Annotated in this window: 54 protein-coding genes (1 of these 54 running past the window's edge); 31 read left to right on the top strand and 23 right to left on the bottom strand. The window is 70.1% G+C overall.

The window, feature by feature from the left end; all coding sequences use genetic code 11:
* The 4 genes from AIIKEEIJ_RS14025 to AIIKEEIJ_RS14010 all read left to right on the top strand — a co-directional run.
* Positions 1–852 carry part of the coding region annotated (locus tag AIIKEEIJ_RS14025; protein WP_161995903.1) for an acyl-CoA thioester hydrolase/BAAT C-terminal domain-containing protein on the top strand (this coding region is incomplete at its 5' end). Its footprint begins 449 nt before the window's first position, so 852 of the 1,301 annotated nt are shown.
* Positions 853–922: 70 nt separating this feature from the next.
* Positions 923–2,101 carry a hypothetical protein gene (locus AIIKEEIJ_RS14020; RefSeq protein WP_006941391.1) on the top strand — a complete coding sequence of 393 codons (1,179 nt, stop codon included), beginning with the start codon at positions 923–925 and terminating at the stop codon, positions 2,099–2,101.
* A gap of 225 nt (positions 2,102–2,326) precedes the next feature.
* Positions 2,327–2,749, top strand: coding sequence for a hypothetical protein (locus tag AIIKEEIJ_RS14015; RefSeq protein ID WP_029542623.1), 423 nt, complete (start codon positions 2,327–2,329; stop codon positions 2,747–2,749).
* 115 nt (positions 2,750–2,864) lie between these two features.
* Positions 2,865–3,911 carry a zinc-dependent alcohol dehydrogenase family protein gene (locus tag AIIKEEIJ_RS14010; protein WP_029542625.1) on the top strand — a complete coding sequence of 349 codons (1,047 nt, stop codon included), beginning with the start codon at positions 2,865–2,867 and terminating at the stop codon, positions 3,909–3,911.
* A 104-nt stretch (positions 3,912–4,015) separates the two neighbouring features.
* Here the strand turns inward: AIIKEEIJ_RS14010 and AIIKEEIJ_RS14005 are convergent, their stop codons facing one another.
* A complete protein-coding gene (locus tag AIIKEEIJ_RS14005) occupies positions 4,016–5,155 on the bottom strand; it encodes a patatin-like phospholipase family protein (protein ID WP_161995906.1) in 1,140 nt (379 codons plus the stop codon).
* A 242-nt stretch (positions 5,156–5,397) separates the two neighbouring features.
* On the opposite strand from AIIKEEIJ_RS14005, the gene AIIKEEIJ_RS14000 reads away from it, so the two are divergent.
* A complete protein-coding gene (locus AIIKEEIJ_RS14000; RefSeq protein WP_140188438.1) occupies positions 5,398–6,066 on the top strand; it encodes an HAD family hydrolase in 669 nt (222 codons plus the stop codon).
* A 44-nt stretch (positions 6,067–6,110) separates the two neighbouring features.
* On the opposite strand, the gene AIIKEEIJ_RS13995 is transcribed toward AIIKEEIJ_RS14000, so the two are convergent.
* Positions 6,111–7,091 carry a hypothetical protein gene (locus tag AIIKEEIJ_RS13995; RefSeq protein WP_202917017.1) on the bottom strand — a complete coding sequence of 327 codons (981 nt, stop codon included), beginning with the start codon at positions 7,089–7,091 and terminating at the stop codon, positions 6,111–6,113.
* 147 nt (positions 7,092–7,238) lie between these two features.
* Entirely contained in the window at positions 7,239–8,774 is a 1,536-nt protein-coding gene (locus AIIKEEIJ_RS13990) for a hypothetical protein (RefSeq protein WP_140188439.1), read from the bottom strand.
* Positions 8,775–8,897: 123 nt separating this feature from the next.
* Between AIIKEEIJ_RS13990 and AIIKEEIJ_RS13985 the strand changes: the two genes are divergently transcribed.
* Positions 8,898–9,755 (top strand): ParA family protein, encoded by an 858-nt coding sequence (locus AIIKEEIJ_RS13985; RefSeq protein WP_140188440.1) that lies wholly within the window; start codon positions 8,898–8,900, stop codon positions 9,753–9,755.
* A complete protein-coding gene (locus AIIKEEIJ_RS13980) occupies positions 9,752–10,234 on the top strand; it encodes a hypothetical protein (RefSeq protein ID WP_140188441.1) in 483 nt (160 codons plus the stop codon). The genes AIIKEEIJ_RS13985 and AIIKEEIJ_RS13980 overlap by 4 nt, the downstream gene beginning before the upstream one ends.
* Positions 10,235–10,264: 30 nt before the next feature.
* On the opposite strand, the gene AIIKEEIJ_RS32605 is transcribed toward AIIKEEIJ_RS13980, so the two are convergent.
* Positions 10,265–10,423 carry a hypothetical protein gene (locus tag AIIKEEIJ_RS32605; protein ID WP_006944786.1) on the bottom strand — a complete coding sequence of 53 codons (159 nt, stop codon included), beginning with the start codon at positions 10,421–10,423 and terminating at the stop codon, positions 10,265–10,267.
* A 205-nt stretch (positions 10,424–10,628) separates the two neighbouring features.
* On the opposite strand from AIIKEEIJ_RS32605, the gene AIIKEEIJ_RS13975 reads away from it, so the two are divergent.
* The 16 genes from AIIKEEIJ_RS13975 (at position 10,629) to AIIKEEIJ_RS13900 (ending at position 27,446) form a co-directional block, all read left to right on the top strand.
* Entirely contained in the window at positions 10,629–11,369 is a 741-nt protein-coding gene (locus tag AIIKEEIJ_RS13975; RefSeq protein ID WP_140188442.1) for a DUF429 domain-containing protein, read from the top strand.
* 64 nt (positions 11,370–11,433) lie between these two features.
* Complete coding sequence (locus tag AIIKEEIJ_RS13970) at positions 11,434–12,351, top strand: pseudouridine-5'-phosphate glycosidase (protein WP_140188443.1); 918 nt, start codon at positions 11,434–11,436, stop codon at positions 12,349–12,351.
* Positions 12,352–12,726: 375 nt separating this feature from the next.
* On the top strand, positions 12,727–14,010 hold the full coding sequence (locus AIIKEEIJ_RS13965; protein ID WP_140188444.1) for an aromatic ring-hydroxylating oxygenase subunit alpha: 1,284 nt from the start codon (positions 12,727–12,729) through the stop codon (positions 14,008–14,010).
* Positions 14,011–14,023: 13 nt separating this feature from the next.
* Positions 14,024–14,614, top strand: coding sequence for an aromatic-ring-hydroxylating dioxygenase subunit beta (locus tag AIIKEEIJ_RS13960; protein ID WP_140188445.1), 591 nt, complete (start codon positions 14,024–14,026; stop codon positions 14,612–14,614).
* Positions 14,615–14,624: 10 nt separating this feature from the next.
* On the top strand, positions 14,625–14,900 hold the full coding sequence (locus tag AIIKEEIJ_RS13955; RefSeq protein WP_029542639.1) for a hypothetical protein: 276 nt from the start codon (positions 14,625–14,627) through the stop codon (positions 14,898–14,900).
* Positions 14,897–15,604 (top strand): glutamine amidotransferase-related protein, encoded by a 708-nt coding sequence (locus tag AIIKEEIJ_RS13950; RefSeq protein ID WP_161995902.1) that lies wholly within the window; start codon positions 14,897–14,899, stop codon positions 15,602–15,604. The genes AIIKEEIJ_RS13955 and AIIKEEIJ_RS13950 overlap by 4 nt, the downstream gene beginning before the upstream one ends.
* Positions 15,594–16,577, top strand: a complete 984-nt coding sequence (locus AIIKEEIJ_RS13945; RefSeq protein WP_161995901.1) for an FAD-dependent oxidoreductase — start codon at positions 15,594–15,596, stop codon at positions 16,575–16,577. Before AIIKEEIJ_RS13950 ends, AIIKEEIJ_RS13945 begins: the two co-directional genes overlap by 11 nt.
* Before the next feature lie 19 nt (positions 16,578–16,596).
* On the top strand, positions 16,597–16,929 hold the full coding sequence (fdxA, locus tag AIIKEEIJ_RS13940; protein ID WP_161995900.1) for a ferredoxin: 333 nt from the start codon (positions 16,597–16,599) through the stop codon (positions 16,927–16,929).
* 31 nt (positions 16,930–16,960) lie between these two features.
* Positions 16,961–18,454, top strand: a complete 1,494-nt coding sequence (locus AIIKEEIJ_RS13935) for a glutamine synthetase family protein (RefSeq protein WP_043800073.1) — start codon at positions 16,961–16,963, stop codon at positions 18,452–18,454.
* 36 nt (positions 18,455–18,490) lie between these two features.
* A complete protein-coding gene (locus tag AIIKEEIJ_RS13930) occupies positions 18,491–19,858 on the top strand; it encodes a styrene monooxygenase/indole monooxygenase family protein (RefSeq protein WP_161995899.1) in 1,368 nt (455 codons plus the stop codon).
* A complete protein-coding gene (locus AIIKEEIJ_RS13925) occupies positions 19,855–21,012 on the top strand; it encodes a M24 family metallopeptidase (RefSeq protein WP_161995898.1) in 1,158 nt (385 codons plus the stop codon). The genes AIIKEEIJ_RS13930 and AIIKEEIJ_RS13925 overlap by 4 nt, the downstream gene beginning before the upstream one ends.
* A 16-nt stretch (positions 21,013–21,028) precedes the next feature.
* Positions 21,029–22,828: a hydantoinase B/oxoprolinase family protein gene (locus AIIKEEIJ_RS13920; protein ID WP_065922788.1), complete on the top strand. Its 1,800-nt coding sequence runs from the start codon at positions 21,029–21,031 to the stop codon at positions 22,826–22,828.
* A gap of 2 nt (positions 22,829–22,830) precedes the next feature.
* Positions 22,831–24,915: a hydantoinase/oxoprolinase family protein gene (locus AIIKEEIJ_RS13915; RefSeq protein WP_202917016.1), complete on the top strand. Its 2,085-nt coding sequence runs from the start codon at positions 22,831–22,833 to the stop codon at positions 24,913–24,915.
* Positions 24,916–24,983: 68 nt separating this feature from the next.
* Positions 24,984–26,126: a LuxR C-terminal-related transcriptional regulator gene (locus AIIKEEIJ_RS13910; protein WP_139310991.1), complete on the top strand. Its 1,143-nt coding sequence runs from the start codon at positions 24,984–24,986 to the stop codon at positions 26,124–26,126.
* On the top strand, positions 26,123–26,911 hold the full coding sequence (locus AIIKEEIJ_RS13905) for an SDR family oxidoreductase (protein ID WP_006933109.1): 789 nt from the start codon (positions 26,123–26,125) through the stop codon (positions 26,909–26,911). Before AIIKEEIJ_RS13910 ends, AIIKEEIJ_RS13905 begins: the two co-directional genes overlap by 4 nt.
* Before the next feature lie 4 nt (positions 26,912–26,915).
* Positions 26,916–27,446 (top strand): flavin reductase family protein, encoded by a 531-nt coding sequence (locus AIIKEEIJ_RS13900; protein ID WP_006933107.1) that lies wholly within the window; start codon positions 26,916–26,918, stop codon positions 27,444–27,446.
* A gap of 173 nt (positions 27,447–27,619) precedes the next feature.
* Here the strand turns inward: AIIKEEIJ_RS13900 and AIIKEEIJ_RS13895 are convergent, their stop codons facing one another.
* Both AIIKEEIJ_RS13895 and AIIKEEIJ_RS13890 read right to left on the bottom strand, forming a co-directional pair.
* Positions 27,620–29,404, bottom strand: coding sequence for an alpha/beta-hydrolase family protein (locus AIIKEEIJ_RS13895; RefSeq protein ID WP_238406354.1), 1,785 nt, complete (start codon positions 29,402–29,404; stop codon positions 27,620–27,622).
* Positions 29,405–29,520: 116 nt separating this feature from the next.
* Complete coding sequence (locus AIIKEEIJ_RS13890; RefSeq protein ID WP_006933103.1) at positions 29,521–29,946, bottom strand: DUF7144 family membrane protein; 426 nt, start codon at positions 29,944–29,946, stop codon at positions 29,521–29,523.
* Between the two features lie 249 nt (positions 29,947–30,195).
* Between AIIKEEIJ_RS13890 and AIIKEEIJ_RS13885 the strand changes: the two genes are divergently transcribed.
* Positions 30,196–30,645, top strand: coding sequence for a DUF6325 family protein (locus AIIKEEIJ_RS13885; protein ID WP_140188452.1), 450 nt, complete (start codon positions 30,196–30,198; stop codon positions 30,643–30,645).
* Positions 30,646–30,700: 55 nt separating this feature from the next.
* Positions 30,701–30,994, top strand: coding sequence for an SHOCT domain-containing protein (locus tag AIIKEEIJ_RS13880; RefSeq protein WP_161995896.1), 294 nt, complete (start codon positions 30,701–30,703; stop codon positions 30,992–30,994).
* 84 nt (positions 30,995–31,078) lie between these two features.
* Here the strand turns inward: AIIKEEIJ_RS13880 and AIIKEEIJ_RS13875 are convergent, their stop codons facing one another.
* Positions 31,079–31,495: a CoA-binding protein gene (locus AIIKEEIJ_RS13875; protein WP_029542672.1), complete on the bottom strand. Its 417-nt coding sequence runs from the start codon at positions 31,493–31,495 to the stop codon at positions 31,079–31,081.
* A 202-nt stretch (positions 31,496–31,697) separates the two neighbouring features.
* Here AIIKEEIJ_RS13875 and AIIKEEIJ_RS13870 point away from each other — a divergent pair, with 202 nt between their 5' ends.
* Both AIIKEEIJ_RS13870 and AIIKEEIJ_RS13865 read left to right on the top strand, forming a co-directional pair.
* Positions 31,698–32,492, top strand: coding sequence for a hypothetical protein (locus AIIKEEIJ_RS13870; RefSeq protein WP_006933093.1), 795 nt, complete (start codon positions 31,698–31,700; stop codon positions 32,490–32,492).
* Between the two features lie 132 nt (positions 32,493–32,624).
* Positions 32,625–33,545 (top strand): metallophosphoesterase, encoded by a 921-nt coding sequence (locus AIIKEEIJ_RS13865; protein ID WP_161995895.1) that lies wholly within the window; start codon positions 32,625–32,627, stop codon positions 33,543–33,545.
* Here the strand turns inward: AIIKEEIJ_RS13865 and dmpG are convergent.
* Genes dmpG through AIIKEEIJ_RS13850 form a run of 3 tightly spaced genes read right to left on the bottom strand, consistent with a single transcriptional unit; the run spans position 33,542 to position 36,365 of the window.
* The gene (gene dmpG / locus AIIKEEIJ_RS13860; protein WP_161995894.1) at positions 33,542–34,564 is read right to left on the bottom strand and encodes a 4-hydroxy-2-oxovalerate aldolase; all 1,023 of its coding nucleotides are present in this window, start codon (positions 34,562–34,564) and stop codon (positions 33,542–33,544) included. The two genes, AIIKEEIJ_RS13865 and dmpG, sit on opposite strands and share 4 nt — an antisense overlap.
* Positions 34,561–35,538 (bottom strand): acetaldehyde dehydrogenase (acetylating), encoded by a 978-nt coding sequence (locus AIIKEEIJ_RS13855; RefSeq protein WP_161995893.1) that lies wholly within the window; start codon positions 35,536–35,538, stop codon positions 34,561–34,563. Before AIIKEEIJ_RS13855 ends, dmpG begins: the two co-directional genes overlap by 4 nt.
* Positions 35,535–36,365, bottom strand: coding sequence for a fumarylacetoacetate hydrolase family protein (locus AIIKEEIJ_RS13850; RefSeq protein ID WP_161995892.1), 831 nt, complete (start codon positions 36,363–36,365; stop codon positions 35,535–35,537). The genes AIIKEEIJ_RS13855 and AIIKEEIJ_RS13850 overlap by 4 nt, the downstream gene beginning before the upstream one ends.
* 162 nt (positions 36,366–36,527) lie before the next feature.
* Here AIIKEEIJ_RS13850 and AIIKEEIJ_RS13845 point away from each other — a divergent pair, with 162 nt between their 5' ends.
* Positions 36,528–37,319, top strand: a complete 792-nt coding sequence (locus tag AIIKEEIJ_RS13845; RefSeq protein ID WP_170914062.1) for an IclR family transcriptional regulator — start codon at positions 36,528–36,530, stop codon at positions 37,317–37,319.
* Between the two features lie 118 nt (positions 37,320–37,437).
* Complete coding sequence (locus AIIKEEIJ_RS13840; protein WP_161995891.1) at positions 37,438–38,397, top strand: DUF1214 domain-containing protein; 960 nt, start codon at positions 37,438–37,440, stop codon at positions 38,395–38,397.
* A 98-nt stretch (positions 38,398–38,495) separates the two neighbouring features.
* Here the strand turns inward: AIIKEEIJ_RS13840 and AIIKEEIJ_RS13835 are convergent, their stop codons facing one another.
* The 10 genes from AIIKEEIJ_RS13835 to AIIKEEIJ_RS13790 form a co-directional block, all read right to left on the bottom strand.
* Entirely contained in the window at positions 38,496–39,986 is a 1,491-nt protein-coding gene (locus AIIKEEIJ_RS13835) for a stealth conserved region 3 domain-containing protein (protein WP_161995890.1), read from the bottom strand.
* Between the two features lie 275 nt (positions 39,987–40,261).
* On the bottom strand, positions 40,262–41,398 hold the full coding sequence (locus tag AIIKEEIJ_RS13830) for a DUF3322 domain-containing protein (protein ID WP_161995889.1): 1,137 nt from the start codon (positions 41,396–41,398) through the stop codon (positions 40,262–40,264).
* Positions 41,395–44,694, bottom strand: a complete 3,300-nt coding sequence (locus AIIKEEIJ_RS13825; RefSeq protein WP_161995888.1) for an ATP-binding protein — start codon at positions 44,692–44,694, stop codon at positions 41,395–41,397. The genes AIIKEEIJ_RS13830 and AIIKEEIJ_RS13825 overlap by 4 nt, the downstream gene beginning before the upstream one ends.
* Positions 44,691–45,296 carry a DUF4194 domain-containing protein gene (locus AIIKEEIJ_RS13820; protein ID WP_040275769.1) on the bottom strand — a complete coding sequence of 202 codons (606 nt, stop codon included), beginning with the start codon at positions 45,294–45,296 and terminating at the stop codon, positions 44,691–44,693. Before AIIKEEIJ_RS13820 ends, AIIKEEIJ_RS13825 begins: the two co-directional genes overlap by 4 nt.
* Positions 45,293–46,804, bottom strand: coding sequence for a DUF3375 family protein (locus tag AIIKEEIJ_RS13815; protein ID WP_202917014.1), 1,512 nt, complete (start codon positions 46,802–46,804; stop codon positions 45,293–45,295). Before AIIKEEIJ_RS13815 ends, AIIKEEIJ_RS13820 begins: the two co-directional genes overlap by 4 nt.
* A 98-nt stretch (positions 46,805–46,902) precedes the next feature.
* Positions 46,903–47,490, bottom strand: a complete 588-nt coding sequence (locus tag AIIKEEIJ_RS13810; RefSeq protein WP_338020952.1) for a DUF3558 domain-containing protein — start codon at positions 47,488–47,490, stop codon at positions 46,903–46,905.
* 41 nt (positions 47,491–47,531) lie between these two features.
* Complete coding sequence (locus AIIKEEIJ_RS13805) at positions 47,532–47,864, bottom strand: hypothetical protein (RefSeq protein ID WP_161995886.1); 333 nt, start codon at positions 47,862–47,864, stop codon at positions 47,532–47,534.
* A 161-nt stretch (positions 47,865–48,025) separates the two neighbouring features.
* Complete coding sequence (locus tag AIIKEEIJ_RS13800) at positions 48,026–48,235, bottom strand: hypothetical protein (RefSeq protein WP_161995885.1); 210 nt, start codon at positions 48,233–48,235, stop codon at positions 48,026–48,028.
* A gap of 501 nt (positions 48,236–48,736) precedes the next feature.
* Positions 48,737–49,528 carry an aldolase/citrate lyase family protein gene (locus AIIKEEIJ_RS13795; RefSeq protein WP_161995884.1) on the bottom strand — a complete coding sequence of 264 codons (792 nt, stop codon included), beginning with the start codon at positions 49,526–49,528 and terminating at the stop codon, positions 48,737–48,739.
* On the bottom strand, positions 49,528–50,793 hold the full coding sequence (locus AIIKEEIJ_RS13790; protein WP_161995883.1) for a CoA transferase: 1,266 nt from the start codon (positions 50,791–50,793) through the stop codon (positions 49,528–49,530). The genes AIIKEEIJ_RS13795 and AIIKEEIJ_RS13790 overlap by 1 nt, the downstream gene beginning before the upstream one ends.
* A 220-nt stretch (positions 50,794–51,013) precedes the next feature.
* Here AIIKEEIJ_RS13790 and AIIKEEIJ_RS13785 point away from each other — a divergent pair, with 220 nt between their 5' ends.
* Complete coding sequence (locus AIIKEEIJ_RS13785) at positions 51,014–51,934, top strand: LysR substrate-binding domain-containing protein (protein WP_161995882.1); 921 nt, start codon at positions 51,014–51,016, stop codon at positions 51,932–51,934.
* A gap of 29 nt (positions 51,935–51,963) precedes the next feature.
* Here AIIKEEIJ_RS13785 and AIIKEEIJ_RS13780 read toward each other — a convergent pair whose 3' ends face one another.
* The 3 genes from AIIKEEIJ_RS13780 to AIIKEEIJ_RS13770 all read right to left on the bottom strand — a co-directional run bounded on the left by AIIKEEIJ_RS13780 (position 51,964) and on the right by AIIKEEIJ_RS13770 (position 55,533).
* Positions 51,964–52,809, bottom strand: a complete 846-nt coding sequence (locus tag AIIKEEIJ_RS13780) for an aldolase/citrate lyase family protein (protein ID WP_161995881.1) — start codon at positions 52,807–52,809, stop codon at positions 51,964–51,966.
* Between the two features lie 8 nt (positions 52,810–52,817).
* Positions 52,818–53,930 (bottom strand): PrpF domain-containing protein, encoded by a 1,113-nt coding sequence (locus tag AIIKEEIJ_RS13775; protein WP_161995904.1) that lies wholly within the window; start codon positions 53,928–53,930, stop codon positions 52,818–52,820.
* Positions 53,931–54,138: 208 nt separating this feature from the next.
* On the bottom strand, positions 54,139–55,533 hold the full coding sequence (locus AIIKEEIJ_RS13770; protein WP_161995880.1) for an SLC13 family permease: 1,395 nt from the start codon (positions 55,531–55,533) through the stop codon (positions 54,139–54,141).
* A gap of 441 nt (positions 55,534–55,974) precedes the next feature.
* On the opposite strand from AIIKEEIJ_RS13770, the gene AIIKEEIJ_RS33670 reads away from it, so the two are divergent.
* Positions 55,975–56,097 carry a hypothetical protein gene (locus tag AIIKEEIJ_RS33670; protein WP_255326693.1) on the top strand — a complete coding sequence of 41 codons (123 nt, stop codon included), beginning with the start codon at positions 55,975–55,977 and terminating at the stop codon, positions 56,095–56,097.
* Positions 56,098–56,630: the final 533 nt, after the last annotated feature.

Genomic DNA, 56,630 nt, shown 5'->3' with positions numbered 1-56,630 from the left:
GGTCTGCTCGCCCGCCCGGACGGCCCGGCTCCGCTGCGCGGATGGCCGGCGGTGCTGTGCGTCGGCGGATCCGAGGGCGGCGTCGATTCCCAGCGCGCCACCATCGCCGCCCTCGCCTCCCACGGCCACGTCGCCCTCGCCTACTCGTGGCTCGACGAGAACACCGAGGTCGCGTCCGTACCGCTCGAGCGCTTCACCGGCGCGCTGCGCCACCTCGCCGCCCTGCCCGAGATCGACACCGACAACGTTGCCGCCGTGGGCATTTCCCGGGGCGCCGAAGGCCTGCTCGCCGCCGTCGCGGCCGACGGCACGTCGCTGCGGGCGCTGGTGCTCGTCAGCCCCAGCTCCGTCTCGTGGCAGGGACTCGGGCCGGACGGGGAGATCCCGGACACTCCGTCGTGGACCCTGGGCGGCGCGCCACAGCCCTGGGCACCGCTGCCCAGCTCCGCGCTGATGCCGCAGATGATCCGCAACGCCTGGCGCGCCGGCCGCGACGTCGCCCGGCACCGGCCGTCGCTGCTGCGGCTGTCCGACGCCTACCGCGCGGGACTGCGCGACGCGCCCGACCCCGCCCACCTGCGGTCCGAGAAGATCGACGCCCCGATCCTGTGCATCACCGGCACCGACGACCAGCTGTGGCCGGCCACGGACATGGCGGGCGCCCTGCTCGCCCGGCGCGGCGACGGTCGCGACCGGCACCTGTCCGTCGACGGCGCCGGCCACCTGATCCGCCTCGGCATGTTCCCCGGCGACGCCCAGTGGAGCGGTGGCATCGCCTTCGGCGGCACCCCGGCCGGGCAGGGCAGGGCCCAGCGCGCCGCGGTCGACGCCGTCACCGAGTTCCTCGCCTGACCGGCGCTCCCGTCGCGGTCCCGGGTTTTCTGGAACAGTGGAGGGGTCCGGACGCCACGAGGAGGTCCCGATGTCCGACGACCCGCAGTTCCCGGTCGGGTTCGAACCGGCCGAGCAGCGCCGCGAGCGGATGGCCGCGCAGGTGCGCCGCTGGTGCGAGCAGCACCGGCTCGACGGCCGGCACGCCCCGCTGTCGGACGCCGCCGCTCTCTGCCTGGCCGCCGGCCACCTCGACGACGAGACCCGCGACATCCTGGCCCGGCGCCGCCGGATCGGCCGCGGCCTGCCCACGCTCGGCGGGTTCGGCGCGTTGCGCCATCTCACGGACGAGCACGCCCGCCTCACGGTGCGAGCCGCCGACCTGCGCCCCGGCGCCGCCCGGCTGGTGTTCGAGTACCGGGCGGGGGAGCTGGCCAAGCGGCTGCGCAACGCCCACTACACGCTCACCGTGTCCGGCCGGCACTACGCGCAGGGCGTGCGGGCCGTGCGGCGGGAACGGCGCGACGGCGTGCACCTCGACCCGCACCAGCGTGACGCCCTGTTCGCGGCGCTGCAGCGCACGCCCGCGCCGATCCCCGAGAGAACGACCGATCAGGTGCGCGGCGCCGTGCTCGGCGTGGCCGTGGACCGGGTGACGCGCTGGTCCGACGGCACCGCGGCGGCCGCGGTGGGACGTCGCGCCGCCGACGCCCTCGGCCGGCAGGTGCCCGACGGCGACGATCACTTCGTCGACCGGTACGACACCCTGCTGTTCCTCGCCGGCACCCTGTTCGACCGGATCGAAGGCTCCACGGCCTGGCGGTCGGACCACCTCGCGGTGCAGCGGTCCCAGCTCGATCTCGCCGACGAGCTGACGCAGATCGCCGTGGACGCTGTGACGTTGCGGGGCCTGCTCGCCGAACTCGCCGACGCCCGGCGCGCGGCGCCGTCCGCTCGCGCGGCCGTCGACGCGCGCATCGCCGCGCTCGCACCGGTGTGGGATCAGCTTCTCGACCGGGTGGCGGCACTGGCCCGCATCGGCGAACTGCTCACCGTCGCCGAGGTCCAGCTGCGCACGGCCGAGGTCGAGGCCCGCACCGCGAGCCTCGACGAGCGGATCGACTCCCTCATCGGCCGATCGGGAGCGCGGGAGTTGTCCGCCGACAACACCCACTTCGTCGGCGACCAGTTCGGGATCGCGGCAGAGCTGATGGGTTCGCTCCGGTCGGAGCTGAGGGGCGACATCGCGGAGCTCACCGCGCGGGAGTGAGGCCGCCCGCGCGTCGATTGTCAGCTGTCACAGCCCAGCTCCTCGGTGATTCCGACGTCGCCCGACGGCACTGCTTCTCGTGCGGGCGGTGCTGTAGCTTTCACGCGTTCTCGAGCGAAATCGACTGGGGGTGAACGGGTGCTGCGCAGTACGCCGAGATGCACGGCGCCGAGATGCACGGTGCCGAGACCCACGGTGCCGGCGTGCACGGCCCGGAGGTCGGGGATGCTCCTGGCGGCGACGGTGCTCGCCGTCGCCGGCTGCGGCGGGTCCGGCGGCACGGTCCGGGTGCAGGACGATCCGATCCTCGAGGCGGAGTTCGACACGGTCCTGCTGACGGGCGAACCCCGCACCCTCGCCTCCGTGGCCGAGGACGCCGGTCTGTCGCCGGGGTCGTGGGACCGCATGTACCGCTTCTCGCTGCCCCTGCTGATGAGCTCGATCAACCGGGATCTCGGCCTGACGGGCACCGTGTGGGAGAACCTCCCCGACACCGCGGGGCAGGGCCTGATCGTCTTCATGTCCGACGGCGCCGTCGTCCGTGCCACCGTCGACCGGGCACCCGTCGTCGAGGTCGACGGGTACGGCACCCCCGAGGCGCTGGTCGAGGCGGCCCCGGACCGGCTCACGATCGTCTCCGGCCACTGACCGACCCGGTGTGACATCCCCCCGTCCGATTCGAGGTCCAAGGACCCGTTCCGAACGGGCGCGAACGATGGGACGCTGAGACCGGCAGACACCCATCGGCGAAAGGGCCGAAGCAATGAAGGCACTGGTGTTCCACGGTCCGGGCAAGCGCGTCTGGGAGGACGTTCCCGACCCCCGAATCCAGGACCCCACCGACGCGATCGTCCGCGTCGACGCGGTCACCATCTGCGGCACCGACCTGCACATCCTCGGCGGCGACGTCCCCGAGGTGACCGACGGGCGCATCCTCGGGCACGAGGCCGTCGGCACCGTCGTCGAGGTCGGGCCGGGCGTGCAGAACCTCGCGCCCGGCGACCGGGTCCTCGTCTCGTGCATCACCTCGTGCGGGCGCTGCCGCTTCTGCCGCGAGGGCCGCTACGGCCAGTGCCTCGGGGGCGGGGGCTGGATCCTCGGCCACCTCATCGACGGCACCCAGGCCGAACTCGTGCGAGTCCCGTTCGCCGACAACTCGACCCACCGTGTACCCGAGGGCGTGAGCGACGAGCAGATGCTCATGCTCGCCGACATCCTGCCCACCTCCTACGAGGTCGGCGTGCTCAACGGATGCGTGCGGCCCGCCGACGTCGTCGTCATCGTCGGCGCCGGACCGATCGGTCTTGCCGCGATCCTCGCCACCCGGCTGCTGAGCCCGAGCCACGTCGTCGCGGTCGATCTCGCCGACAGCCGACTCGAGGCCGCCAAGGCGTTCGGCGCCGACGTCGTGGTCAACGGCGGGCGCGACGACGTCGCCGCGGTGGTGCGCGACCTCACCGGCGGCCTCGGCGCCGACGTCACCATGGAGGCCGTCGGAGTGCCGGCGACGTTCGAACAGGCCGTCGAGCTGGTCCGGCCGGGCGGCCATGTCGCCAACATCGGCGTCCACGGCGCGCCCGCCACCCTGCACCTCGAGAGCATCTGGATCAAGGACCTCACCATCACCACCGGCCTGGTCGACACCTACTCGACGCCGACCCTGATCGGCCTGGTCCGCAGCGGCAAACTCGACACCTCGCCGATGATCACCCACCGGTTCGCACTCGACGAGTTCGAGGAGGCCTACGACGTCTTCGGCCGCGCGGGTGAGACCGGTGCGCTCAAGGTGCTGCTGACGGGCAGCCGGTAACCTGGCGCGGCTGCGCCCGCTGCTTCACCCGCGCCGCCACAGGCGAGCGAATGTATCGTTCCGTCGGACTACCGAGGTGAGCGATACATTCGCTCGGGCCGCGCTCATTCGTGAGTTGCCGCGATTCCGAGTTCGGCTGCGGCGGAAGTAAAGTCCGGGTCGAAGAGCAGGAAGCTCAGCAGGTCGCCGTGGTCCTCGCGTGTTCCCCCGGCGAGGCGACCCAGGACCGACAGCCACGGATGGCGCAGACCGCCGACGCCCGCGGCCTTCCTGCTGTACACGTCGTACGCGAGCCGGCCGAGGTCGTACGCCTGATCGAGCGACGGGCCCGCGAACCGCACCCGGATCTTCCGATCCGATGTCACGTCCGCGCTGTCCACTCCGGCTGCACGGATGCGCATCAGCCGGTCGTTACGGACCTCGAGTTGGTGGAGGTCTTCGATCATGCGGTCCGAGAGGAGGGCGCGCAGGATCAGCGCGGCGGCACCGAATACGTCGGGCGGTTCCTCGTCGCCGGGCACGAGGTCGGCGGCAGGCCGTTCGATCCAGTGCCGCGGCTGGGTCGCGACGACTCCGAGGGTGTCCGCGCCGAAGGCGAGGGCCGGTTTCAGCGGGGTGTTGAGCTGCAGACCGCCGTCGACGTACCAGCCCGCCCACGCCGCCGGTTCGGTGACCCGGACGGGCCGGAACAGCACCGGCACCGCCGCCGACGCCAGCACGTGCTCGACGGTCAGTTCCGTTTCGACGTAGGTGATGTTGCGATGTTCGTCGTAGGGAGGTAGCGGCACGGACGAGTGCTTCTCGACGAAGACCACGGTGCCGCGGGTGGCGACCGACGTTGCGGTCAACGCGACCGCCCCGATGGCGCCGCTGCGGATGTTGGCGTGCAGGTCCTCCCAGCAGATGAGAGAGTCCAGCAGGTCGTGCATGCGCTCGGTGTCGAGAAGGCTCGGTAGCGTGACGTCCAGACCGGCGGCCTGACCGAGGTAGCGCAGGCCCGTGCCGACCAGCGTCCCCACGGGGCCGAAGACGTCGTCCAGTCCCACCGTCGACCACAGGCTCACGATCCTGTGGGTTGCGGCCTTGTACCCGTCCCCGGCGAAGGCGGCCAACGCGACGACGTTCAGTGCGCCGGCGCTGGTTCCCACCAGAATCGGGGGGTGCTCCGACCTCGGCAGGTGCGGCAGCAGCGATGCGATAGCTCCGGCCTCGTACGCGCCCCGGGCGCCCGCGCCGGATACCACCAGACCTACGGTTTCGCTCACGGTCGTCCCCCTCACGACGAGCACGTGCGTACATCGGAGAACGATACGCGCCGGTGCGGCGCCGAATGCGTGATCCGCAGGAGGCGGACGAGGGGCGCGACGAGCACATCCTCGCCCCGTCGGCAGCGCTCACGGGCATCCGGCCGAGGCGCCGGATCCGTCCGCCGATCGGTTGCGTGTCGGTGTCGTGCCTGCGGACGAGTGTGGCCGAGACTGGGCCTGTGTCCGATATCGGCGGTGTGGAAGCGGTGGTGTTCGACCTGGACGGTGTGCTGGTCGACTCCGAACCGCTGTGGGAGCAGGTGCGCCGGCAGGTCGTGGCCGAGCACGGGGGTCGGTGGACTGCCGACGCGCAGAGCCGATTGATGGGCATGAGTACCCCGGAGTGGTCGAGGTATCTCAGCGACGGTCTCGGTGTCGACCTGCCACCCGACAACGTGGCAGCGCTGGTCATCGATCGCATGGGCGCCCGCTACGCCGACCGGCTGCCGCTGATTCCGGGTGCGGTCGAGGCGGTGCGCGCGATGGCGGCGCGGTGGCCGCTCGGGCTGGCCAGCTCGTCCCCGCAGGCTCTGATCGACGGCGTGCTCGACGCCGCAGCGCTGGGAGACGTGTTCACCGTGGCGCTGTCCACCGAAGGTGTGGCGCGTGGGAAGCCGGCACCCGACATCTACCTGACGGTGGCCGAGCGACTCGGGATGGACCCGGCTCGGTGTGCGGCGGTGGAGGATTCCAGCAACGGGCTGCGGTCGGCGGCATCGGCCGGCATGCGGGTGATCGCGATTCCCCATCCCCGGTACCCACCCGACCCGGATGCGCTCGCCCTCGCAGGACTCGTGCTGCCCGGCCTGGACAGTCTCACCCCGGCCGCGGTGGCAGCGATGAGGTGAGAGGTGGATGCCGGGGCCCTGCCCCGGTGCAGCCGGTCTCGCCCCTATGTCGGGGGACTCGGCGCAACGCCGACCGGCTGACCCGAAACACGTTTGGGAAGAACGGGAGTGGGAGCCGGGACCGCGCAGGGTGCGAATTGCGCGGCCCGGAACAGGTTGTCGGCGACGCACTCTCCGTCGACACCGGCGGGGACGGAACCGGCGACGAGACCGCGGACCTCCCGATACAGCGCGGTGGTGTGTTCGACGGCGAGCTGCACCGCGAGCTGGTGATACGTCGTGCCGGGATATCCGGGGACCGGCTCACGACCGCGGAGCGTGCCCGGATCGTCCTTGTTCAGGGTCAGGTGACACTCCTCGAACGGGGCGGGCGGGGCGGGCGGGCCCTCGGCCGGTGGGACGGACGACCCGGCCGGGGGGGCGGGTGGACCGCTCGGGCAGCCGTCGAGACCGTTCGCCGGGGTCAGCTCGAAGAACCCGGTGTGGAGTCCGGCCGGAAGAGCGGCGGGATCGCACGTCGGGAAGAGCGGGGCGAGCCCCGGTGCCCGATCCGTGCCGACGGCCAGCTCGACCCAGTTCGAATGGGAGTAGAAGTCGGCGAGTGCGTGGGTCAGGCCGCCGACGGCGCTGCGGGCCGCGAAGCCGTTCGCGGAGGTGCGGAACTCCGGCGGGCCGGTGGGTTGCGCACCGGCGATCACGGCGGGCACGAAGAAGTTCCACGCGTCCCGGGCACGGTCGCAGACGTCCGCCGGTCGCGCGGCGTTGTCGAAGTGCCGGAAGGCGTCGCCCTGGAACAGGTCGCTGCCTTCGTTGCCGGTGCCGGTGAGGAGGCTTCCGGTGATCTCGGCGAGCGCCGGGTCGTCGACACCCCCGTCGAGGGTGGCCGGGGGCAGCGCTGCACGCAGGATCGCGCCGTGGATGTCGGGCGCGAAGGCCAGCGCGTTCGGCGGCATCGACACGGACAGGAGTGCAGCGGCGGCAACCGTCACGATCGTCGACAGACCGGGGCGGGGAAGCAGTGTCATGGGTACTCCGCAGTCGTTGGGTCGTGGCAGTCGTGGCAGTCGTGGGTCGTGAGCACCGCGCTGCTTCCGGCGATGCCGCGTTCGTTACCAGTGGTGGCCTCCTCCGAATATCCCCCTCGGCGGCGATCGTCGCCGGGGAATTCGGGATCATCGCAGAGCCTGCCCGGCCGGCACCCCGAACGGCCGCACGAGTACGGCCCCCCAGTCCCGCCACGGCGGGCACGGTGGGGGCGGACGCCCGTTCAGGAAGCGGATCGCCGCGTCCTCGAATGCCGCCGATTTGGGCAGGTACGGGTGGGCTACGCGGGCCGGGCACCCGTTTCGCTCGACGTCGAGCCGCCAGTCGTCCGGCATCAGGGGCAGATCGGTGGCCGCGGGGAGGCTCGTTGCTCGTACCGTTGCGGGAAGTGGCTGAGCGAGGATGGATTCCGCGGCTCCCGCCGTGCCGAGCAGTTCCCGCGCGGCGGGGGTGTCCGGGTCGAAGTGGAACCGGACCAGGTCGGTGGCCGGAGCGGCGGCACGCAGCAGGTCGCCGAAGACGCGGCCGGGCGCGTTCACGTGCGGTGGGGGATAGCCGGTCGGGGTGCTCGGGAACGGGCCGACCAGCAGTAGCGCATCGACGTCGACCCGTCCGGTGGCGACGGCCTCCCACACCACCCACACGGCGTGCGAATGCGCGGCCACCACCAGCGGACGAGGCAGCGCGGACGCCTGCTCGACGAACAGATCGACCTGCTCGTGGAACGGACGCTGGGTGTCGCTCGGCCCGTAGGGGGCACCCGTGCGGATCGGGCAGGTCGCGTCCCGCTGCGGCTGCCCGTCGCCCGGTCCGGCATACGAGAAGTAGTACACCTGCTCGCAGCGGTAACCGAGGCGGTGCACGTCCGTCGCGTGGATCGCGCCCCGCCCCGACGCCGAGTTGATCCCCGACAGGATCAACAGCGAACCCGGCTGCGGCGGTCCGGGTTCCGGCTCCTCGTACCCGCGGGTCGCGACGAACACGAGCGACGCGGCGGCGAGCACCGCGACGAGCGCGGTCAGGACCGCCCCCGGCCGGCGCAGCGCCGGGCGGCCCATCGCCCGGATCGCCAGGCCGGTCGCGACGGCCGAGACCGGGACGAGCGGCACGGTCAGGACCGGGACCCGTTCGGCCACGGCACCCAGCGCCAGGATCACCGCGCAGTACGGCAGCATCACCTCGACCCGCAGCCCCCGCCGCCAGGTCAGCGCGACGGCCGCGCGCAACCGGGATCCGCCCTGCCACGGCACCGGGCCGAGCGTGAGCACCAGCACCCCGATCAGGGCGACGGCGGGCCAGAACAGCCGGGAGTACAGGACCGCGTAGGCGGTGGCGTCGGCGAACGCCGCCAGCAGCACCGGCCCGAACGCGACCGTGTAGAACAGGGCCGCGAAGCGCAGGCGGCGGGCGTCGAGGCCGCCCAGGAGCCACGCCATGAGCGCCACCCGGGCTGCGGCCACCCCGGCGAGCAACACCAGGAACGCCGGCCACGACGACGCCCGCGACAGCAGGATCCGCAGGTCGGTGAACTGATCCAGCGGCGGCAGCGCCACCAGGTGGATGAGCCCCGGCCAGGTCGGGACCGCGTTCGTCGCGGCGAGCAGCACGACGAGCGCCGCGGTGGCCGCGAGCGGCCACCAGCGCCTCCACCGTCCCTCTCGCACTCGCGGGCTCCCGTCGCCGACTGCCTCGAATCTAGGGGGTGCGCCGGTGCCCGGCGCCGGATTCGTCCGGGTCCCGGTGTACTTTGCTGAGCGAACGAGTAGCGAGTGTGCTGGGGGTGTGGTGTGGCGCGGGTGATCGCGACGATCAATCTGAAGGGCGGCGTCGGCAAGACCACGACGACGGCCGCCCTCGCGGAGTTCATGGCCGCCGAATTCGGGCAGCGGGTGCTGCTGATCGACCTGGACCCGCAGACCAACCTCACCACGATGATGATCGGGGAGGAGCGCTGGCAGGAGCTCAACCAGCTCGACCGCACCCTCGCCACGCTGTTCCGCGGCGCCGTCGATCCCGACGCCCCCGCCTTCGACATCGAGAAGGCCCTCCAGCGCGACGTCTCACCCGTGCGCGTCGTCGAGAACGTCGACCTGCTCGCCTCGTCGCTGGATCTGATGGACATCCAGGAGGGACTGAGCCACCAGCAGTACGCCGACCCGAAGTCCACCCGCCCCCTCGAGGTGCTGCTGCACGCGATCACCCCGATCGCCGACCGGTACGACTACATCCTCGTCGACTGCCCGCCCAACCTCGGCATGCTCACCCAGAACGGCCTGCGGCTGGCGAACGGCTACCTCATTCCGACCATCCCCGACATCCTCTCGACCTACGGCATTCCCCAGCTGCAGACCCGGGTGCGGGCGTTCGCCGAGCGGACGGGACATCCCATCCGCGAGGTCGGCCTCGTCATCACCAAGTACCGGAGTGCGTCGAACCTGCACCGCAGCATCATCGAACAGCTGCAGCGCGACGAGCGGATCGCGAACGTCGTGCCGGCGTGGATCCCCGAGGCCAACCAGATCGCGCAGTCCGCGGAGTTCGTCCCGTACGGCACCCTCAAGCGCAAGTACGGCAACTCCGGGCAGTTCGACGCCCTGCGCATGCTGACCGAGGACGTCCTGATGAACGCGCAGGTGCTGCTGTGACCGGCGCCGTCGACCGCGACGAGGCCCGCCTCCGAGTGCAGATCGGGGAGGCGAGCGCCGCGCTGATGCGGCTGCAGGGATCGAGCCCCGCCGCCGCGACCGCCCTGGTGCGGCTGGTGCAGGTGATCGCCGACAAGGCCGCCCGCACCCCGCGGTTCGCGCACGCCCTCGCCTCGGCACTCACCGCGCCGGGAGAGGCGCCGTCGCCCGCCCCGGCACCGCGGAAGGCCCCCGCCGCTCGGCGCGGCACACGCGCCCCGGGGCCGTTCGACCCGTTCGCCGCGTTCCGCGACGGCGGCGAGGCCGGCCTGCGCGCGAAGCTGGCGCCGCTGGACGTCGAGCAGCTCAAGGACATCGTCGCCGAGCACGCGATGGACTACGACCGCCTCGCCATGCGCTGGCGCACGCCGAAGAAGTTGCAGGACAGGATCGTCGAGCGGGTCAAGGCACTCACGACGAAGGGCGACGCCTTCCGCTGACGGCGCAACCGGATCGCGGAGCGGCGCCGGTCAGGGTGTCCGTGTCCGTCGATCCACTTCCTTCTCGACGGCGACGGCGAGGTCGTGGACGACCCTGGAGTGCCATTGCTTATGAGCCGCGAGGTCCGCGGCGAGGGCATGGCAGTCCGGGCATTCCTGTGCGGCGCTGTTCTGCTGGGTGTGCTCCATGGTGTTGCACCTCCTGGAAGAGATATCCGCCTCCACCGTGGCACGGATGCGGAACGTAGTCCACGATTGCGTGCCCGCCGATCGTGTGCGTGCCGGCGGCTTGCTCCCTCCAGGGCGTGCCTGCCCCCGTTGTGGCGGGACCGGGGTGCACGGTGCACAGTACGAGTGCAGGCTCCGGGGCCGGGCAGCGGATACCGTGACGTCCGTGAAGACGGTAGGGGTCGACCTCGCGGCGGAGCCGGCGAAGACGGCGGTCGCCACCGTCGCCTGGGAGCACGGCACCGCGACGGTGCAGGAGCTACGGCTCGGCGCGACCGACCCGGACGTCGTCAACGCGGTGGCCGCCGCGGACCGGACCGGCATCGACGCGCCGTTCGGGTGGCCCGACGCGTTCGTGGACTTCGTCGGCGCGCACCATCGCCTCAAGTACTCGCGCGAGCGCGCCCTGAGCAGCCGAGCCGGACGGCTCCCGCTGGTGCGGCGGTTGACCGACCGCGTGGTGCATGCCGGGACGGGAATAGTCCCGTTGAGCGTGTCTGCGGATCTCATCGCCCATGTGGCGCTGCGGTGTGCGGGTCTGCTCGCGGAACTCGATGCCGTCGGGGTGGATGTCGACCGCGTCGACGGAACGGTGGTCGAGGTGTATCCCGCTGCTGCGCTGCAGGGCTGGGGCCTGCCGTTCAAGGGATACAAGAGCGCGAAGAACCGCGAGGCGCGGGCCGCATCGGTGGCCGCACTGGAACGCGCCCTTCCGGGACTGAGGCTCGGCGGCTTCCGGGACCTCTGTGTGGCCTCCGACGACGCGTTCGATGCGGTGGTCGCCGGCCTCGTCGCCCGAGCGGCAGCGCTCGGAAGAACCGTCCGGCCCGATGCGGCGCAGCGCGCCGTCGCGGTCCGGGAGGGGTGGATCCATCTGCCGCTGTGCGGAATCCGTGAGCTGCTCTGAATTTCCGAGATGATCGGCGACGCTCGCCCTCCGCCGCTACCCTGCACGCAACGAGAGGAGCCGCATGGACCCGGTGATTCGGATATCGGACGAGGTGCGCGACGCCGTCGCAGCCCGCCGGCCGGTGGTGGCCCTGGAATCGACGATCTTCACCCACGGCCTGCCGCGCCCCCGCAACCTCGAGGTGGCGCTCGAGGCGGAGGCGCGGTTGCGGGAGGCGGACGTCGTCCCCGCCACCGTCGGCGTGCTTCGCGGCGTCCCGACCGTCGGGCTGTCCACCGACGAGATCACCGACCTCGCGACGGCGGAGACGGTGACGAAGCTGAGTGTGCGCGACCTGCCGATCGCCGTGGCGCGACGACTGTCCGGCGGCACCACCGTTGCCGCCACGGCGCTGCTCGCACACCGCGGCGGGGTCGAGGTCTTCGCGACGGGCGGGCTGGGCGGCGTGCACCGCGGCGCGCAGAGCACCTTCGACGAGTCCGCCGACCTGGTCGCCCTGTCCACCGTGCCGATCCTCGTCGTCAGCGCCGGCGTCAAGTCGATCCTCGACATCCCGGCCACGCTGGAGCGGCTCGAGACCCTGAGCATTCCGGTCGTCGGCTACCGCACGACCAGCTTCCCCGGCTTCTACATCCGCGACAGCGGCTGCCCGCTCGAACATTCCGTCGGGTCGCCGGCCGAGGTCGCCGCCCTTGTCCGTGCCCGGGACGCACTCGGCCTGAAAGCCGGTGTCCTGCTTGCGAATCCGGTATCGGAAGACGCCCAGCTCGACCCCGCGCTGCATGCGCGGGTGCTGCACGAGGCCGAGGAGCGGGCCGCGGCGGCCGGAGTGGTCGGGAAGGACACCACGCCGTTCCTGCTCGACCACTTCCACCGCGCGACCGGCGGCCGCAGCCTCGACGTCAATGTCGAGGTCTATCGGGGCAATGTCGCGCTCGGCGGTGCCGTCGCCACGGCGCTCGCCGCCGAACCGCGATAGCCGCCGGCCGGGGGTTCCCGCCCGCCGCCTCGAGGGCGGCCGTGCCCGGTGCGCCACCGCGCGTTGACAGCGACTGTGACCTGGGGCACAATCATGCCCACGTCCGGCGGGTGTCGTAACCCCGCCGTAATCGGCCGTCGTGCCGCGACCCGTCATGGGTCCGTTCTGTAAATCTCTTGTTACACACGGGATTTCTGGTGTCGTTCGACCCTTGCGGGCCGGTGAATACCCCTCCTGGGAGGGATACCGAGCCCCGTGCGGCCCGGCCAGGATTAACCCGACGCGAATGCAATCCGACGCGATCGGAAACCGCCCGAACCTCGGGCGACGACGAACGATCCCGCCACGTGACGCCTCGGCGAAAGGGCAAAAGCCATGACCGTGAGTTCCACCCACTCGTACGACGAGCTGGTGCAGCACGACCGGGTGCACCGCACGCTGTACACCGACCCGTCGATCTTCGACGACGAGATGCGCCGCGTCTTCGGCCGCACCTGGGTGTACCTCGCGCACGAGAGCCAGGTCCCCACTCCCAACAGCTACCGCACCGGCTACCTGGGTCTGCGCCCCATCATCGTCACCCGAGACCGGGCCGGCGAGCTGCACGCCCTGTTCAACCGCTGCACCCACCGGGCCGCCACCGTCTGCCGTGACGAGAGCGGCACCGCCAAGAACTTCCAATGCCCGTATCACGGATGGACTTTCAAGAACACCGGGCAGCTCGTGGGGGTGCCGTGGCCCGACGCGTACGGACCGGACTTCGAGCGCACCGACCTGAACCTCGGCGTGGTGCCGAGGGTGGAGAGCTACCGCGGCTTCGTCTTCGGCACCCTCAACGCCGATGCGCCGCCGCTCGCCGAGCATCTCGGCCCGGTCCGCGAACCCCTCGACTACTGGATCGACCGCGCCCCGGGTGGTGAGGTGTTCCTCCGCAACTCCGCGCACCGCATGGTCTACCGCGGCAACTGGAAGCTGGCGTACGACAACGCCGGCGACGGATACCATCCGGCGTTCTCGCACCGCTCCCTGCTGCAGATGGCCGAACGGCTCGGCGAGTCCAAGGACATGACGTACTTCGGCCGCACCCCCGACCGCGGCCCCATGTACGCGCAGTACCTCGGCAACGGACATACCTTCATCGACCAGCGCCCCAGCTACGACGGCCCCGGCGCGTTCTGGGCCAACCAGCGCCCGCAACCCGGGCGGGAGGTGTTCGAGGAGCTGATCCGCAGCGAGTACCCCGACGACGCGCTGCGCTACCTCGACCTGACCGTCGGCGCCCAGATCAACCTCAACATCTTCCCGAACCTGCTCATCATCGGGAACCAGGTGCAGGTGATCGAGCCGCTCGCCGTGGACCGTACCCAGCTCACCTGGTACGCCACCACCGTCGGCGGTGTCCCGGACGAGGTCAACGTCCTGCGCATGCGCACCCAGGAGGACTTCCCGGCCTTCGGCGAACCCGACGACCAGGCCAACTTCGAGGAGGCCCAGCGCGGCCTGAGCATCCCGGAGGTCGCATGGGTGCAGATGAACCGCGGATTCGGTGTGGAGGGCCGGCAGAAGGTCGACGCCGACGGCGTCGTGACCGGGCCGGTGACCGACGAGCTGCACATGCGCGGCTACTACCAGGAATGGCTCCGGCTGATGAGCCGGTGAAGGGACACGACAGATGACCGTGCAGAGCAACGAACGCCACGACACTTCCCGGTACTCGTACTACCTGGACTCCGCCTACTACGACCACCTGGCCGAGCTGATGGGGGCCTGGCAGGAGGACTGGAGCGAACCCGATCCGCGGGTGCGCTCCGAGGTCGAGAACCTGCTCTACCGGGAGGCGCGCCTGATCGACGACGGCCGCTTCAACGACTGGGTGGAGCTGTTCACCGACGAATGCCTCTACTGGGTGCCCACCACCCCCGGCGGCGGCGACCCCCGGCGCGAGGTGTCCCACGCCTTCGACGACCGTCGCCGGCTGATGGACCGGATCTACTGGCTGCGCACCGGACTCGCGTTCTGCCAGATCCCGTCGTCGCGCACCCGGCGGCTCGTCACCAACGTCGAGGTCCTCGACGCACCCGACCGCCGGCTCGTGCGATCGAACTTCCTGATCACCGAGTTCCGGGCGGGCACGACCAAGACGTACGCCGGCTGGTGCGGGCACGAACTCGTCCGCCGGGACGAGCAGTGGCGGATCGCGGTCAGGCAGGTCAACCTCGTCGACTGCGAACACGGCCACGAGAACCTGACCCTCGTCCTCTGACGGGCCCGCCATGACCGACAACACCGAACTCGACCGCCTGCGCGCCGAGGTGGACCGGCTCACGCGGCGCGTCGACCGCCTCGACCGCGAGCTCGCCGCCCACCGGCAGGTCGCCGACGCGATCCGGCGCGCGCAGTTCTGGGACTTCACCCCCTACGAACTCGTCCCGGACGGCAGCTGGATCGCCGTCGACCGCGCCGACGCCGTCGCCCTGCTGCGCGCCCTCGCCGCCACCGACCACTGGCGACCGTGGACACACACTCTGGAACCCCGAGGTGCCGTATGAAACCCCTGCTCGTCGTCGCCCACGTCGACGACCCCGACCTGACCGTCCTCAGCGACGTCGTGCGCGATCACGGCGTCCCGATCCGGATCGTCCGCCCCTTCCGCGGCGACGTGCTGCCCGCGCCGGACGAGGCCGCCGCGGTGATCTGCCTGGGTGGTAAGGAGTCCGCCGACGACCCGCACGACTACCTGCTGCGCGAACGGGACTTCCTGCGCACCGCCGCGGCCGGCGACGTGCCCACGCTCGGGATCTGCCTCGGCTCCCAACTGCTCGCCCTCGCGCTCGGCGGCACGGCGGTGCGCGGCAGCGACCGTGCCGAGGTCGGCTTCGTCGACGTCACCGCCTGCGGGGCGGGGCTGGATCACCCCGTCGATTTCACCGGCACCCGGTTCTCCTTCCACTGGGACACCTTCCAGCTGCCGCCCGACGTGACCGTCCTGGCCCGGTCCCGGGACTTCGTGCAGGCCTTCGCGTTCCGCTCCGCCATCGGGGTGCAGTACCACCCCGAGAGCTCCGTCGACGGCATCGCCGGGCTCATGGCCGGCGAGCCGGACAAGGTCCGCGCCGCCGGCGCCGACCCCGACGAAATCCGTTACAAAGCACCGGAGTTCGCTGATCCCTCCCGTGATCACCTCGCCGACCTCGTCGAGCACCTGCTCGCCCCGGCGCTGTGCCCGAGTCCCGGAGCCGGTCATGAACACTGACGCCGACCTGCTCATCCTCGGTGCCGGCCCCACCGGCCTGTACGCCGCCTACTACGCCCGCATCCGCGGCCTGCGCACCCTCGTCGTCGACGCGCTGCCCGAGCTCGGCGGCCAGGTCGCCGCGCTCTACCCGGAGAAGGAGATCTACGACGTCGCCGGCCTGCCCGCGGTGAAGGGCAAGGACCTCGTCCGGCAGCTCGTCGAGCAGGCCGGCGACGACGTCGAGTACTTCCTCGGCCGGCAGGCCGTGGACCTCGATCGCGACGGCGACGCGCTCACCGTCCGCACCGACGACGACGAGCGCATCCGCACCCGCGCCGTCCTCGTCGCCGGCGGCATCGGGTCCTTCCGGCCCCGGCCCCTCGACGCCGCCGACAGGTACGCCGGGCGCGGCGCCGCGTACTTCGTCACCGACCTCGGCGACTACCGCGACCGCGACGTCGTGGTCGTCGGCGGCGGGGACTCGGCCCTCGACTGGGCGCTCGCCCTCCATCCGATCGCCGGGTCCGTCACCCTCGTGCACCGCCGCGACCGCTTCCGCGCGCACGCCGCGTCGGTGGACGAACTGCGCCGCCGCGGCGCGACCATCCACACCAACGCCGAGGTCACCGCCGCACACGGCACCGACAGTCTCGAACTCGTCGAGGTCCTGCGCCACGAGCACGGCGACACCGTGCGGCTGCCGGCGCAGAAGCTGATCGCCGCGCTCGGCTTCACCGCCCAGCTCGGGCCGTTGCGCACCTGGGGCCTCGAACTCCACGGTCAGCACATCGTGGTCGGCCGCGACATGGCCACCAACGTCCCCGGCGTCTACGCCGCCGGCGACATCGCCGAGTACCCCGGCAAGGTGCGGCTGATGTCCGTCGGCTTCGGTGAGGCCGCGACCGCCGTCAACCACATCGCGCACCGCATCGACGACGATGCGCCGCTGTTCCCCGGCCACTCCACCGACGCCGGCCCCGTCCCGAGCTGACGCACCCCCAGGAGGAACCGTGCCGTACTTCATCGGAGAACCCTGCACCGACGTCATGGACAAGTCGTGCATGGAGGAATGCCCCGTCGACGCCATCTACGAGGGCGCCCGCAAGCTCTACATCCACCCGTTCGAATGCGTCGACTGCGGTGCCTGCCAATCGGTGTGCCCGATGGAGGCCATCTCGAACGACCGCCGGGTGGACGAGACCACCCGCATCCATCTCGAGGACAACGCCGTCTTCTTCAGTTCGGTGCTGCCCGGGCGCGACGTCCCGCTCGGCTCCCCGGGCGGGGCGGTGCACACCGGCCCGATCGGGGTCGACACCCCGCTCGTCGTGGCACGCGACTGACCCCACGAACCCACCCCTCACGGAGGACCGCATGTCCACTTCAGCCAAGTTCGTCGCCCGCCACGCCCTGTACGACGCCGCGCAGCAGGAGGCCGCCGACCGCGCCCGGAACCTTCTCGCGGAGAAGGGTATCGAGATGGTCCGCCTGGCCTGGCCGGATCAGCACGGCCTGATCCGCGGCAAGACGATGACCGTCGACAGCTACCTGGCGGCGCTCGAGTCCGGCACCGAGATCACCATGGCGCCGTTCTTCTTCGACACCGCCAACGCCATCGTCTTCAACCCGTTCAGCCCCGGCGGCGGGTTCGACATGCCCGAGCTGTCCGGCAGCCCGAACCTCACCATGGTTCCGGACCCCACCACCTTCCGGGTGCTGCCGTGGGCGCCGGACACCGGCTGGGTGCTGTGCGACCTGTACTTCCGCGACGGCAGCCCCTTCCCGTTCTCCCCCCGCAGCATCCTGCGCAACACCCTCGCCCAGCTCGAAAGCGCCGGCTACCACCTGATCACCGGCCTCGAGGTCGAGTGGTATCTCACCCGCGTCCTCGACGACAAGCTCGTCACCGGCTCCCTCGGTGCCCCCGGGATGCCCGCCGACCCGCCGGAGGTCGCGGCCGTCGCCCGCGGCTACAACTACCTCCTCGAATCGCATCTCGACGAGATCGACGACGTGCTGCGCCCGGTGCGACAGGCCGTCACCGCGCTCGGGCTGCCGCTGCGCTCGATCGACGACGAGTGGGCGCCGAGCCAGGTCGAGACCACCTTCGACGTGCTCGAGGGCATGGCCGCCGCGGATTCGATGCTGCTGTTCCGCTCCGCCGTCAAGCAGATCTGCCGCCGCGGTGGCTACCTCGCCTCCTTCATGTCCACCCCGGGCATCCCCGGCTTCTACGCCAGCGGCTGGCACCTGCACACCTCCCTGGTCGACACCGTCACCGGCGAGAACGTCATGGTGCCGGGGGAGGGGGAGCTGCTGTCCGACATCGGCCGGCACTACGTCGGCGGCACCCTGGCCCACGCCGCCGCCGCGTCGCCGTTCATGACGCCCACGATCAACGGGTACCGCCGCCGTCGCCCGTACTCCCTGGCCCCGGACCGGCTGACGTGGGGCCTGGACAACCGGGCCGCGATGATGCGCGTCATCAGCGCCCCCGGTGACAAGGCCTCACATGTCGAGAACCGCGTCGGCGAGCCCGCCGCCAACCCGTACCTGTACATCGCGGCGCAGGCCGCCGCGGGGCTCGACGGCATCAAGAACAAGACCGAGCCGGGTGCCCCGTCGGTGGATCCGTACGCCGCCGACGTTCCGCACCTGCCCACGAGCCTGAAGGAAGGGCTCGCGGCCCTGGGGGCGAGCCGGTTCTACCGGGAGGCGTTCGGCGACCGGTTCGTCGACTACCTCGTCACCATGAAGTCCAGCGAGGTCTCGCGCTACGAAGCGCACCTGGCCGAGCAGCCCGACCCGCAGGGCTACGCCGAGACCGTCACCGAGTGGGAACACCGCGAGTACTTCGAACTCTTCTGACCACCGCTCCACCCACCGGCACAAGGGATGACCGCCATGAGAAGAATCTCCGTGATCGGGGCCGGCCAGGCCGGAACCCTCCTGTCGATGGCCCTGCAGGCCAACGGCTTCCAAGTAGCCCTCTACACCGACAAGACCGCCGAGGAGATCCTGCACGAGACCTCCCCGACCGGCACCGCGGCCCTGTTCCACCGCTCGGTCGCCACCGAGCTGCGGCTCGGCTGCCCCGGCTACGACGACAAGGGCGTGCCGATGGACGCCCTGCACGTGTGCTTCAGTCCGAAGATCGGGCAGGAGCTGGTGCACTTCGGCTCCGCGCTCGGCGACGCCGCCGGCGGTGCCGTGGACGTGCGCCGCAAGTCGTACGACCGGATGGTGCGCCTGGCCGAACTCGGCGGCAACATCGTCGTGACATCGGTGCAGCCCGACGACCTCGACGACATCGCCGCCGGCAGCGACCTGACCGTCGTCTCCACCGGCAAGTACGGATTGTCGTCGCTGTTCGCCCGCGACGCGCGGCGCAGCGTCTACGACACCCCGCAGCGCAACCTCGCCATGGTGCTCGTGCGCGGCATCCCCACCGACGGCACCGCCTTCCCCAACCGTGTCGAGGGCTCGACGGGCGTGTGCTTCAACCTCTTCGGCGACGCCGGGGAGATCTTCTGGGTGCCGTTCCTGCACAAGTCCGGCGAGAACGTCTGGTGCCTGGTGTTCGAGGCCAAGCCCGGCGGCCCGTTCGACTGCTGGGCCGACGTCACCACCGTCGAGCAGGCCTTCGCGACCGCCTCGCGCCTGGCCCGCGACTACGCCCCGTGGGACTGGCCGTCGATGCGGAACATGGAGCCGATGCTCGACGACCCGCACTCGTGGCTCAAGGGCCGGGTCACCCCGTCCGTGCGCTCCGGGCTGGGCACCACCCCGGGCGGCCGGCCGATGATGAGCCTCGGCGACACGTCCGTCGCCTACGACCCCGTCGCCGGTCAGGGCGCCGGCTCCGGCATCCGGCAGGCCGGGCACTACTTCGACGCCCTCCTCGCCCGCGGCGACGGACCCTTCGACGCCGAATGGATCACCCGCACCTTCGAAGGCGTCTACGAGGAGCACATCGCCGGCACCTACCGGTTCACCAACCTGCTCCTCGAACCGCTCGGCAAGACACCGCAGCGGGTGCTCACCGCGTGCTTCGCCGACCAGCGCCTCGCCACCCGCTTCGCGCAGGTCTTCGACGCGCCTCCCACCGCCTTCCCGTGGCTCACCGAGCGCGCGGCCGCCGACCGGTGGATCGGCGAGCACACCGGTCGCCGCCCCGGCGCGGTCGTCGCCGCCGGCACCGCGAAGATCCTCGCCGGGCAGGTCCGGAACACGCTGCGCGGCAGCCACTTCCCGCGGGCGGTGAGCGCGTGATCGCCACCCTCGCCGAGCGCGACCGGCGCTGGCGGCTGCTGCACGAGCGGATGGAGCGCGACGGTTACGACGCGTTGCTGTTCGCCGCCGCCGACTACCGCGGCCACAAGGGCGCCCTGCGCTACCTCGCCGACTACAACCTCTCGCACCGCTACGGCTACGCCGTCCTGCACCCCGGCGCCGCGCCCACCCTCGTGCTGCCGAAGAACCTCGAGGGCGGCCGCCGGCCCCGCACCGGCTGGATCGACGACTACGTCTACGCCGAGAAACTCTCCGAGGCGCTCGTCAAGACCCTCACCCGGGGTGCGGCACCGGCCCGCGTCGGCATCGTCGGCATGGGGCAGGTCATGAAGGTCGAGGACTACCTGCACCTCACCGAGGAGCTGCCCGGCACCGTGTTCGAGGACGCGAGTGCGATGTTCGAGCAGGTCCGCGCCGTGAAGACGGCCGCCGAGATCCGTGGCGCCGAGGAGTCCGCGTACATCGCCGACCGCTGCTTCGAACGGCTGCTCGAGATCGCCCGCCCCGGCACGACCGAACGCGCCGTCGCCGCCGAGATGTACCGCGTCGCCTACTCGCTCGGCGCCGAGGACCCGCTGTTCCTCACCATGTACGCCGACGACGAGCCGACCGGCCCGTGCCCGACGTTCGGGGCCCCCGGCGGCCGGGAACTCACCGCCCACGACGTGTTCACCTTCAGCTACGAACTCGTCGGGCCCGCCGGCTACTGGATGGAACTGTCCCGCATGGTCACCTTCGCCCCGCCCACGCCGGAGGTGCAGCGCCTCGCCGACGCGGTGTGCTCCGGCATGGCCGCCGGAAGCGCCGCCCTGCGCCCCGGCACCACGATGTCCGGTGTGCAGCGCGACGTCATCGCCGCGATCGAGCAGCACGGGGTCAGGTCGTCCTACTGGTCCGGCCACGGCGTCGGCCTCGACGTGCTCGAGGAGCCGTGGGTGGGCCTGGAGATGGTGCAGGACAACGAGAACCACGAGGCCGTCACCGCCACCGCCGAGGGCATGGTGATCGCCCTGCACCCCATGCTGTGGGACGCCGACTCCGGCGCCATGGGCTACATGGCCGACACCTGCGTCGTCGAGGCCGGGCGCACCCGCACCCTGTCCAAGTTTCCGACCGAGCTGTACCGGGTCTGAGAGAGGTAGAGCAATCATGACCACCCTGGAACGCCCCACCGCCGGCACGGCGGGCGGCACCGCCATCGACCCGATCCTCGCGTCGGTGCTGCAGCGGCGCGTCGACGCCATCGCCAAGGAGATGGCGACGATGCTGATGCGCTCGTCCCGCTCGCCGATCTTCAACGAGATCGGCGACCTGGTGACGGTGCTGTTCGACAAGCACGGCCGCACCCTCGCCCAGGCCGAGTTCGCCGCCATCATCGCCTTCGGCGCCCAGCCGCCACTCGAATACATCATCGACTACTTCGGCGACGACATCGCCGAGGGCGACGTCATCCTCCACAACGACGTCTACACCGGCGGCAACCAGAACGCCGACACCGGCGTCTACCTGCCCATCTTCCACGAGGGCGAACTCGTCGGCTGGGCCGCCGCCAAGGGCCACATGGCCGACATCGGCGGCATGACCATCGGCGGCTACAACCCCAGCGCCACCGAGATCTGGCAGGAGGCCCTGCGCATCCCGCCCGTGAAGATCATGGCCGGGGGAGTGCTGCGCAAGGACGTGTGGGACTTCGTCGGCGCCAACATCCGCATCGACTTCGTCATGGAGGACATCAAGTCCATGGTCGGCGCGTGCACCGTGGGCTCGCGCCGCCTCGTCGAACTGCTCGGCCGCTACGGCCGCGGCACCTTCGACGCCCACATGGACTACATCCTCGACAGCTCCGAGAAGCAGGTCCGGGCCGAGATCGGCCGCTGGCCCGACGGGGTGTACCACGGCGAGAGCTGGATGATCTCCGACGGCCTCGACCCCACTCGCCGCTACAAGGTCGCCTGCGACATCACCGTCTCCGGCGACGAGGTCACCTTCGACTTCTCCCGCACCGACGATCAGGCCCCCGGCATCACCAACATGCCGCCCGCCTCCGCGATGGGCGCCGTGCGCATCGCGTTCCTCATGCTCGTCGCCGCCGGCGGCATCAACATCCCCACCAACGACGGCCTGTTCCGGCCCGTGCACACCGTGTTCCGGCCCGGCTCGCTGCTCAACCCGCACTTCCCGGCCGCGACCATCTTCGGCAACCAGATGTGCGACGAGGTCGTCGACGCCATCATGTCGGCCCTCGCCGACGCCCTGCCGGACCGCGTCACCGCAGGGTGGAACAAATTCATCTGCACCGCCCTCAACGGCACCGACCCGCGCACCGAACAGCCGTTCGTGACCCTCACCGTGTTCCAGCGCAACGGCCCCGGCGCCATGAAGGGCACCGACGGGTGGGACGCGCTCGGCTTCACCGGCACCGCCGGGCAGATGCGCTCCCCGGACCCGGAGATGTTCGAGCTGTCGAGCCCGCACTTCCTCGAATATCACGAGTACCTACCGGATTCGGCCGGCGCCGGCCAGTGGCGCGGCGGCCTCGGCACCCGCTCGGCGTGGCGCTGCTACGGCGACTCCGAAATCGGCGTCACCATCGGCGAATCCGTCGAATCCGAGGGCGGCGCCCCCGGAGCCGGCCTGTTCGGCGGCGGCCCCTCCGGCATGAACCGCATGACCGTCGAATACCCCGACGGCACCACCCACGAGTGGGGGTCGAAGGAACTCGTCGAGCTCCCGTCCGGCTCGGTGGTCCGCTCCGTCAGCGGCGGCGGCGCCGGCTACGGCGACCCGCTGCTGCGGCCCGCCGACCTCGTCGCCGACGAGGTCCGCAACGAACTGCTCTCCGCGGAACAGGCCCGCATCCGCTACGGCGTCGTCGTCGACGCCGCCACCCGCACCCTCGACGCCGAGGCAACCGCTCAGCTGCGCAACACCCGGAAAGGCGGACAGTGACCATGTCGGCAACACCCAGCATCCGCATCGGAGTCGACGTCGGTGGCACCTTCACCGACTTCCTCGTCGTCCACGAGGACGGCACCCGGCTCGTGCACAAGACCAGCTCCATCCCCTCCGACCCGTCCACCGCGGTCGTCAAGGGCCTGACCGAGATCGCCGAGCGGCGCGGGGAGACCCTCACCGGCCTGCTCGCGCAGGTCCACACCATCGTGCACGGCACCACCGTCACCACCAACGCCCTGCTCACCCGCACCGGCGCCAAGACCGGCCTGCTCACCACCGAGGGCTTCCGCGACGTGCTGCAGATGCGCGACGGCACCCGCGAGGACGCCTACGACAACCGGCTCACGCCGCCGGCGCCGCTCGTGCCCCGGGCGCTGCGCCGGCCCGTCGGCGGCCGCCTCGACCACGAGGGCACCGAGGTCACCCCGCTCGCCACCGACGACGTGCGTGCCGCCGCCGAACTGTTCCGGCGCGAGGGCGTCGAGGCCGTGGCGGTGTCGTTCATGCACTCGCACGCCGGCGACGAGCACGAACGACAGGCCGCCGACATCCTCGCCGCCGAGCTGCCCGGCGTGTACCTGACCCGCTCGAGCGAGCTGCTGCCGCAGGTGCGCTACTACGACCGCACCAGCACCGCCGTGCTCAATTCCTATGCGGGACCGATCATCACGCGCTACCTTCGGGTGCTCACCGAGGCGCTCGACGCGGCGGGATTCACCGGCATCCTGCTGCTCATGCAGTCCAACGGCGGCGTCGCCACCCCCGACGAGCTGGCCCGCCGTGCCGCCCTGTCGCTGCTGTCCGGCCCGGCGTCCGGGCCCACCGCCGGCCTGCTCGAGGTCGCCCCGCACGGCTGGGACCGCTGCCTGACCGTCGACATGGGCGGCACCAGCTTCGACGCCGCCGTCGTCAACGACGGCCGGCCGCTCGTGATGACCGACGGGCAGATCGACCGCGGCCGCATCGCCCTGCCCATGGTCGACATCCACACCATCGGCGCCGGCGGCGGCAGCATCGCCTACGTCGACGAGGGCGGCCTGCTGCGCGTCGGCCCCGAGAGCGCCGGCGCCGTCCCCGGACCCGCCTGCTACGGCCGCGGCGGCACCCGCGCCACCGTCACCGACGCCGACGTCGTCCTCGGCTACGTCGACCCCGCGAGCTTCCTCGGCGGCGACATCCCCCTCGACCGGCAGGCCTCGATCGAGGCGATCCGCCGCGACGTCGCCGAACCCCTCGGCATCTCCGTCGAGGAGGCCGCCGCCGGCATCTACGACGTCGTCAACGTCGGCATGGCCGCCGGTGTCCGGGAGATCACCGTCCGCCGCGGTCTCGACGCCCGCGACTTCCCGATCGTCGTCGCCGGGGGAGCCGGGCCCGTCCACGCCGCCGCCATCGCCCGCGAACTCGAGATCCCCGTGCTCGTCACCCCGCGCGAGTCGTCGATCTTCTGCGCCGCCGGCATGCTCGTGTGCGACTTCCAGCACGACTTCGTGCAGAGCCACAAGGCCGAACTCGCCGCCCTCGACACCGGAGAACTCCTCGGGATCTGGCACGACATGGCCATGCGCGGCCGCAAGATCCTCGCCGAGGAAGGCGTCGCCGACACCGAGGTGACCCTGCAACCCTCGCTGGACATGCGCTACCGCGGCCAGTGGTACGAGATCAACGTGCCGCTCGACCCGTCGTCCCTCGACGGCGTCGACCTCGCCGACGTCGCCGAGCGGTTCCACGCCATGCACGACACCCTGTTCGGCTACCGCTCCCCGGACATGCCGATCGACGTGCTCAACATCCGGCTCAGCGTCGTCGGCACCACCCCCAAGCCGCGCCTCGACAGCGCCGTCGTGCCCACCGGCGACGGCACCGGGCGGATCGGCACCCGCCCGATCTGGTCGGTGCTGCACCGGACGATGGTCGAGGCCGCGGTGTGCGACGGGCACGGCCTCGGCGTGGGCGCACACTTGGAGGGGCCGGCGATCATCGAACTGGGCACCAGCAGCGTCGTGGTGCCCGACGAGTTCGCCGTCGAGGTCGACGACCGCGGGTCGTTCGTCCTCCGCTACCGGCCGGCGGCGTCCTGAACGCCGGGCGGGTTGCCGATACGAGAGTGGAGGCCGCCGCACGGGCGGCCGAGGAGGTGCAGGGGGCCATGGACATCGAGTTCCCGTTCGACGGTGACGACGACGATCGCACCGTCGCGACCGATCTCGCCGACGTCGCCGAGTCCCTCCTCGCCGTCGACACGGTCGAGGCGATCCAGGACCTGTGCATGGACCTCGTCCCGCGGGTGCTGCCGTCCCGGGCCTTCGGCATCTACCTGTTCGGCGACTCGCCCGGCCGCACCCCGCTGGCCGCCGCGGAGGGCGTCAGCGAACGCTTCCTGACGCTGTACGAGGAACTCGGCCGCCACCAGGACCCCGTGCTGCGCACGCTCGAGCAACGCCGCCGCCCCACCCACAGCAGCCGGCTGATGAGCGAGAACACGTGGACCGAGTCCCCGTTCTTCCGCGACGTGGCCCGCCTGCACGACATGCGGATGGTGCTCGAGGCGCCCATCATCGAACGCGGCCACGTCGTCGGCACCCTCAACTTCGCCGACAACGACCGGCTCGCGCTGGCGTCGCCCGCGGAGATCGCCGTCGCCGGCGCCCTGGGCCGTCTCGTGGGTGTCGCGGTCACCGAGGTGGCCCGGCGGGAGGCGGCCCGCGCCGTGCAGGACGACCTGTGGGCCGCGCTCGACCTGTCGAGCGAGGCCACGGTCATCCTCGATCTCGCCACCGGGCAACGCCAGGTCAACGCCGCCGCGCGGGCCCTGCTCGGCCGGGTCGGCATCAGCGAGCCCACGCTCTGGCTGACCGGGCTCATCGAAGCCGGCGGGCCCGGCCGCGACGCCGACGCCGGCATGCGGCAGACGTTCGTCCTGGACGTGCGCCTCGACGGGGTGTCCCGGCACCTGCAGGTGCAGAGCTGCGTCACCGACCGGGGCGGCGCCCGCCGCGTCGTGGCACTGCTCGAGCTGTTGCCCGCCGCACCGGGCGTCGCCGCGCTGCCCGACCACCTCGCCTCGCAGCTCTCCGCCCGCGAACGCGAGATCGCCGCCCTCGCCGTCGCGGGCCTGCAGGACCAGCAGATCGCCGAGAAGCTCTTCCTCAGCCGCTACACCGTCAAGCAGTACCTCAAGACCACCTACCGCAAGCTCGGGATCCGATCCCGGCTCGAGCTCACCCGCGCCGCCCTCACCGGCGAACCCGCCGACGACGGACCGCGCCCCACGACCCCGGAGCAGCCATGACCACCACCGCCCCCACTGCCGTCGTCACCGGCGGCGCCACCATGATCGGCGCGGCCGTCGCCGAAGCCCTCGCCAAGGACGGCTGGTCCGTCGCGATCGTCGACGTCGATCCCGCCGGCGGAGCCGTCGCCGACCGGCTGGGCGAGCAGGCGAGCTTCCACCGCACCGACCTCACCGACGACGAAGCCCTCGCCGGCACCGTCGCCGCGATCGCCGACCGTCACGGCGGCATCGACCACCTCGTCAACCTCGCCTGCGTCTACCGCGACAACGGGCCCGCCTCCACCCGCTCCGACTGGCTCGCCACCCTCGACGTCAACGTCGTCAGCGCCGCCGTCCTCACCGGGCTCGCGCTGCCGTGGCTGCGCCGCTCCGACCGGGCCGCCGTCGTCAACTTCACCTCCACCTCCGCGCGCGTCGCGCAGGCCGGGCGCTGGACGTACCCCGTCAGCAAGGCCGCCATGGTCCAGCTCACCCGCAACATGGCCCTCGACCTCGCCGCCGACGGCATCCGCGTCAACTCCGTCTCGCCCGGCTGGACCTGGTCCAACGCCATCGACCAGCTCTCCGGCGGGGACCGCGTCAAGGCCGACCGGGTGGCCGCGCCGCTGCACCTGCTCGGCCGCACCGGCGACCCGGCGGAGGTGGCTGCCGTGGTGCGGTTCCTGCTCTCGCCCGAGGCGTCGTTCGTCACCGGAGCCGACTACGCCGTCGACGGCGGCTACACCGCCATGGGCCCCGAACGGGCCGATCAGCTCATGGCCGAACTCGCCGGACAGGAGTGACGCCATGACCACCCACGGACTCGATCTCCGCGACCTGCGCAACGCCTTCGGTCAGTTCGCCACCGGCGTCACCGTCATCACCGCGCGCGGTGCCGGCGCCCGGCGGGCCGGCATCACCGCGAACTCGTTGACCTCCCTGTCGCTCGATCCGCCCCTGCTGCTGTTCTGCCTCGCCAACCGGGCGCCCAGCTATGAAACGTTCTGCACCGCCGAGTATTTCGCAGTCCACGTGCTGGGGGTCGAGCAGCAGGGGCTGTCGCAGCGGTTCTCCCGGCCCGCCGAGGACAAGTTCGCCGGGCTGCCGGTCGACGAGGGGCCCGGCGGGGTGCCGCTGCTCGGCGGATGCCTCGCCCGGTTCGTGTGCACCCGCGAAAATGCTTACGTGGAGGGCGATCACACCATCTTCGTCGGCCGGGTGCGGGAGTACGAACGGGGAGAGGACGAGCCGCTGCTGTTCCACGCCGGCAGCTACCGGCTCGCGGCACCCCGGGAGGCCGTGCCCGGGTGCGTCGCCCGCTCGCCGGCCGCTCGGTAGGGCCGTCAGCCGCGCCGCCTGCCGCACCCGACGGCCGGGCGCGCGTCCATCACTACCGCCACGCCCTGGTCGGACTGTCGTCGACGTCGACGAGCAGGTGGTTCCCCGGGTCTCGGAAGATTCGGTGCCGGAACATCACTCGAATCATCGCCACCGGAACGCCCCTTCCTGTCCTACTCGCCGGCTTCGATGATCGTCCGGAGGGTGGTGAGTTGCTCGGGGGTGATCCCCGTCGGTTGCATGACCGCGTTCCATCCGTCGACGTACCCGGAGGTGTATTTGTGGCCGTGGCCGCCCGGGACACCGGTGGAGAACGGCAGGTCCGCGGTGACCTGCCAGAACGTCACGAACGGCATCCAGAACATCTCCTCGAGCACATCCTGTCCGGGTGGCTGACCGATCCAGTCCGGTTCGCCGAGGATCAGATTCGGGCTCCACCAGACGATCGGGTCGGACGGATGCATCAGGTACAGGACCCGACTGCCGTCCCAGGGCGTGTCCGCAGGAGGAATCTCCGTCCGGGGATCGTTGGTGAACCGCACCGTGCGTCCGTTCTGGTAGACCGGCTCGATCTCCGGGCTGCCCGGGGCACGCCGATCGCTGAATTCCCGGAACAGGGTGTTGAAGTTCGGGGGGCCGACGAACAGCGTCCCCGAGGTGCGGTTGCGCAGATCGTATTCGCCGCTGAAGGCGGTCTCGCCGCCGAACGAGCCGAGGCTCTCTCCGGCGACGAACAGCCGGGGGCGGTTGTCCTGTGGCAGTTTCGACCACACGTCGTAGACCGCGTCGAACAGATCGCGACCGGCTTGCCGGGCCTTCGACTGATCGACCAGATAGGAGATCCACGACGGCAGGTACGAGTACTGGAGCGCCACGGTCGCCGCGTCGCCACCGGTGAGATACTCGAACGAATCCACCAGCGCCGGGTCCACCCACCCGCTTCCCGTGGTGGTGATCACCAGCAGGTTCCCCCGCTGGAAACCTCCGGCACGGCTGAGGTCCTCGACCGCCGACGCCGCCCGGGATTCGGAGTCGTCGGCCGACGCCAGTCCGGCATAGGTCCGGATCGGCTCCAGGGCCGGGCGTTGGGCGAACTGTGTGAGCTCCTCCGTGGAGGGGCCGGAGCCGATGAAGCTGCGCCCCTGCCACCCCAACGACTCCCACGGCACCACCGATCCCGGTCCGCCCGAACGCAGGCCGGTCGTGGGCTGCTGTATGCCCTCCGGGGTCATGGTGTCCCGCACCGAGAACGCCGAGTTGGCGACACCGACGAGGCCACCGAGCAGCACACCCGACACGACCGCATAGACGAGCCAGGCGACCGCGAGCCACCCGACCACGGTCGCCGCGCGATGTCCGATCCACCGGTTGAGCAGAGCGGCCAGCCAGCGATACAAGCCCCGGACGCCGCGCCCGACCGCCAGGAGGAGACCGAACATCACTGCAGCCACGACGGGGGAGAGGACCACGAGCGCGACGTTGTACTCGGTGACCCCCATCAACACGCGGATCTCGTGCTGCCAGTACTGACCGATGGCGAAGGAGCCGACGAAAAGCACCGCCGCGGCGACGAGGAAGACCAGCCAGGAGCCGCGCCGCGGACGTCGAGGGCCTCGGTCGGCGAATGCGCGCCACACGAACGCCGCGAACACCCCCAACCCGTAGCCGATCGCGGCAGTAATGCCACAGATCATGCCCTGGAGCAGGCCTCCGCGTGGTAGCAGCGACGGCGTGAACGACAAGCAGGCGAAGATCAGTGCGCCCCAGCACCCCGGAAGGGTGACGTACAGCAGCTTCCGGCGGCCCACGGTCTCGGGCGACCGGCTCTCGTCGTCTCCTGCCGCGGCCTCCACGGTCGCGGTGCGATGTCCGGAGCCGGGAAGACCTGCACCGGTGGTCGCCGTGTCGGGCGCGCTCGGCGCCGAATCGTCCTGGGCCCCGGTTCCCTGTGGTGCCATTGCTGTCCGCCTATGTGCGACCGGTCCGGGACGAGCGAGAAGCATTCCCGATTTCGCGCCAGGCCGACTTCTCGATCAGCAGGGGAACGAAGGTCCGGATCTCCTCCTCGCCCTGGTCAGTAGTAGTCGGCTCGCGGGTTCCAGGTCGAGATCGCCCAGATCACCACCACGTCGAGCGCGATGATCAGGATCGACCACCACGGGTAGTACGGGAGCCACAGGAAGTTCGCGAGGATCGACAGCGCAGCGATGACAATTGCCGACACTCGTGCCCACGTCGCGCCGCTGATCAGGGCGATGCCCACGACCACCATCACCACGCCGAAGACGATGTGGACCCACCCCCAGGTGGTGAGGTCGAATTTGAAGGTGTACTCCTGGCCCTGGACGAACACCTCGTCCTCGGCCACCGCCGCAATCCCCTGGAAGAACTGCAGGATGCCGATCGTGGCCATGATGACCGCGGCCCCGATCGACGTCCCCGCGGCGATGCCCTGTTTGACGGACATGCCTTCCTGATCGGCACGCACGTTCTGAGACATGATGCTCCCCTTCCGAGGCGGGACTGGTATCGCCCAGTGTGCGCTTCGGCTCTGTTTCTCTGCAGTGGCTTTGGGCCTTTCTCCCGTTTCGAAGCGGTCACGAGACCGGCATGCGCCGGGGGCGGGTCGGTGTCCCGATACCACATGTGCAAAAACTGATGCGGGTTGCCGCGCGCGGACTATCGTCGAACAGGTGGTGGGGTGGTGCGCCCGCCGAACACTGGTTCCGTCGCTGAAACGAGGCTCCTGGTGACCGATTCCGACATCGACGAGATGGGTCCGGTCGACTATCTCGTCATCGAGTTTCCTGCCGATCGCCCTCCCGACGGGTCGGCGCTACCGCTCCTGCGCGACCTCGTCGAGCGCGGCATCATCCGCGTGCTGGACCTGGCGTTCGTCCGCAAGGACCCCGACGGCTCCGTCGCCGGCATCGACATCGCCGAGGTCGGGCTCGAGGGCGAGATCGACGTGACCCTGTTCGCGGAGGCCGCCTCGGGTCTGCTCGACGACACCGACTTCGAGGAAGCCGGAGCCGCGCTCGAGCCGGGCTGCTCGGCAGCCGTCCTGGTCTACGAGAACACCTGGGCCGCGCCCTTCGCGCGGGCACTGCGTCGCAACGGCGCCCAGCTCGTCGCGTCGGGCCGCATCCCGGTGCAGAGCATCCTGTCGTCTCTGGACGCCCTTGGATCTGAAAGCTGAAGTAGAACAGAGCAATTCGAATCGACATACCATTCGAGTACCCGAGGAGTGCACCATGCCCGGACTGCTTCGCGGAGTCGCCCGTACCGCCGTGGTGGCCGGAACCGCCACCGCCGTGTCCAACCGGGTGTCCCGGCGGCAGGGCCAGCGGTGGGCGGCGCAGGAGCAGGCTCCATACGACCGCGATGCGCAGTACCCGCCCGAACCTGCCCCGGCGCCGACCGCCCCGGCGGCCCCGGGAGGGACGGACCGGATCGCCGCATTGAAGGACCTCGCCGAGCTGAAAACACAAGGCGTGCTCACCGAGGCCGAGTTCGAGGCCGAGAAGGCCCGGATCCTGGCGTCCTGACCCCTCCGCTCGATCGGCACGCCCGCCGGCCGTCGCCGGCGGGCGGCCGGTCAGCGAGGGCGACGCCGCGGCGCAGCAGCGGGCTCAGCCGCGCCGCCTGCCCCACTCGATCGCCGGGCACGCGTCCATCACCATCGCCACGCCCTGCTCGGTGGTGCGCCGGAACGCGTCCTCGTCGATCACGCCGAGCTGGAACCACACTCCCTTCGCGCCGATCGCGACGGCCTGGTCGGCGAACTCGCCCGCCGACTCCGACCGGCGGAACACGTCGACCACCTCGACCGGGAACGGGACGTCGGCGAGGGACGCGTAGCCCTGCTCGCCGAGCACCGTCGGCGCGTTCGGATGAATGGGGACGATCCGCTTGCCGCGCTCCTGCAACAGGCGCGCGATCCGATACGCGGTCCGGCCGGGATTGCCGGACAGCCCGACCACCGCCCAGGTGTCGCAGTCGTCGAGCATCAGGTTCACAGCCTTCGGGTCCTGCCAGGACGTGCTCATGGCAGCAAAATTACCCCTCGTCGGCGCGGGGCGGACGTCGTCGCGGCACCCGGTCCGACCCACCGAAGGCCGACTCGTCCGGTCACCGCCGAACCCCTGCCCGTACTCTGGAGTACAGAAACTCGAGTCGTGCCGCGTTGGACCCGTCGCAACACAGCTCACCGATGCGTACGGGGCGCAGCACAGAAATGGACGCAGTCGAGTGCAAGATACGGCCGGTCGAGGCATCCAAGCCTTCATTTCCGAGGTCATCCAGCGCGGGGGCCGCGCCGAGCGGCTCGAGCACCTGCCGCGCAACCCGGTCCAGGTGTGGGGCGTCGACGGGAACAGCTGCATCGTGCGCGTCCGCGCCAAGATCGACGGGGACTGGCAGGCGCGACGGCAGGACGCCCTGCCGGACGCCGACGACACGGGCTCGCAGTTCTGGGTCTTCGTGGACCTGGGGAGCACCCCGGTGACGTACTTCGTGCTGCCGTCCGACGAGGTCGCGGCGGGGATCGCCGCCGAGGTCGACATCTGGATGGCCGATGCGCGCGGCCGGACCCGCACCGGAAGCCATGCCATCCCGCTCAGCAGCGTCGCCCACGGCAAGGACCGCTGGGACCTGCTCGGCCTGACGCCGGCCAAGGACACCACCCGCTACACCGACGACGACGCGGCCGAGGCCGAGCAGGAGCGGCTCGCCCGCAACCGCGCGCGCAAGGCGAGCGCCTCGGGCAAGGCACGCGGGGCAGCCGAACCCGAGGTCGCCGAGGACCCGCGGCTGCCGGTGCTCGCCGACTGGGACGGCTACCGGGTGAAGGGGCGGTTCGACCCCGCCACCGGCGTCCTCGAGATCACGGCCGGTCCGATGGAGGGCCGACGGTTTCCCGATCCGACCACCGCCGCCGTCGCCGTCGCCAGTTACCTCAGCGGTGACGTCGAATCGTGCGACGGCGGCATGTTCTGGCGCCTCGACCAGCCGGAATCCACGCCGTTGGGGGCGCATCTCGCCTGACGGCACCCGAGGTTTCCGCCCTGTTCGCCGTCGCGTCGACTCCGGGGTGCCCAAGGGCAACCCGAACCCGTTCGACTATGGTCATACTCGACGTGTGCCCCTGAGCACGTCGGCGAACGGAAGTGAGAGATCATGGGCAGCCCTCGTGGGGCCGAGCGAATAGCCGAATACCCGAGGCCCTCGCACACCCTGCTGCACATCACCGACACCCACCTGGTCGGCGGAGACGAACTGCTCTACGGGACGGTCGACGCCGACGCCCGGGTGCGGCAGATTCTCGCCGACATCCGCGCGTCCCAGGTACAGCCGGACGCGCTCGTGTTCACCGGCGACCTCGCCGACCGCGGCCAGCCCGACGCCTACTCGAAGCTGCGCGGCCTCGTCGAGCCCGTCGCGCAGGCACTCGGCGCGCAGATCGTGTGGGCCATGGGCAACCACGACGACCGCGCCACCTTCCGCGAACTGCTGCTGGATCAAGCGCCGTCCACCGGCCCGATCGACCGCGTATACGACGTCAACGGCCTGCGCATCATCACCCTCGACACCTCGGTGCCCGGCTTCCACCACGGCGAGATCTCGCAGGAACAGCTGAACTGGCTGGCGCAGGAACTCGAGACGTCGGCGCGCTTCGGCACCATCCTCGCCATGCACCACCCGCCGGTGCCCAGCGTGTTCGACCAGGCCGTGCTCGTCGAGCTGCGCGACCAGGCCGGCCTCGCCGAGGTGCTGCGCGGCACCGACGTGCGCACCATCCTCGCCGGGCACCTGCACTACACCACGACCGCGACCTTCGCCGACATCCCCGTCTCCGTGGCCTCCTCGACGTGCTACACCCAGGACCTCAACGTTCCGGCCGGGTGCCAGCGCGGCCACGACGGTGCCCAGGGCTTCAATCTCGTGCACGTCTACCCGGACACCATCGTCCACTCCGTGGTGCCGACCGGCAGCTACATCACCACCGGCCGGCCGTCCACCGCGGAGGACGCGGCGCAGCGTCTCGCCGAGGCCGGGAGCCGCATTCCCGAGAACCCGGACGTCACCGTCCGCGTCTAGGCGCGCGCCGCACGTTCCCCCGACAGGCCGAGGGCGATATCCACGATCATGTCCTCCTGCCCGCCGACGAGCGCGCGCCGCCCGACCTCGAGCAGGAGGGTGCGCACGTCGATGCCGTAACGCTCGGACGCTGCTTCCGCGTGGCGGAGGAACGAGGAGTACACGCCGGCGTAGCCGAGGGTGAGGGTCTCGCGGTCCACCCGGACCGGCCGATCCTGAAGCGGCCGGACCAGGTCGTCGGCGGCGTCCTGCAGCGCGAACAGGTCGCTGCCGTGGGTCCAGCCCTGCAGGTCGGCGACGGCGACGAACGCCTCGAGCGGGCAGTTGCCGGCCCCGGCGCCGTGTCCGGCCAGGGAGGCATCGACGCGAGTGACACCTTCCTCGACGGCGACCACGGAGTTCGCCACCGACAACGACAGATTCTCGTGGGCGTGGATACCGATCTCGGTGCCCGGGTCGAGCACGTTCCGGTAGGCCCGAACCCGTTCGCGTACCCCGTCCATGGTCAGACGACCGCCGGAGTCGGTCACGTAGACGCAGTGCGCGCCGTAGGACTCCATCAACTTCGCCTGTCGCGCCAGTTCGGCGGGCGGTGCCATGTGGCTCATCATGAGGAATCCGGAGACGTCCATGCCCAGCTCGCGGGCCGTGGCGATGTGCTGGGCCGAGACGTCCGCCTCGGTGCAGTGCGTGGCCACGCGCACCGAGCGGACCCCGAGCCGGTAGGCGTGCTCGAGTTCGCGGATCGTGCCGATCCCGGGCAGGAGCAGGGTGGTGAGGCGCGCCCGGGACACGTTCGCGGCCGCGGCCTCGATCCACTCCCAGTCGGTGTGGCTGCCCGGTCCGTAGTTGAGGCTGCCCCCGGCCAGTCCGTCGCCGTGGGCGACCTCGATGGCGTCGACACCGGCCGCGTCCAGCGCGGCCACGATACGGCCCACGTCGTCCGGGGTGATGCGGTGCCGAACGGCGTGCATCCCGTCCCGGAGCGTGACGTCCTGGATGAACAGTTCGGTCGTCATCGGGTGGTCTCCAGTTCTGCCGCGCGCGCGGTGTCCGTCTCGGCGGCGGCCTCCGCGAACCGCAGGGCGGCCGAGGTCATGATGTCGAGGTTGCCCGCGTACGCGGGCAGATAGTGGGCGGCACCCTCGACCTCGAGGAATACCGACACCTGGTGGGTGGGTGTGGCCGGGGCGCCGTCGGCGAGCAGGGTATGCACCGGTTGCCCCTGCGGAACCGGGGTGATCTGCACCCGCTGCTTGAGCCGGTAGCCCGGCACGTAGGCGGCGACGTCGGCGACCATCCGCTCGATCGACTCCCGGACGGCGTCGTGCACGACTGCGCTCGGCTCGGAGATCAGGCAGAACACGGTGTCCCGCATGATCAGTGGCGGCTCGGCAGGGTTCAGGACGATCACCGCCTTGCCCCGGGCCGCGCCGCCGACCGACTCGATCGCGTGCGCCGTCGTCTCGGTGAACTCGTCGATGTTCGCGCGGGTGCCGGGTCCGGCGGACTTCGACGCGATGGATGCGACGATCTCGGCGTAGGCGACGGGCGTGACGCGCGAGACCGCCGCCACGACGGGGATGGTTGCCTGCCCACCGCAGGTGACCATGTTGACGTTCGGGGCGTGCCGGTGTGCGTCGAGGTTGACGGCCGGAACGACGAAGGGGCCGATCGCTGCGGGCGTGAGGTCGATCAGCCGCTTGCCGTAGGGTTCGAGCGCCCGGGCGTTTGCCCGGTGCGCCCGTGCCGACGTCGCGTCGAACACGAAGCCGATCTCGTCGAAGTTCGGCAGGCCGATCAGACCCGCCACGCCGTCGGCGGTGGTGGGGACACCCAGCCGGCGGGCGCGGGCCAGGCCGTCCGACTCCGGGTCGATGCCGACCATGGCGCCCATCTCGAGATTGGTCGAGTTCCGGATCACCTTGATCATCAGGTCGGTGCCGATGTTGCCGGAGCCGATGACGGCCACCTGTGTTCTGCGGGTGCTCATGTGTGGTCCTCCTCGGTGAAGGTCGCGGTCACCGAACCGAGTCCGGTGATGTCCGCGGTGACGGTGGAGCCGGGGTGGACGGGCGCCATCGGCCCGAGGGCCCCGGACAGGACGATCTGCCCGGCGCGGAGCGGTTCACCGAACCGGCGGGCGGTGTCGGCGAGCCACGCCAGGGCCCGCAGCGGGTCGCCCAGGCAGGCCGCGCCGTTCCCGGTGGACACCGCCGCGCCGTCGACACGCATCGCCATCTCGGTGTCGACCGGTTCGAACTCGTCGAGCCCGCGGCGCCGGGTGCCGAGGACGAACAGCCCGGACGAGGCATTGTCGGCGACCGTGTCCCCGAAGGTGATGTCCCAGCCTGCGATCCGGCTGTCGACGATCTCGAGGGCGGCGACGGCGTAGTCGACGCTGTCGCGGATGCGCCGGTCGTCGAGCGGGCCGTCGGCGAGGTCCTGCCCGAGCACGAAGGCGATCTCCGCCTCGACCTTCGGTTGCAGCAGGCGGTGGAAGGGCACGGGTTCGTCCTCGGTGTACTGCATGTCGTCGAACAGGACACCGAAGTCGGGCCGGTCCACGCCGAGTTGCCGCTGGACCGCCGGTGACGTGAGCCCGATCTTGCGACCGACCACACGAGCGCCGGCGGCCGTGCGTGCCGCGTTCAGTTTCGTCTGGACCGCGTAGGCGCGCTCGATATCGGAGCTGCCGATGAGGTCACGCACCGGCGGGCACGGTGAGTGGGTGCGCACCGCGTGGTCGATCCGGACGAAGGCCGCGTGTACAGCCGGATCGTCCGTCGCGGCGCCGCCGGCGGAGGGCGGAGCCGGCATGCGGTCGGTTCCTGGGGAGGGGGTCATGGCGGTCCCGGAAGGTCGAAGGGAATTGGTCTGCCCACTGTCGCCGGGCGAGCCGGCATCCGGCCAGGAAAGTGTTCGACTCAGTGGAACGTACAGTGGCGGGTGACCCGAATCGCCAGGTCACCGGACGAAAGGGTGAATGCGGTGCACACTCCCAGCGACGTGCAGATCGACCCGAACACCGTGCTCGGCAAGGTCGTCACCGTGCTGTATGCGTTCACCGTCGACGACCACGGGCTCAGCCTCGCGGAACTCGGCCGGCGCACCGGCATCCCCAAGGGCACCCTGCACCGGCTGGTCTCCGACCTCGTCAAGGTGCGCCTTCTCGACCGCACCCAGGCCGGCTACCGGCTGAGCGGGCAACTGTTCGAACTCGGAATGCGGGCGTCCACCGAACGCAGCTTGATCGAGGTCGCAACCCCGTTCATGGAGGACCTGTACGAGCGGACGCACGAGACGGTGCACCTCGGCATCCTCGAGGGCACCGAAGTGGTCTACATCTCCAAGATTGGGGGACACCGGCAGGCCCGCTCCCCGTCCCGTCTCGGTGGCCGAATGCCGCTGCACTGCACGGCCATCGGAAAGGCCCTCCTCGCATACTCCGATCCGGAGATCATCGAGAGGGTGCTCGCCGGGCCACTCGAACGGCGCACACCGAAGACGCTGTCCGGGCCCGGACTGCTGCGCGCACAGCTCGAACGCATCGTCGACGAGGGGGTCGCGTACGAACGCGAGGAATCCGCGATGGGCATCACCTGCGTCGCCGCGCCGGTACTCGACCCCGACGACCGGCCGATCGCGGCCCTCAGTGTCACCGGTCCCGTGGCCCGCTTCCATCCCGAGCGGCACGCCACGTCGGTGCGCGCGGCCGCGGCCGGCGTCGCCGCCACCCTCGCGCGCCGCGCGCGGATGTCGGAGCCGGAATGAGACGGGGCCGCACCGTGCCCGGCGGCCGGCCCGGCAGTTCCGGCAGGGAACCCCGGTCCGTCGCGGAGGCGGACGAATCGGACAGCGCATGGGGTGTTCGTCGTCTAGGCTGCCGCGCATGACATCGATTCCGGTGAATGTGGACAACTTCGTTCGCGCGGAGACGGATCGGATGTTTCTCGACCTTCAGCGGGACGCCGGGGGCATCAATGTGCTCCGGCACAACCGGGAGCCCGCCTCGGTCGAGCAGCAGACGGTGATCCGGATGAACCGCGACACCCTGTACAGCCTCGCGATCGTCGACACCTCGGAGGGAGCGACGCTCACCATCCCCGACGGCGGTCGGCGGTACATGTCCGTGATGGTGGTCGACCAGGACCACCATGTCGATCGGATCCTCCACGACCCGGGAGAGCACAGGTTCACGGCCGACGAGTTCCCGACACCGTACGTCGCCGTCGCGGTGCGGATTCTCGTCGATCCCTCCGATCCGGACGACGTCCGCACCGTGGTCTCGCTCCAGGACCGGTTCCGTCTCGAAGTCGGCTCGTCGACGCCGTTCGCGGCGCCCGACTACGACCGTGCGAGCCTCGACGCGACGCGGGAGGCGCTGCTGGCGCTGGCACGAGGACTGACCGGCTTCGATCGGATGTTCGGTGCCCGGAACACCGTCGACCCGGTCCGGCACCTGATCGGTACCGCCGCCGGCTGGGGCGGCCTTCCGACCGAGGAGGCCGTGTACATCGGTGTCGATCCGGGACTGCCGGTCGGAGAGTACGAGTTGACCGTCGGCGATGTGCCCGTCGACGGCTTCTGGTCCGTCTCGGTCTACAACGCCGAGGGCTTCTTCGAACCGAACGAGCACCACGCCTACAGCATCAACAACCTCACAGGCGTTCCCAACGCCGACGGCTCGATCACCGTCCGTTTCGGTGGCGGCGACGATGCGGACCGCGCCAATCACCTTCCCCTCACGGAGGGGTGGAACTATCTCGTTCGCCTGTATCGCCCGCGTGCGGAGGTCCTCGACGGAAGCTGGGTGTTTCCCGCCCTCGCCTCGTCACCGAACGGGCGGTGAGCGTCGACGCCGGCCCGGCGTCGTCCCCGAGTTCGCGTTCACCCGGCCGGGCCGCCCCGCGGATAAGCGGGGCGGCCCGGTGCGTCCGAGAGCGCAGGTCACGCCCGCCCCGGGTAGTCCGTCTCCCACGGCGCCGGGATCGGGTAGTACCGCTCCAGGAACTGCGTGACCTTGGCCGTCCGCACCTCGAGGTCGACCTCGGGCACGCTGCCGTCGTTGAGGCAGAAGAAGTCCATCTTCCGCTTCGCCAGCAGCGTGTCCAGCTCGCGCAGCCCCGATTTCATCGTCGTGTCGACGTACCGCATGCGGGCCGTCGTCTGCTGCACCGCCCGGCCGGTCATCAGCGCGTAGTAGTGGTAGAAGGAGTTCGTCACCGAGATGTTCTCCGCGGCCCGGAACGTGCTCGCCGCCGTCGCGGCGAACTCCTCCGCGAACTCCCGCTCCATCTCCACCATGATGCTCTTGCGCAGGGGCACCGGCGTGTGTTCGAGGTGCCGGGTGATCGTCACCCCGAACCGGTCCTCGAGCAGCCGGCGATTCACGCGTGCCGCGTTCTCGAAACCGCTGCGCTTCTTGTGGTTCCGGCCCAACCCGATCCGGGTGTCCGCCTCGATGAACTTCGTGACCCCGCCGGCGGAGAAGAACATCTGCGGATCCACCGCGCGGCCGAAGAACATGTCGTCGTTCGAGTACAGGAAGTGCTCGGACAGACCCGGGATGTGATGCAGCTGGCACTCGACGGCCTGCGAATTGTGGGTGGGCAGCACCGACGGGTCGGCGAAGAACTCCTCGCTGCGCACGAACGTGACCCGGCCGTCGTCGGCCAGCCAGTCCGGTCGCTCCGAGTCGGTCGCGACGAAGATCCGCCGGATCCACGGCGCATACATGTGCACGGAGCGCAGCGCGTACTTCAGCTCGTTGATCTGCCGGAAGCGCGCGGGGGAGTCGTCGCCCTCGCCCACCACGTAGTTCTGCATGCGCTTGGCGCGTTCGGCCTGCCACTCCTTCGACGAGCCGTCCACCCACGAGAACACCAGGTCGATCTCGAACGGGACGTCCGACGGATGGGTCGCGAACATCCCCTCGATCGTCGGCCACGTCTGCCCGTAGCGCTCGACGGTGGTGCGGGTGATCTCCTCCCGCGGCACGCTGCGCCGGGTCAGGGCGTTCTCTTTCGGCAGGAGGATTTCGTCGTCGGTGTGCGACCACAGCTCGATCTGCACCCCGTTCGACGCCCCGTACCGCAGCCCGCTGGTCAGCTCGACTCGCGGCCGGAACAGTCGGAACGCCCGGTCCTTGGAACTAGGGGAAAGCCGGCCGTCGGCGACGAGCACCGGACGGCGCCGCTTGGCGCCGACCGTCTTGGAGTAGAACGGTTCGTCGGTGCACGCGACGACCAGCGCGGCGCGGAGTTCCTTGCGGTCGGCCCAGTCCACCGCCAGCACCGGGCGCGCGCCGTCGCCGCGGACCAGCAGATAGTCGATGCCGGCGTCGTCGAGGACCCGGCGCACGAAATGCAAATCCTCGAGCATCGCCTCGTGCGGCGTGGTCGTCGAGATGGGGATCGCATAGCGATCCCGGAACCACACGATGTCCGGGTGGCCGTGCAACCGGGGCCGCTCGGACGCGATCGGGGGAGCCTCCCCGACGCTGTGGGGCAGGGAGACGAGATGAACGGTGTGGGGGGCCGGCGTGTGCGTCGGAGTGCTCCTTTCCTGTGAAGGGATTTCCCGCGAAAGATCCCGGGAACGAGAAGTTTGATTCTAGTTCACTATTGCAACTTCAGGCACATCGTGAAGGCGCAGGAGGGAAGGCGACCCCGGAACCGGCGGCCCGGGCGGGGCGGCAGGCTCGACGCCCGCGCCTACAGCGCCTCGAGATGGGCGACGACGTACGGCCACGGGATCCGCTCCTGTTCGAGCCGCAGACCCTCGGCACGCACCGTCGCCAGCGCGTCGCGTTCCGGTCCGGTCAGGTGTGCGGGCGTGTGCGGGGCGGGTGACGCCTCGGGCACGGCGAGGTCGCGCCACCGCTCGACGGTGCCGCGGTCCATGAGCAGGCTGCGCACGTGCGGGAGGCGGCCGCGGAGCCGGTCGAGGATCGCGAAACCGTGCGTGTCCAGGTCACCCCAGTACACGACGTCGGAGGCGGCGAGCCACGGCACGTCCGCCAGCTCGTGCACCGCGTAGCCACCGCCGTGCACCGCCACCGTCGCCGGCAGCTCCGGCAGCGCGTGCAGGCCCTCCTTGTTCTCCAGGATCAGGGTGCGGGCCGGCTTCACCGGCAGTGCCGCCAGCTCGTCGAGCGACGTCGCGAAGATCCGGGGCGCCCCCGCCAGCAGCGCCCGGTCGCACACGGCCACCTCGCACATCCGCGGCAGCGACCGCACCCCCAGGTCACGATCGCCCCGCACGCCGTCGAGCAGCGTCTCGACCAGGCCGCGGTGCCGCGACACCCATTTGGTGTCGACGCCGGGCACCGGCAGCTGGCGGACGAACAGCCCCGACGACGGATGCTCGGCCAGCCAGCGCACCGCCGCGACGAGCCGCGCGAAGTCCGGCTCGTCCAGCTCCAGCCAGCGGGCATGCGTCGCGGCGATCGCTGTCGCGAGCGTCGCGGTGCCGGGGCCGAGTCCGTCGAGCAGCCGCGCCTGCCGTTCGGTGAGGGTGCGCCACTCGGGTGCTCGTGCGGCCGCGGCGGCGATCTCGGTCGCGCCCGAAAGCAGCAGGCGCATCGGCACTTCCTGCGTGCCGAAGCTCGGCCAGCGCCGCGTCTCCCACTCGACCCGCCCGGCACCCGGGTAGCCGTGCCAGGCACGCACCCACGCGACGACGGCGTCGGGATCCTGCGCGACCCGCCGCTCGGACGGCGGATGCAGCCCGATCGACAGCGAATCCGATTCGGCCGCAGTGGGATCGGTGATCCATCGGGTGCGGCGGCTGCGGTAGGCAACCTGGGCCTTGCCGGCGACCGCGGACGGCGGCACGCACAGTGCGCTCACGTGCCGTCCCCGCGGATCGGCAACAGTGCGATCTGCGAGTAGCGCTTGTCGCGGATGCTCACCGCGGCCACGCCGTCGATGTAGTCGTCGAGGGTCTGCAGCAGCTTGAGCGGGGTGGCAAGCACCATGTGGAACCCGAACTGGGTGAACACGTCCAGCGCCCGTCGCGTGTACGCGGGGTCGGCGCGATCGAACGCCTCGTCGAGGATCACGGTGCCGTAGCGCGGCAGCTCCTCCCCGGCGGCGGCCAGCTGATAGCGCAGCGCCGCCGCGAGGCAGAAGAACACCAGCTTCTGCGCCTGTCCACCCGACAGGCCGGAGCTCGAGTCGTGATAGTTGGCGTCGTTGCCCTCCGGGTCGACCTCCACCCCGATGAATCCGACATGCAGGCGGGAGTCGAGCACGAGGCGCTTCCACCGCAGGTCGGCGGGCTCGCCGGAGTCGAGCCGTTCGAGCACCGCCGCCATCTGTTCGAACCGCCGCTCCGCCGCGGCCCGGTCCTCCTCCTTCCACGCGCCGCTCGTGATCTGCAGCAGCTCCGCCAGGAACTCCGACGCGGCGGGGGAGCGCCGGTCCTTGACGTCGATGCGCAGGATCCGGTCGGTGTCGAACGGCGAGCGGCGCAGCGATTCGTTCACCGGCTCGATACGTGAGCGGATCTCACCCGGAGCCTTACGGATCGCGCGCGCCAGCTCCCCGATGTTGCGGTGCGACTGCTCGCGCAGCAGCCGGAAGAACTCGTCCTCGTAGGCGGGCAGGCCGTCGCTGCGCAGCCGGGCGAGCACCGCGAGGGCGTCGTCGACGTACTCGGCCTCGGAGCGCATCTCGGCGCGCCGCGCCTCCCACTCGGCGAGGTAGCCGGTGAGGATGGCGGTGATGCGGCGCTCGGCGTCCGCGGTGTCGTGCTGCGCGGACCGCATCTCCTCGTTGATCGCGCGACCCACCGTGCTCAGGGCCCGGTCGATGTTGTCGACGGTGACGCGGCGGACCGCCGCGGCGAACCGGGCCCGGATGCGCGCGGCGATCGGGTCGGGCACCGCCGTGCCGGCGTGGGCCTGCGCCTCGTCGAGCCGCGCCTGCACCCGGGTCAGCTCGTCCCGGTGCTGTTCGAGCTTGGCCAGCGCCGCGGTGTGCGCCTGCCGGGCGGCGCGTTCCTCGCTCTCGGCGCGAGCCAGATCCGCGGTGAGCGTGGCGTATTCGGTGTTGCCCTGCATCCACTCGCGCAGCCGTTCCTCGATCGCGTCCACCGCGTTCCCCGCCGCCGCGACGTCGACGTCGGACCACGCGGACTCGCGGATCACCGCGGCGGCCTGCCGGCGCAGCTGGATCGCGGACTCGGCACGCTCGAGAGCCTCCTGCCGCCGTTGCAGCGCGTCGACGTCGGTCTCGGCGTCGCCGATGCGCCGGCGCAGGTCGGCGAGCTTGGCCTCGTTGTCGAAGCCGAGGACCCAGCGGCTGCGGTCGTCGATGCGCCGCCGGTCGTCCTTCTCGTGCCGGTCGCCACCGTGCTTGACCTGACCGGCCCGGGTCACGCCCCGCGGGACGCCGCGCAGGTCGTCGGCGGTGTCGACGCACGCGTAGTCGAAGCGGTCCGCCAGGTGGTGCTGCAGCCACGCGGCGAGCGGGCCGGGGCGCACCTCGAGCTTGCGGACGAGCGAGCCGTCGGCGGTGGTGGGTGCGTCCGGCGCACCGACGCCCGTCCGGACTCGCCGGTATACGAGGCGGGCACCGAGATGGTGTGCGTCGACGGCGGCGGCCACCCGCGGGTACAGCTCGTCGGGCACCAGCAGGGTGCGCCCGAATCCGCCCAGGACCCGCTCGATCGGACCCGTCCACTCGGCGTGCTCGGCGCGCACCGCGATCAGCTCGCCCGCGAAGTGCAGGGCGTCCTCGCCGAGTCCGGCCGCCGAGCACACCAGTTCCCGGGCGCGCAGCAGGTCGGGATCGAGGTTCGACCGGCGCCGGGCCAGGACCTCCCGGTCGGCGATCAGTTCGCGGATCGTCTTCCGGCGCTCGGCGAGCGCGCCGGCCACCTCGTACAGTTCGGCCCTGCGCGTGTCGGCGGTCGCGTCGAGCTCGCGCAGTTCCCTCTCGAGCTGGGCCTGCAGATGCGCGAAGTCGTCCGCGGCGGCCGGTGTCTCCGCCTCCCAGTGCGCGAGGGCGACGTCGAATCGTTTGCGTTGCCGGGTGATTCGTTCGAGTGCGGTCTCGGCGGTCTCCTTGTGCACGCGGAGGGTCGCGAGCCGGCCGTCGCCGGCGCTCTCGGCGCGCACCCGCAGATCGAGGGTGCGTTCGCCGGCGCGGTCGGCCTCGTCGGCGGTCTTGTCCGCGGCGGCCTGCAGCAGACCCGTCTGCGCCCGCGTCTCGTCGAGCCTGTCGCTGAGCAGGTCCACCGTCATCCGGGCGTGCACCGCGTCGAGGTGATCGGTCTCGTCCTGCAGGTCGCGCTGGGACTGCAGCCCGGTGCGACGGGTGTCGGCCAGCGCGACGAGCGGCTCGAGCGTCTCGACCTGACGACGGGCGTCGACGACGACGCGATGCGCCTCGCGCAGCTCGCGGAACTGCGTGGTGGCCCGCTCGGCCATCGCGAACGTCGGCGGCTCGTCGAGCATGTAGTCGCGCAACAGCTGGTCGAGGCTGTTCAGGCTCTTCGCGGACAGCGTGCGGTGCAGCAGCCGCTGCGCGGCCTCCGACGAGATGCCGAGCTTGGACCGGAACGCGCGGGCGAACGGCGCGTAGCTGGGGTTGACGACCGCGTCCGGCCAGCGCTTGCGGATGCCCCGGGTGTCGATTCCCCGCGTGACGAACGGTTCGAGGTCGGTCAGCTCCACGTCGGTGTCGAGGATCAGGTGCAGGTGCGAGATCTCGTTGTTGGCGTTGGCGCCCCGGCGCAGGTGCATGAGCTTGACCAGGGTCACCGGGGCCGTGCCGTCGGCGGCGTTGTACGTCAGCGCGACCGCGCTCCACGTGGCGCCGGTGCGCAGGTAGGAGGCGGTGAGCGCATCGGTGTCGGCGTCGGCCTCGCGCCGCCACGCGCCACGGATGTAGCTGACGAAGTTGCGGCCCGACCCGGCCGCCGACTCCTGCGCGGCCGCGTTGAACCGCACGCTGCCGCCCGGCATGAGCACCGTCGAGATCGCGTCGATGAGCGTCGACTTGCCCGAGCCGGACGCGCCCGTGATGAGAAAACCCTTGCGGGCCAAGGGAATGTCGTGATGCCCGTGCAGGGTGCCCCAGTTGACCACCTGCACCCGCGCGAGCCGGAACTGGCCGGGGTGGATGGGGGCGGCGCTCACGGCGCGTCCTCCTCGACGATGCGCCGGAACTCGGCCTCGACGGCGGCGACCTGATCGGCGTCGAACAACTGCCGCAACACCGGAGAGACCTCCATCCGGCCCTCCGTGGACGTCGACGCCAGCAGCGTGTACTTCTTCAACTTCTCCCACGACGCGTTGACCCGTTTGCGGAAGCCGGCCGGATCGGTGCTCGTCGCGGCGCGGTACATTTCCAGCTGCCCGGCCACCTCGTCGAAGTCGACGATCACCCGCTCGCCCGGCTGGGCGCGCAGCAGCCGGTGCCGCAACGCCAGCAGCATCACGGTGTCCATGAACGTGAGCCGCTCGGTGCGCAGCACCGTCGGGGCCTTGTGGTCGCCCGTGTCGGCGGGGCGGGTGAACGCGAGCTGATCGTCCTCGTCGACGACGAGATCGAGAAACACGTCCGCGAGCCGGGACCGCAGCACCCGCTCGTCGCGGATCACCGTCCGCCACACCTCCGGGTGCTTGTCGGCGGTGACGAGCGGTCCCTTGAGTAGTTGCACCAGCGCGCGGCGGGTATCGAGGTCGAGTTCGCCGGTGTCGCCCGGATACAGCCCCGTGCGGGTGGTCGATTCGGTCATGACGCGTCCTCGGTGATGCGGGCGGTGAACTCGGTGTCGGTCGGGTCGAACAGGTGCCGCCGCACCGTCGCGACGCGGGTCGCGCCCGACGGGGACGTCCACGCGATCTCCTCGGTGCCGTCGACGCGGTGACCGTGCTCCGCGGCGAGCACCAGCAGACCTACCGCGCTGGCCAGACCTTGCGTGGCGGGATGATCGCGCAGCACGTCGCCGATCGTGGCGCTGCCGCGGGAACGCAGCGTGGCGGCGACGTTGCCGGCCAGCTCGTCCATGTCGATCTCCGATTCGCGGACGATGCGGCGCAACTCCTCCAGATCCACCTCGCCGACCGGCTGCGTCACCACCGGCTCGGCCACCAGGTCGTCGGCCGGGTTGTGCAGCCGCAGCGCTGCCACCGAATCGATGCCCATGCCGACCCGCACGAGCTCGAGGTCCAGCAGGTCGTATGGTTTGCGGCGCTGCGCCACCTGCAGGGCCTGCTGCTGGGCCGAGCGCAACAGCCGCTGCAGGCGCCGGTGCTCCTCGTAGTGGCGGGACTGCACGAAGTGGCGCAGCGAACGCGACAGCGACGTCATCGTCGTGTGGACCTCGCCGCCGGCGTCCTCCATCTCGGTGAGCAGGGTGCGGAACCGACCCCGTTGCTCGGTGGTGAGCTGCTGCGCGAACGGGCGTTGCAGCACCGCCTCGATCCAGTCGTCGAGCTGCGACGACCGCTCCGGGTCGATGATCATGTCGTAGAAGCCGGCGAAGCTGCGGCCGGCGTCGGAGCTGCCGATCAGATCGACCCCGCGGAACACCTCGCCGAGGGTGTCGCCACGGTCGCCCTCGTCGTCGAGGATCCGGGCCCGCAGCTCCCGGTTGAGCGCCTCCAACTCGGCGCGCACCCGCGCGAAGTCACCCGGGATCTCCCCGGCCAGCGCCAGGATCTCCGCGGACCGTTCCACCGCGCGGTTCCCGTCCAGCACGGGAAAGTCCCCGGATTCGACGGCGGCGATCTGCCGGTCCAGCTCGGCGCGCTCGGCCCGCAACGCCGCCAGGCGGCTCTCGCTGCGTGGGTCCGAGTCCCGCGCCAGCGCCTGGAGCTGGCTCGACAGGGTGGTCAGCCGCGACTCGGTGACCGAGCTCGTGGCGGTCGTCAGGCCCGCGACGAACGTGAGCGCGGCGAACGTCGCCTCGGTCGGTTCGAGGGTCTCCTCCCGGGCGTCGGCGCTCGCGCGGCGCAGCAGGTAACCCGCGCGCACCCAGTCCGCACAATAGGCCTGACCGGTGCGCGGCAGCTCGAAGCCCTCGTCGCGCAGTTCCTGCAGGTCCGCATCGAGGCGGGCGAACAGCTCCGGGGCCGGCAGCCGGCGTGTGCCGCGATCGAAGTGCCGGCCCAGCAGCGCCAGCACCGCGGCCGCATTGTCCGACCGCAGCAGCGCCCACGCCGGGTGCTCCTGACGCAGACGCGCCAGGCGGTGCAGGTCGGCGGTGGACACGACGCTCCCTCCGGTGTCGGGTTCGACCATGCTGACACACTGCGGCGACAGCGTCGTGGGCGCGGCCAACCGCATTTGAGTGGATTCGACCCCGGCATGCGGGCTGGAATCCGCACAAGGTGGCGGAGTCAGCGGTTGTGGGCCTCGAAATCGTCGAGGACGGTGACAATGCGCTCGGCGATGTCTTCGAGACCGGTGCACCATTGCGCTTCGGGTACGCGAGCGCCGCCCTTGCCGAAAAGAACCTGAGCGAAAATGAGCACGCCGTAGGACGTCTCGACGCTCATGCCGCAACGTTCGGGGAGGGACAGGTTGGTCTTCAGCAGTGCGCGTCGGCCCGCGATCTCAGATGGAATGACGTCGTCGCCGTTGTCGGCGGTCTTCTGGAGTTCGATTGCCCAGTCGAAGTTGGCCGATCTCACCGTCAGGGCGTAGGCGGCAACGCCGGGAAACTTCAGGACGCCGTCATAGGAACAGCCGAGCATCGTGTAGTGCGTCGCCGCGAAATCCGTGTTGTCTTCGGAGTTCGGGTCGTAGCCTGCCGCGGCAAGAACGTCGTCGGGGATGTCGAGGCACGGGTCGAAGGCGACGAGAGGTCGGTCGGACCCGTCCACCAGGCGCGGTACTCGTGTCGTTGCTGTTGGGGTACTCGGGGCCTCGTCTGTGGATTCCGAGTTGGGGGACGAGGCAGTGCACGCTGAGAGCGATGCAAGCACAATAAGTGTCCCTGTGATTGCGGCACCGGTACGGCCCGCGGTCACAGCTCGTCCTGGTTCAGGGCGTGCAGACGGGCGGTCCAGTTGTTTTCGGCCGCGAGAAACCCCTCACCGCCGGAGGCGAACGCTTCTCGCATGCCGCTGAGCACCGCCTCGAATTGTTCCAGTCGTTCGTAGAGCGATTCGGGTGTGCCGCGGGCTTTGCGAACGAAGCCGGCGCGGAGGTCTTCGGCCGACTTGAAGCCCCCGAAACTTGGTGCATCGGTCAGGTCGCTTGCATGGCGTGCTGCGTTGCGAAGTGTCGTCAGCATGGTGTCGCAGATGGCGACGATCTCCTCGATCGTCCGCGGTTCCAAACGAAGTCTCTCTGCCATGAATCCCCCCGGTATCAGTTGGCCCGGGAACTGTAACGCATTCGTTTGCAGGTCACGCGGGATTCTCATTCGAGAATGGGGGGTTGAGACGCCTGCGTCCCGACCGAGCTCGCGTGCGATTCGGTCGGGACGATTCGGTTCTCGTCGGCGGGGTCGGTGTCTCACAGCGCCAGTGTCAGGCCTGCTTCTGCGAGAGTGTGTGCGGTCAGGCCGGAGGCGAGCATCCAGGCGGAGTGCTTGTCGAAGGTCGGCGCTCCCCGGTCGCCCACCACGGCGAGAATCGGTGCGATCACTCCGCAGATGCCGACGACGACAAAGATCGTCAGCGCCAGGCCGTCGAAGCCAGGGCCGATGGGCGACGTCGAGCCCAAAGCGGATGCACAGATGTGCGGGGCGCATCGAACCTCCGTGGGTAAACCACGATGGCGGGTCAGATCGCGAACAGCAGCGCGCCGGTACCGATTGCGACGGCGATGCAGAAACCGAAGAATCCCCCGGCGTCACCTTGGACAGCGAGGCCCAGACTTCGTGCGCGAGACGGTCGGGAAGTTCGACGCGTTCTGGTGGCTGCTCCTCATCGCGGGAACGCCCCCCAGTACGGAGTCACCACGGTATCGAAGCGGCTGCCGCCATCCCTGCTCGCGGTGCTCGACGAGGCCGCCAACGTTCGCAGGCTGGGGGAGTTGCCGAACCGGTACTTGCACTCCGGCAGCCGCGGAACCGTGCTCATCGCCATCTTGCTGTCCTAGGTCTACTCTCGGTAGCCACCAGCCGGCGTATCGGGAGATGATGCGTCGGCCGAAGCATCTGCTCATGGCAGGCGGCACGCGTTCGTGCACTACGTGGTGTAGACGGTGCGGAGCATGACGGCATCACGTTCGCGCGGCGTCCAAGATCTTTTGTGCCCGCTCTGCGACGGGGAGATCCACGAATTCACCTCCGGGTAGCCGGACCGCGGCTCCGCCGGCCTTCTCGAATGCGTCGACCACTTCGCGGGCCCAGTCGATGTCCTCCTGTCCCGAAGTGAAGGTGGCATGGATGGCCGTCAGCTGGGCGGGGTGAATTGCGGACTTGCCGAACAGGCCGAGGCTGCGACTGTGGGCGGCCTGCTGGATGAGTCCGTCATTGTCATCGAGGTGGGGGTAGACGCTGTCGATCGGTGGGGCGATGCCGGCGGCGCGCGCGGCGACGACGAGGTGGGATCGCACGTACTGCATCGGTATGTCCCCGTCTCCCGTGCCGAGGTCCTTCTGCAGGTCGATACCGCCGAGTGCGAGATGCGTCACCGCCGGGTGACCGGCGATATCGAAGGCATTGGCGACCCCTTTCGCGGTTTCGATGGCGCAGATCAGGGGTTTTTCCGGGGCCCGGGCTGCGACCCAGTGAACGTCGTCGAGTGTTTCGACCTTGGGGATGCGGATGCCGTGTGCCGATGCAGCGACGGCATGCAGATCAGCGGCGGCGAGTCCGGTTCCGGGGGCGTTGATTCGCACCCATGCGGTCCTGGTGGTGACGACGGATGCGACGTTTGCCCTGGCGGTCCGCTTCTCGGAGGGCGGCACCGCGTCCTCGAGATCGAGGATGACGGCGTCGGCGCCGGCGTGGAACACCTTTCCGAGCAGATTCAGGTTGTGGCCAGGCGCGAAGAGGTAGCTGCGGTTCATCAAAGGACGCCCTTCTCGGTGAGTTCGGTCATTCGTTCCTGGTCGATGCCGAGGGTGTCCCGGTAGAACTCCTGGTTGTCCTGCCCGAGGCGGCGGCCGGGGAACTTGATCGCGCCCGGAGTCCCGAGCATGCGAAGCATGACGTTCTGCATCTTGATCGGGCCGAGGTCTTCGTCGTCGACGGTCGTGATGCAGTCACGGGCGAGGACCTGCGGATCACTCATGAGTTGCGCGACGTCGTAGATGGGTGCGAGCGCGGCGCCGACCCGTTCGAACTCGGCCGTGACTTCGTGCAGGGGTCTGTCTGCGATCCACTTCGCAACCGCGTCGTCGAGCAGTTCGCCGTTGCGGCTGCGTTCGCCGGCGGAGTCGAACCAGGATTGCTCGACGATGTCAGGTCGGCCGACCAGGCGCATGACCCGCGCGGCGACAGAGGTGGCGCTCGCGGAGACGGCAACCCACCGGCCATCCTTGGTGAGGTAGGTGTTGCGTGGGGCGTTATTGGGGGAGCGGTTGCCGTTGCGGCCGGCGATGGTGCCGAGTTGGTCGTAGGCGGTGGGCCCGGGGCCGAGAATTCCCAGGAGTGGTTCGAGTAGTGACATGTCGATGACCTGTCCGCGGCCGGCCGAGCCGTTGCGGTGGAGGAGTGCGGTCACCACGCCGAATGCGCCGGCAAGTCCGGCAACGCCGTCGGCGAGTCCGAAGGGCGGCAGCGTCGGTGGACCGTCCTCCGTCCCGGTTTGGTGGGCAAAGCCACTCATCGCCTCGGCCAGGGTGCCGAATGCGCGGCGCTCGGCGTAGGGTCCGGATTGGCCGAACCCGGTGACGCGGAGCAGGACCAGTCCCGGATTGACGGCATGGAGTCGGTCCGGACCCAGCCCCCACTTCTCGAGTACGCCGGGGCGGAAGTTCTCCACCAGCACGTCGGCATCGATCACGAGGTCGCGGAGTATCAGCTGGCCTTCGTCGGTGCTGAGATCGAGAGTGATGCACTTCTTGTTACGGGCGATGACCTTCCACCACAGTCCGTGGCCGTCCTTCCGGGCTCCGTGTGAGCGGGCGGGATCGCCCGAGGGGTGCTCGATCTTGATTACGTCCGCGCCGAAATCACCGAGGAGCATGGCGGTGATCGGTGCGGCGTAGACGGTACTGATGTCGAGGACGCGGAGGCCGTGCAACGGGCCACGTGTCGGAGGAGGGCTGTCGGCTGTGCTCGTGCCAGGGTGGTCGTGGGTCGAGTAACTGTCGCTCGGGTGTGCAGTCATAAGCTGTCCTCGGATGGTGGGGAAGGTCGATACAGGTGCGGCGCTCGACAGCGGCCGGGGTGCACGAGCGCGGACCGACGGGTGATGCCGGCAGGGTCATGGCGCGACCGAAAAGTCCGTGGCGCCGGGGCCGCCACCTCGAGATTGCCATCCCTCCGGTTCAACTACAATCACGGGCATATCGACAGCAGTTAACTTTGTCTAAAGTCAGGGGTGGCGCGTGCTGGATACGGCCAGGATGTTCACACTGCGCACGGTCGCCGCGCACGGGTCGATCACCGCGGCGGCGTCCGCGCTCGGGTATACCACTTCGGCTGTGTCCCAACAGATCGCGAAGCTGGAGAAGGAGGCGGGGCAGCCGCTTCTGGAACGGCACGCGCGAGGCATCGTGCTGACCGAGGCCGGAAGCTCGGTGGTTCGGCACACCGAACGTATCCTGGTCGAGCTGGAGGCCGCCGAGGCCGAACTCGCGGAGATCAAGGGGCTGCGGGCCGGTGTGCTGGCGATCGGCACCTTTCCCACGGCCGGATCGTCACTGCTGCCGCTGGTGGTCAAGGAGTTCAAGACGCGGCACCCGGGCGTCGATCTGAAGGTGCTCAGCGGCCGGTTCGCGCAACTGGTCGACGCCCTGCGCCGGCGGGAGACCGAATTGTCGTTGCTGTGGGACTACGAATGGAACCGGATCGACGACCCCACGTTGACCTACCACCACCTGATGAACGATCCGACCGTGTTGCTGGTGTCGGAGCGGCACCGTCTGGCCGACCGCGACTCGATCCGGATCACCGAACTGCGCGACGAGTCGTGGGTGGTGCGCGCCGACGATCACCCGGTTGCCCAGACACTCGAAAAGCTCTGTAATCAAGGTGGTTTCATGCCTCGGACGAGTGTGTTCGCGCACGACTACGGTGAGGTACAGGCGATGGTGGCCGTCGAGCTCGGTGTGGCCATCGCGCCGCGCCTGGCCGTGCTCAACCTCCGGCCCGACGTCCGGTCGATTCCCCTCGCGACCCGCCCGCCGCAGCGGCGCATCCTGGTCGCGCATCTGACCGAGCGGCGGCTGAGCCCGGCCGCGCAGGAAGGAATCGCGGTGTGCACTGCCGCCGCCCGCCTACTGCAGGAGGGATTCGAGGCCGGATAGGGGCCCGACCCTCCCCGGAAGGATGCCTGTCAGTTCCGGCAGATGCCGAACGCGTCGGCGAGGCGAGTGATCTGCTCGGCCCGCCCGAGGCGGGGTAGGTCGCTGCCGTCGCGGATGATGCGGCCGCGGGCTTCGAAATCGGCCAGGAACTGCCGCGCCCAGGTGACATCCGACGGTGTAGGGCTGATGGCCTCGTTGATCACCTGCAGCTGATCGGTGTCCAGGCACAGCTTTCCGGTAAGGCCGAGGGAGACGGTCACTGCGGACTGTTCGCGCAACACGGTGTGGCCGTTGCTGACGGTGGGGCCGTCGATCGGTCCGGGCAGCCGGCCGACCCGGCTGGCGACCACCAGTCGGGAGCGAGGGTACGCCATGGCGAGGTCGTCGGCGCTCGTGCCGGTGTCCCGGCGATAGTCACCGCTGCCGAAGGCGAGCCGGAACACGCCGCGGGCGCGGGCGATAGCGCCGGCCTGCTCGATGCCGAGGGCGGATTCGACCAGGGCAAGGACTGGGGTGCCTCCGCCGAGTCGGTCGAACGTTTCGGTGATATGTTCTGCCGCTTCAGTTTTCGCGAGCATTACGCCCGCCAGTCCGGGAAGGCCGGCGAGTCGATCGACGTCGTCGCTCCAGTACTTCGAGGACCGGTCGTTGATCCGGACCCAGGCCGAGGAGTGTTCGAGCCAGACGGCAACGTCCTCGCGTGCTGAGGACTTCCGTTGCGGATCGACTGCGTCCTCGATGTCGAGGACGATCTGATCGGCGCAGGAACGTTCGGCCTGGTCGAACAAGTCGATCCGGCCGCCGTTGACCAGCAGCCAGGAGCGGGCGATCCGCGCGTCGATTGTCCGGGGTGCGATCGTGGCGTTCTCGGGCATTCGGACCTTCACCGTGCCAACCCGACCAGTGCGGGCGCCGGGCCGGTGACGAAGAGTTCCGCCACTGCGATGCGTCGGGCCGCCCGGTGCAAGGTGACCGATTCGAGGATACCGTCGGGCGAGGTGGTGAGGTCGACGTCGAGGACCCCGGCGGGCGTCCCTATCCGTAGCGATCCGGGCCACCGGACCCGTGTGTTGTGGGTGACGACGCCACCGGTCACGGTGGACGCCGCGGCGACGGCGACAGCGGACGTCAGTCCGATTGCGGGGTGCGGGGCAAGCATCGACAGCATCCGGACGGAGATGTCGTAGTCGTCTTCGTTGATGTCGACGCCCGCGCTGGTGCGGTAGTCCACCGGCGGGCCGACGACGCCGACCTTGGGGATCGCGTGTGTGATCGGGTCTCCCGGTTTGCTCAGTCCCATCCGCAACGATGATTCCCGTCGCAGTCGGAGAAGCAGCGGCAGGTGTTCGGCGATGGTCCGATTGTCTTCTGCGCCGGTCAGTCCGAGGTCGGCGGCGTCGAACAACGCCGCCGGAGCGCCGGCGGCGACCATCGTGGCGCGGTACGTGTGGTCCTCGATCGAAATCTGTTCGGCGGCTGAGCCGGTGGGCAGCAGTGTGGCTGTATCGGCAGCGAGACCGGCGAAGGTGAGGCCAACCGGGACGCCCAGCGCGCTGGTGCCTGGCACGGCCGCGTCACCCTCGGTGGGGATCATTCCGCCCGGGGTCGCGATCTCGGCAGTGAGGATTGCGCCCGTGTTCTGGTTGCGCATTCGCACGGTCGTCACCGCGGAGTCGACCGGAACGAAGCCGGATTGCAGCGCATACAGTCCGATCGCGGTGGCGCAGTTCCCGCAGTTGCTGCCCCATTCGACCTGCCGGTCACCGATCGCGACCTGGGCGAACAGGTAGTCGACGTCGATGCCGGACTCGCTGGAGCGGCGCACGATCGCCGCCTTCGACGTGGTCGAGCTGCCGCCCCCGACACCATCGAGCTGGCGCGGGTCGCCGGAGCCGAACGCGGAGGTCAAGATGGCGTCCAGCCCCCCTGCCTGGGGGATGAGGGGATCGACGTCCACGGCGTTGAACAGCCAGCACTTGCTGGTGCCTCCCCGCATCCAGGTTCCACGGAGTGTGAACACGGTCGGCCCACCTTTCGGGTTGGAAGAGTGTGTGAGGCACCGCTGGAGGCTCCGATCGGATAGGGAGCGTAGGTGCCAGCGGTGTCCCACTACCCACCCTGACCGAGATCAGGGTGGAGAACAATGGCGGATTTCTCGATGAGGGTTAACTCGAGTTAAACTCTCAGGGGGTGGCGTCGACGCGTCAGGCCAGGGCCGGGATGGCCACCAGCAGCAGCCAGCACAGCATCGGCGCGATCGCGACCACGATGCCCGCGTTCAGCAGCAGCTGGCGGTAGAACCGGGGGCGTTCGATGTTTTGGGCGTTGGCGAGGACGAGCGCGCCGTTGGTCGAGAACGGGGATACGTCGACCACGGTGGCCGAGATGGCGAGGGCCGCCACGACGCCGACGACCGGGAGTGCTCCGGTCTGCAGCAGCGGAAGCGCGAGCGGGATGACAGCGGTGAGCAGTGCGGTCGACGACGCGAACGCCGAGGTGACGCCGATGACATAGCAGAGCACGACGGCGACCAGCAGGGGGGCCCCGATGGTGATCGCCATCTCCGCGAGATGGTCGAGCGTGCCGATCTCCTCCATGAGGGAGACATAGGTGACCATGCCCGCCACGAGCAGCACCGTGGACCAGCTGATACCGGCGATGGCCTCACTCTGCTTAGACAGGTCGGTGAACGCGAGGATCGCACCGGCGGCGATGGCGACGAAGCTGATCGGCATGTGCAGCACCAGCACCAGCACCAGCACCGCGGCGATCAGGACGAGGGTGAGCTTCTGCACGGCGGTGACCGGCTGTCGTGCGGGTTCGGTGACGATCTCGGTGCGCGGGGTCCGGATGAGTACCTGGGTGCCGGTTCCTCCGGCCGAGCTGCCGGACGGGGCCGTGCCGGGTCCCTCGACGGGAGTGCGGCGAGGACTCCCGCCGCCGTCGGATTCGAACTCGTCACTCGAGCCGGTAGCGGTGAATTCGAGGTTCCGCATCCGGGCGAGAACGGCGTAGCCGATCACGGTCAGGACCGAGAGCAGCAGGTTGATGCCGTAGCTGGCGAAGAACAGGGTCCACGGGGCGATCGTCAACCCACTCGATTCGACGATGTCACGGACGAGGACGCCCGAGACCGAGATCGGCGAGAATGCTCCGGCGTGTGCGCCGTTGATGGTCATGATGCCCATCACCAGCGGGCTCATCCGGGTGCGAGCGGCGAACGACATCGCCGCCGGCGTGATCAAGGCGACGGCCGCCGGGCTGAACGTGCCCAAGGCCGTGAGTACCGAGGCGCAGAAGAAGAACACCCAGGGAACGATCGTCACTCGTCCGCGGACGCTGCGTATGCAGGTGTTGACGAGGAGGTCGATGGTCCCGTTCTTCTTCGCCATGCCGAAGAAGTAGGTGACGCCGATGATCGTCAGCACGATCGAACTGGGGAACTCGGCGAGGATCTCCTTGTCGTCGTAGCCGAGGAGGAACGCCCCCACGACGAACGCGCCGATGAACCCCAATATGCCGATGTTGATGGGGAAGAAGGTGGCGATCACGAACATCGCCACCAATGCGATCAGTGGCAGTATCTCGATGGAAGTCATGAGCGTTCTTTCGGTTCACCGCGAGGCGGATCGAACGGCGCCCGATCGGCAGTTGCGAACGGGCGGGTCAAGCGAGGCGGAACGTGTCTTGCTGTCGCAGTCCACGTCGCACGAGGCGTTCCCGCAGGGTGCCGGAAGAGTGACCATTTGCATGTCACATCCTTCGCTTGACCATTACCTACATCACATTAGAAGCGGCCCGTGTTCATGACAATGTCGAATCGCTATGGTGGGCTTTAGTTGAACTGAAGGCTCACCCGGAGGGGTGAGGCGGAACCCGTTCGATGTGGTGACCCTGTTCCTGCTTCTCGGCATCGCTGAGGCCGGATCCGTGGAGACCGCGCCGGCCGTGACGGCGTGTGAACGACGAAAGCGCTTCCCGTAGTGAGAGAATCGAGATTCTCGATGTCACGACTACCCGTATACGTAGAGGCACTTTCAGTGCAATCATCGGACACCTTCACGGCTGGGTCCGGGGTGTTCGACGAACACAATCTCGTGTCCGCGGCCGGGCTGGTCCCGGTCCTCGACCTGGCCGAACAGGTGGAGGACAGCGGCAGGTGAACTTCGTCCAGAACGAGGTTGTCCTGTCGCTGTGTGCCTCGTGCTCGTCGACCACAGTCGGTCCGGCAGCAGCGCGCATCGAGCCGGCTTTCCAGTCCAGCACCTTCCCGGCCTCTGCAAACGGCCGCCGTCGAGCGAGAACTCGAGGGGATTGTCGAGAAGTGGACGCGTGGGCGGCAGGATGTGCCGGTCGAGATCACGCAGCGTTTGCTCACCTCGACCGTTCGAATCGGTAAGCATCGATTCGCCAAGGCGGTGCTCACCAACCACGGCAACCGGTGCATGTTCTGCGGCATGGGGAGCGTGATCAAGGGAGGTCGCAGGCCGCGACGGTTCCCTGCGAGCCACATCAAGCCGTGGCGAGACAGCACCAGCAAGGAGCGCCTCGACCACCTGAACGGACTGACGGCCTGCCCCAGATGTCGCATTCGACACGGGCCTCCTCACCGTGTCCGAGGACCTCTCGATCACGTACGCAACCGACCTGGAACGCGCACTGCCGAGTGACGAACCACTGCGTCGTGCCTTCGGCA

The sequence above is a fragment of the Rhodococcus sp. YH1 genome (assembly GCF_009939605.1).
In the GTDB taxonomy this organism is placed as follows: Bacteria; Actinomycetota; Actinomycetes; order Mycobacteriales; family Mycobacteriaceae; genus Rhodococcus; species Rhodococcus aetherivorans.
This window is presented reverse-complemented; position numbering and strand designations above follow the sequence as displayed.

Coding starts and splice junctions, on each gene's coding strand:
- AIIKEEIJ_RS14020 (WP_006941391.1), top strand. CDS start 923: ATGTCCGACGACCCGCAGTTCCCGGTCGGGTTCGAACCGGCCGAGCAG.
- AIIKEEIJ_RS14015 (WP_029542623.1), top strand. CDS start 2,327: ATGCTCCTGGCGGCGACGGTGCTCGCCGTCGCCGGCTGCGGCGGGTCC.
- AIIKEEIJ_RS14010 (WP_029542625.1), top strand. CDS start 2,865: ATGAAGGCACTGGTGTTCCACGGTCCGGGCAAGCGCGTCTGGGAGGAC.
- AIIKEEIJ_RS13995 (WP_202917017.1), bottom strand. CDS start 7,091: ATGACACTGCTTCCCCGCCCCGGTCTGTCGACGATCGTGACGGTTGCC.
- AIIKEEIJ_RS32605 (WP_006944786.1), bottom strand. CDS start 10,423: ATGGAGCACACCCAGCAGAACAGCGCCGCACAGGAATGCCCGGACTGC.
- AIIKEEIJ_RS13970 (WP_140188443.1), top strand. CDS start 11,434: ATGGACCCGGTGATTCGGATATCGGACGAGGTGCGCGACGCCGTCGCA.
- AIIKEEIJ_RS13965 (WP_140188444.1), top strand. CDS start 12,727: ATGACCGTGAGTTCCACCCACTCGTACGACGAGCTGGTGCAGCACGAC.
- AIIKEEIJ_RS13960 (WP_140188445.1), top strand. CDS start 14,024: ATGACCGTGCAGAGCAACGAACGCCACGACACTTCCCGGTACTCGTAC.
- AIIKEEIJ_RS13955 (WP_029542639.1), top strand. CDS start 14,625: ATGACCGACAACACCGAACTCGACCGCCTGCGCGCCGAGGTGGACCGG.
- AIIKEEIJ_RS13950 (WP_161995902.1), top strand. CDS start 14,897: ATGAAACCCCTGCTCGTCGTCGCCCACGTCGACGACCCCGACCTGACC.
- AIIKEEIJ_RS13945 (WP_161995901.1), top strand. CDS start 15,594: ATGAACACTGACGCCGACCTGCTCATCCTCGGTGCCGGCCCCACCGGC.
- AIIKEEIJ_RS13935 (WP_043800073.1), top strand. CDS start 16,961: ATGTCCACTTCAGCCAAGTTCGTCGCCCGCCACGCCCTGTACGACGCC.
- AIIKEEIJ_RS13930 (WP_161995899.1), top strand. CDS start 18,491: ATGAGAAGAATCTCCGTGATCGGGGCCGGCCAGGCCGGAACCCTCCTG.
- AIIKEEIJ_RS13920 (WP_065922788.1), top strand. CDS start 21,029: ATGACCACCCTGGAACGCCCCACCGCCGGCACGGCGGGCGGCACCGCC.
- AIIKEEIJ_RS13915 (WP_202917016.1), top strand. CDS start 22,831: ATGTCGGCAACACCCAGCATCCGCATCGGAGTCGACGTCGGTGGCACC.
- AIIKEEIJ_RS13910 (WP_139310991.1), top strand. CDS start 24,984: ATGGACATCGAGTTCCCGTTCGACGGTGACGACGACGATCGCACCGTC.
- AIIKEEIJ_RS13905 (WP_006933109.1), top strand. CDS start 26,123: ATGACCACCACCGCCCCCACTGCCGTCGTCACCGGCGGCGCCACCATG.
- AIIKEEIJ_RS13900 (WP_006933107.1), top strand. CDS start 26,916: ATGACCACCCACGGACTCGATCTCCGCGACCTGCGCAACGCCTTCGGT.
- AIIKEEIJ_RS13895 (WP_238406354.1), bottom strand. CDS start 29,404: ATGGCACCACAGGGAACCGGGGCCCAGGACGATTCGGCGCCGAGCGCG.
- AIIKEEIJ_RS13890 (WP_006933103.1), bottom strand. CDS start 29,946: ATGTCTCAGAACGTGCGTGCCGATCAGGAAGGCATGTCCGTCAAACAG.
- AIIKEEIJ_RS13880 (WP_161995896.1), top strand. CDS start 30,701: ATGCCCGGACTGCTTCGCGGAGTCGCCCGTACCGCCGTGGTGGCCGGA.
- AIIKEEIJ_RS13875 (WP_029542672.1), bottom strand. CDS start 31,495: ATGAGCACGTCCTGGCAGGACCCGAAGGCTGTGAACCTGATGCTCGAC.
- AIIKEEIJ_RS13865 (WP_161995895.1), top strand. CDS start 32,625: ATGGGCAGCCCTCGTGGGGCCGAGCGAATAGCCGAATACCCGAGGCCC.
- dmpG (WP_161995894.1), bottom strand. CDS start 34,564: ATGACGACCGAACTGTTCATCCAGGACGTCACGCTCCGGGACGGGATG.
- AIIKEEIJ_RS13855 (WP_161995893.1), bottom strand. CDS start 35,538: ATGAGCACCCGCAGAACACAGGTGGCCGTCATCGGCTCCGGCAACATC.
- AIIKEEIJ_RS13850 (WP_161995892.1), bottom strand. CDS start 36,365: ATGCCGGCTCCGCCCTCCGCCGGCGGCGCCGCGACGGACGATCCGGCT.
- AIIKEEIJ_RS13840 (WP_161995891.1), top strand. CDS start 37,438: ATGACATCGATTCCGGTGAATGTGGACAACTTCGTTCGCGCGGAGACG.
- AIIKEEIJ_RS13820 (WP_040275769.1), bottom strand. CDS start 45,296: ATGACCGAATCGACCACCCGCACGGGGCTGTATCCGGGCGACACCGGC.
- AIIKEEIJ_RS13815 (WP_202917014.1), bottom strand. CDS start 46,804: ATGGTCGAACCCGACACCGGAGGGAGCGTCGTGTCCACCGCCGACCTG.
- AIIKEEIJ_RS13805 (WP_161995886.1), bottom strand. CDS start 47,864: ATGGCAGAGAGACTTCGTTTGGAACCGCGGACGATCGAGGAGATCGTC.
- AIIKEEIJ_RS13795 (WP_161995884.1), bottom strand. CDS start 49,528: ATGAACCGCAGCTACCTCTTCGCGCCTGGCCACAACCTGAATCTGCTC.
- AIIKEEIJ_RS13790 (WP_161995883.1), bottom strand. CDS start 50,793: ATGACTGCACACCCGAGCGACAGTTACTCGACCCACGACCACCCTGGC.
- AIIKEEIJ_RS13780 (WP_161995881.1), bottom strand. CDS start 52,809: ATGCCCGAGAACGCCACGATCGCACCCCGGACAATCGACGCGCGGATC.
- AIIKEEIJ_RS13775 (WP_161995904.1), bottom strand. CDS start 53,930: ATGCGGGGAGGCACCAGCAAGTGCTGGCTGTTCAACGCCGTGGACGTC.
- AIIKEEIJ_RS13770 (WP_161995880.1), bottom strand. CDS start 55,533: ATGACTTCCATCGAGATACTGCCACTGATCGCATTGGTGGCGATGTTC.